General features: G+C 38.7%; 59 protein-coding genes, 1 tRNA gene and 2 pseudogenes (1 of these 62 running past the window's edge). 28 read left to right on the top strand and 34 right to left on the bottom strand.

Going from position 1 to position 57,671, the window contains the following annotated elements; translation table 11 throughout:
- From I7X29_RS12185 to I7X29_RS12115, 15 genes and pseudogenes are all read right to left on the bottom strand, one after another.
- Positions 1-490: the 5' portion of a ribonuclease Z gene (locus I7X29_RS12185; protein ID WP_198475032.1), read on the bottom strand. 425 nt of this gene lie to the left of the window's left edge; the window shows 490 of its 915 coding nt (coding positions 1-490); the start codon lies at positions 488-490; the stop codon falls past the left edge of the window.
- A complete protein-coding gene (locus tag I7X29_RS12180) occupies positions 481-792 on the bottom strand; it encodes a hypothetical protein (RefSeq protein WP_002678453.1) in 312 nt (103 codons plus the stop codon). Before I7X29_RS12180 ends, I7X29_RS12185 begins: the two co-directional genes overlap by 10 nt.
- A gap of 346 nt (positions 793-1,138) precedes the next feature.
- A complete protein-coding gene (locus I7X29_RS12175; RefSeq protein ID WP_198475030.1) occupies positions 1,139-1,411 on the bottom strand; it encodes a hypothetical protein in 273 nt (90 codons plus the stop codon).
- A 390-nt stretch (positions 1,412-1,801) separates the two neighbouring features.
- Entirely contained in the window at positions 1,802-2,488 is a 687-nt protein-coding gene (locus tag I7X29_RS12170; RefSeq protein WP_198475028.1) for a hypothetical protein, read from the bottom strand.
- Positions 2,489-2,519: 31 nt separating this feature from the next.
- Positions 2,520-2,720: a hypothetical protein gene (locus I7X29_RS12165; protein ID WP_095909120.1), complete on the bottom strand. Its 201-nt coding sequence runs from the start codon at positions 2,718-2,720 to the stop codon at positions 2,520-2,522.
- Between the two features lie 327 nt (positions 2,721-3,047).
- Positions 3,048-3,884, bottom strand: coding sequence for a hypothetical protein (locus I7X29_RS12160; protein ID WP_198475026.1), 837 nt, complete (start codon positions 3,882-3,884; stop codon positions 3,048-3,050).
- A 124-nt stretch (positions 3,885-4,008) separates the two neighbouring features.
- The gene (locus I7X29_RS12155) at positions 4,009-5,022 is read right to left on the bottom strand and encodes a hypothetical protein (protein WP_198467151.1); all 1,014 of its coding nucleotides are present in this window, start codon (positions 5,020-5,022) and stop codon (positions 4,009-4,011) included.
- Between the two features lie 14 nt (positions 5,023-5,036).
- Positions 5,037-5,219, bottom strand: a pseudogene (locus I7X29_RS12150) (transposase); the annotation flags it as partial.
- Positions 5,220-5,269: 50 nt separating this feature from the next.
- Positions 5,270-6,418: a DUF2062 domain-containing protein gene (locus I7X29_RS12145; RefSeq protein WP_225879515.1), complete on the bottom strand. Its 1,149-nt coding sequence runs from the start codon at positions 6,416-6,418 to the stop codon at positions 5,270-5,272.
- Between the two features lie 20 nt (positions 6,419-6,438).
- Positions 6,439-6,672: a hypothetical protein gene (locus tag I7X29_RS12140; protein ID WP_088593535.1), complete on the bottom strand. Its 234-nt coding sequence runs from the start codon at positions 6,670-6,672 to the stop codon at positions 6,439-6,441.
- A gap of 13 nt (positions 6,673-6,685) precedes the next feature.
- The gene (locus I7X29_RS12135) at positions 6,686-7,168 is read right to left on the bottom strand and encodes a hypothetical protein (RefSeq protein WP_198467152.1); all 483 of its coding nucleotides are present in this window, start codon (positions 7,166-7,168) and stop codon (positions 6,686-6,688) included.
- Positions 7,169-7,203: 35 nt separating this feature from the next.
- On the bottom strand, positions 7,204-8,535 hold the full coding sequence (gene rseP, locus I7X29_RS12130) for an RIP metalloprotease RseP (protein WP_198467153.1): 1,332 nt from the start codon (positions 8,533-8,535) through the stop codon (positions 7,204-7,206).
- 9 nt (positions 8,536-8,544) lie between these two features.
- Positions 8,545-8,785: pseudogene (locus I7X29_RS15620) on the bottom strand (four helix bundle protein).
- A 117-nt stretch (positions 8,786-8,902) separates the two neighbouring features.
- Complete coding sequence (rlmN, locus tag I7X29_RS12120; RefSeq protein WP_198467154.1) at positions 8,903-9,943, bottom strand: 23S rRNA (adenine(2503)-C(2))-methyltransferase RlmN; 1,041 nt, start codon at positions 9,941-9,943, stop codon at positions 8,903-8,905.
- Complete coding sequence (locus I7X29_RS12115; protein ID WP_198467155.1) at positions 9,940-10,542, bottom strand: nitroreductase family protein; 603 nt, start codon at positions 10,540-10,542, stop codon at positions 9,940-9,942. The genes rlmN and I7X29_RS12115 overlap by 4 nt, the downstream gene beginning before the upstream one ends.
- A 229-nt stretch (positions 10,543-10,771) precedes the next feature.
- Here I7X29_RS12115 and I7X29_RS12110 point away from each other — a divergent pair, with 229 nt between their 5' ends.
- Both I7X29_RS12110 and I7X29_RS12105 read left to right on the top strand, forming a co-directional pair.
- Positions 10,772-13,843, top strand: a complete 3,072-nt coding sequence (locus I7X29_RS12110; protein ID WP_198475024.1) for a SusC/RagA family TonB-linked outer membrane protein — start codon at positions 10,772-10,774, stop codon at positions 13,841-13,843.
- A gap of 12 nt (positions 13,844-13,855) precedes the next feature.
- A complete protein-coding gene (locus I7X29_RS12105; RefSeq protein ID WP_198475022.1) occupies positions 13,856-15,388 on the top strand; it encodes a RagB/SusD family nutrient uptake outer membrane protein in 1,533 nt (510 codons plus the stop codon).
- Positions 15,389-15,519: 131 nt separating this feature from the next.
- On the opposite strand, the gene I7X29_RS12100 is transcribed toward I7X29_RS12105, so the two are convergent.
- Positions 15,520-17,265, bottom strand: coding sequence for a thiamine pyrophosphate-dependent enzyme (locus I7X29_RS12100; RefSeq protein WP_198475020.1), 1,746 nt, complete (start codon positions 17,263-17,265; stop codon positions 15,520-15,522).
- 126 nt (positions 17,266-17,391) lie between these two features.
- On the opposite strand from I7X29_RS12100, the gene I7X29_RS12095 reads away from it, so the two are divergent.
- The gene (locus I7X29_RS12095) at positions 17,392-17,529 is read left to right on the top strand and encodes a hypothetical protein (protein WP_198475018.1); all 138 of its coding nucleotides are present in this window, start codon (positions 17,392-17,394) and stop codon (positions 17,527-17,529) included.
- Positions 17,530-17,655: 126 nt separating this feature from the next.
- On the opposite strand, the gene I7X29_RS12090 is transcribed toward I7X29_RS12095, so the two are convergent.
- The 6 genes from I7X29_RS12090 to I7X29_RS12065 all read right to left on the bottom strand — a co-directional run bounded on the left by I7X29_RS12090 (position 17,656) and on the right by I7X29_RS12065 (position 21,775).
- Positions 17,656-19,314, bottom strand: a complete 1,659-nt coding sequence (locus I7X29_RS12090; RefSeq protein WP_009412586.1) for a DUF6909 family protein — start codon at positions 19,312-19,314, stop codon at positions 17,656-17,658.
- Positions 19,304-19,783 carry a regulatory protein RecX gene (locus I7X29_RS12085; RefSeq protein ID WP_198475016.1) on the bottom strand — a complete coding sequence of 160 codons (480 nt, stop codon included), beginning with the start codon at positions 19,781-19,783 and terminating at the stop codon, positions 19,304-19,306. Before I7X29_RS12085 ends, I7X29_RS12090 begins: the two co-directional genes overlap by 11 nt.
- A 116-nt stretch (positions 19,784-19,899) precedes the next feature.
- Entirely contained in the window at positions 19,900-20,280 is a 381-nt protein-coding gene (locus tag I7X29_RS12080; RefSeq protein ID WP_088593549.1) for a hypothetical protein, read from the bottom strand.
- A gap of 59 nt (positions 20,281-20,339) precedes the next feature.
- Positions 20,340-20,410 (bottom strand) — tRNA-Cys (locus tag I7X29_RS12075).
- Between the two features lie 37 nt (positions 20,411-20,447).
- Complete coding sequence (gene folB / locus I7X29_RS12070) at positions 20,448-20,813, bottom strand: dihydroneopterin aldolase (protein WP_009412589.1); 366 nt, start codon at positions 20,811-20,813, stop codon at positions 20,448-20,450.
- Between the two features lie 2 nt (positions 20,814-20,815).
- Positions 20,816-21,775 (bottom strand): PorP/SprF family type IX secretion system membrane protein, encoded by a 960-nt coding sequence (locus I7X29_RS12065; protein ID WP_198475014.1) that lies wholly within the window; start codon positions 21,773-21,775, stop codon positions 20,816-20,818.
- 733 nt (positions 21,776-22,508) lie between these two features.
- Here I7X29_RS12065 and I7X29_RS12060 point away from each other — a divergent pair.
- The gene (locus I7X29_RS12060) at positions 22,509-23,330 is read left to right on the top strand and encodes a hypothetical protein (protein WP_198475012.1); all 822 of its coding nucleotides are present in this window, start codon (positions 22,509-22,511) and stop codon (positions 23,328-23,330) included.
- 24 nt (positions 23,331-23,354) lie between these two features.
- On the opposite strand, the gene I7X29_RS12055 is transcribed toward I7X29_RS12060, so the two are convergent.
- Positions 23,355-23,867, bottom strand: a complete 513-nt coding sequence (locus tag I7X29_RS12055) for a nitroreductase family protein (protein ID WP_198475010.1) — start codon at positions 23,865-23,867, stop codon at positions 23,355-23,357.
- A 145-nt stretch (positions 23,868-24,012) separates the two neighbouring features.
- Here I7X29_RS12055 and I7X29_RS12050 point away from each other — a divergent pair, with 145 nt between their 5' ends.
- The 19 genes from I7X29_RS12050 to I7X29_RS11960 all read left to right on the top strand — a co-directional run bounded on the left by I7X29_RS12050 (position 24,013) and on the right by I7X29_RS11960 (position 45,317).
- The gene (locus I7X29_RS12050) at positions 24,013-24,621 is read left to right on the top strand and encodes a sugar transferase (RefSeq protein WP_198475007.1); all 609 of its coding nucleotides are present in this window, start codon (positions 24,013-24,015) and stop codon (positions 24,619-24,621) included.
- A complete protein-coding gene (locus I7X29_RS12045; protein WP_225883740.1) occupies positions 24,593-25,639 on the top strand; it encodes an ATP-grasp domain-containing protein in 1,047 nt (348 codons plus the stop codon). The genes I7X29_RS12050 and I7X29_RS12045 overlap by 29 nt, the downstream gene beginning before the upstream one ends.
- A gap of 12 nt (positions 25,640-25,651) precedes the next feature.
- Positions 25,652-26,779: a DegT/DnrJ/EryC1/StrS family aminotransferase gene (locus I7X29_RS12040; protein WP_198467165.1), complete on the top strand. Its 1,128-nt coding sequence runs from the start codon at positions 25,652-25,654 to the stop codon at positions 26,777-26,779.
- A 69-nt stretch (positions 26,780-26,848) separates the two neighbouring features.
- A complete protein-coding gene (locus tag I7X29_RS12035; RefSeq protein ID WP_198467166.1) occupies positions 26,849-28,768 on the top strand; it encodes a polysaccharide biosynthesis protein in 1,920 nt (639 codons plus the stop codon).
- Between the two features lie 8 nt (positions 28,769-28,776).
- Positions 28,777-30,189: a lipopolysaccharide biosynthesis protein gene (locus tag I7X29_RS12030; protein WP_198475005.1), complete on the top strand. Its 1,413-nt coding sequence runs from the start codon at positions 28,777-28,779 to the stop codon at positions 30,187-30,189.
- Positions 30,186-31,307 carry an EpsG family protein gene (locus I7X29_RS12025; RefSeq protein WP_198475003.1) on the top strand — a complete coding sequence of 374 codons (1,122 nt, stop codon included), beginning with the start codon at positions 30,186-30,188 and terminating at the stop codon, positions 31,305-31,307. Before I7X29_RS12030 ends, I7X29_RS12025 begins: the two co-directional genes overlap by 4 nt.
- A complete protein-coding gene (locus tag I7X29_RS12020; protein ID WP_198475001.1) occupies positions 31,308-32,138 on the top strand; it encodes a glycosyltransferase family 2 protein in 831 nt (276 codons plus the stop codon).
- Entirely contained in the window at positions 32,119-33,288 is a 1,170-nt protein-coding gene (locus I7X29_RS12015) for a glycosyltransferase family 4 protein (RefSeq protein ID WP_198474999.1), read from the top strand. The genes I7X29_RS12020 and I7X29_RS12015 overlap by 20 nt, the downstream gene beginning before the upstream one ends.
- A gap of 43 nt (positions 33,289-33,331) precedes the next feature.
- Entirely contained in the window at positions 33,332-35,572 is a 2,241-nt protein-coding gene (locus tag I7X29_RS12010) for a GH92 family glycosyl hydrolase (RefSeq protein WP_198474997.1), read from the top strand.
- Positions 35,573-35,709: 137 nt separating this feature from the next.
- A complete protein-coding gene (locus I7X29_RS12005; RefSeq protein WP_225883739.1) occupies positions 35,710-36,540 on the top strand; it encodes a hypothetical protein in 831 nt (276 codons plus the stop codon).
- On the top strand, positions 36,530-37,453 hold the full coding sequence (locus tag I7X29_RS12000; RefSeq protein WP_198474995.1) for a hypothetical protein: 924 nt from the start codon (positions 36,530-36,532) through the stop codon (positions 37,451-37,453). Before I7X29_RS12005 ends, I7X29_RS12000 begins: the two co-directional genes overlap by 11 nt.
- A 19-nt stretch (positions 37,454-37,472) precedes the next feature.
- Positions 37,473-37,901, top strand: a complete 429-nt coding sequence (locus tag I7X29_RS11995) for a GPW/gp25 family protein (RefSeq protein WP_198474993.1) — start codon at positions 37,473-37,475, stop codon at positions 37,899-37,901.
- A 167-nt stretch (positions 37,902-38,068) separates the two neighbouring features.
- Entirely contained in the window at positions 38,069-39,310 is a 1,242-nt protein-coding gene (locus I7X29_RS11990; protein WP_198474991.1) for a WG repeat-containing protein, read from the top strand.
- Between the two features lie 7 nt (positions 39,311-39,317).
- Positions 39,318-41,477, top strand: coding sequence for a PepSY domain-containing protein (locus I7X29_RS11985; RefSeq protein WP_198474989.1), 2,160 nt, complete (start codon positions 39,318-39,320; stop codon positions 41,475-41,477).
- A gap of 38 nt (positions 41,478-41,515) precedes the next feature.
- Positions 41,516-42,163 (top strand): CBS domain-containing protein, encoded by a 648-nt coding sequence (locus I7X29_RS11980; RefSeq protein ID WP_198474987.1) that lies wholly within the window; start codon positions 41,516-41,518, stop codon positions 42,161-42,163.
- A 40-nt stretch (positions 42,164-42,203) separates the two neighbouring features.
- Positions 42,204-42,965, top strand: coding sequence for a porin family protein (locus tag I7X29_RS11975; protein WP_198474985.1), 762 nt, complete (start codon positions 42,204-42,206; stop codon positions 42,963-42,965).
- Between the two features lie 18 nt (positions 42,966-42,983).
- Positions 42,984-43,721, top strand: coding sequence for a porin family protein (locus I7X29_RS11970; protein WP_198474983.1), 738 nt, complete (start codon positions 42,984-42,986; stop codon positions 43,719-43,721).
- An 18-nt stretch (positions 43,722-43,739) separates the two neighbouring features.
- Positions 43,740-44,528: a porin family protein gene (locus I7X29_RS11965; RefSeq protein WP_198474981.1), complete on the top strand. Its 789-nt coding sequence runs from the start codon at positions 43,740-43,742 to the stop codon at positions 44,526-44,528.
- An 18-nt stretch (positions 44,529-44,546) separates the two neighbouring features.
- Entirely contained in the window at positions 44,547-45,317 is a 771-nt protein-coding gene (locus I7X29_RS11960) for a porin family protein (protein ID WP_198474979.1), read from the top strand.
- 6 nt (positions 45,318-45,323) lie between these two features.
- Here the strand turns inward: I7X29_RS11960 and I7X29_RS11955 are convergent, their stop codons facing one another.
- The 7 genes from I7X29_RS11955 to I7X29_RS11925 all read right to left on the bottom strand — a co-directional run bounded on the left by I7X29_RS11955 (position 45,324) and on the right by I7X29_RS11925 (position 49,884).
- Positions 45,324-46,043, bottom strand: coding sequence for a 3'-5' exonuclease (locus I7X29_RS11955; protein ID WP_198474977.1), 720 nt, complete (start codon positions 46,041-46,043; stop codon positions 45,324-45,326).
- A complete protein-coding gene (gene trmB, locus I7X29_RS11950; RefSeq protein ID WP_198474975.1) occupies positions 46,043-46,723 on the bottom strand; it encodes a tRNA (guanosine(46)-N7)-methyltransferase TrmB in 681 nt (226 codons plus the stop codon). Before trmB ends, I7X29_RS11955 begins: the two co-directional genes overlap by 1 nt.
- A 58-nt stretch (positions 46,724-46,781) precedes the next feature.
- Positions 46,782-47,714 (bottom strand): cation diffusion facilitator family transporter, encoded by a 933-nt coding sequence (locus I7X29_RS11945; protein WP_198474974.1) that lies wholly within the window; start codon positions 47,712-47,714, stop codon positions 46,782-46,784.
- 199 nt (positions 47,715-47,913) lie between these two features.
- Positions 47,914-48,357, bottom strand: a complete 444-nt coding sequence (locus I7X29_RS11940; RefSeq protein ID WP_198474972.1) for a hypothetical protein — start codon at positions 48,355-48,357, stop codon at positions 47,914-47,916.
- A complete protein-coding gene (locus I7X29_RS11935; protein WP_088593564.1) occupies positions 48,354-48,887 on the bottom strand; it encodes a glycoside hydrolase family 73 protein in 534 nt (177 codons plus the stop codon). Before I7X29_RS11935 ends, I7X29_RS11940 begins: the two co-directional genes overlap by 4 nt.
- Positions 48,884-49,153 carry a hypothetical protein gene (locus tag I7X29_RS11930; protein WP_034555243.1) on the bottom strand — a complete coding sequence of 90 codons (270 nt, stop codon included), beginning with the start codon at positions 49,151-49,153 and terminating at the stop codon, positions 48,884-48,886. The genes I7X29_RS11935 and I7X29_RS11930 overlap by 4 nt, the downstream gene beginning before the upstream one ends.
- 161 nt (positions 49,154-49,314) lie before the next feature.
- Positions 49,315-49,884: a DUF502 domain-containing protein gene (locus tag I7X29_RS11925; protein ID WP_088593565.1), complete on the bottom strand. Its 570-nt coding sequence runs from the start codon at positions 49,882-49,884 to the stop codon at positions 49,315-49,317.
- 337 nt (positions 49,885-50,221) lie between these two features.
- Between I7X29_RS11925 and I7X29_RS11920 the strand changes: the two genes are divergently transcribed.
- From I7X29_RS11920 to I7X29_RS11895, 5 genes are all read left to right on the top strand, one after another.
- A complete protein-coding gene (locus tag I7X29_RS11920; RefSeq protein ID WP_198474970.1) occupies positions 50,222-50,515 on the top strand; it encodes a hypothetical protein in 294 nt (97 codons plus the stop codon).
- Positions 50,516-50,517: 2 nt separating this feature from the next.
- On the top strand, positions 50,518-50,808 hold the full coding sequence (locus tag I7X29_RS11915; RefSeq protein WP_088593566.1) for a cell division protein ZapA: 291 nt from the start codon (positions 50,518-50,520) through the stop codon (positions 50,806-50,808).
- Between the two features lie 238 nt (positions 50,809-51,046).
- Positions 51,047-52,615 carry a ribonuclease Y gene (rny, locus tag I7X29_RS11905; RefSeq protein WP_088593567.1) on the top strand — a complete coding sequence of 523 codons (1,569 nt, stop codon included), beginning with the start codon at positions 51,047-51,049 and terminating at the stop codon, positions 52,613-52,615.
- A gap of 2 nt (positions 52,616-52,617) precedes the next feature.
- On the top strand, positions 52,618-53,148 hold the full coding sequence (locus I7X29_RS11900; RefSeq protein ID WP_198474968.1) for a mechanosensitive ion channel family protein: 531 nt from the start codon (positions 52,618-52,620) through the stop codon (positions 53,146-53,148).
- Between the two features lie 34 nt (positions 53,149-53,182).
- Complete coding sequence (locus tag I7X29_RS11895) at positions 53,183-54,559, top strand: SLC13 family permease (RefSeq protein ID WP_198474966.1); 1,377 nt, start codon at positions 53,183-53,185, stop codon at positions 54,557-54,559.
- 56 nt (positions 54,560-54,615) lie between these two features.
- On the opposite strand, the gene I7X29_RS11890 is transcribed toward I7X29_RS11895, so the two are convergent.
- The 4 genes from I7X29_RS11890 to I7X29_RS15460 all read right to left on the bottom strand — a co-directional run bounded on the left by I7X29_RS11890 (position 54,616) and on the right by I7X29_RS15460 (position 57,554).
- Positions 54,616-55,803, bottom strand: a complete 1,188-nt coding sequence (locus I7X29_RS11890) for an ABC transporter permease (RefSeq protein WP_088593570.1) — start codon at positions 55,801-55,803, stop codon at positions 54,616-54,618.
- Positions 55,790-56,941: an ABC transporter permease gene (locus I7X29_RS11885; RefSeq protein ID WP_198474964.1), complete on the bottom strand. Its 1,152-nt coding sequence runs from the start codon at positions 56,939-56,941 to the stop codon at positions 55,790-55,792. The genes I7X29_RS11890 and I7X29_RS11885 overlap by 14 nt, the downstream gene beginning before the upstream one ends.
- Positions 56,942-56,956: 15 nt before the next feature.
- On the bottom strand, positions 56,957-57,232 hold the full coding sequence (locus I7X29_RS15465) for a type 1 glutamine amidotransferase family protein (RefSeq protein WP_225883738.1): 276 nt from the start codon (positions 57,230-57,232) through the stop codon (positions 56,957-56,959).
- Between the two features lie 85 nt (positions 57,233-57,317).
- Entirely contained in the window at positions 57,318-57,554 is a 237-nt protein-coding gene (locus I7X29_RS15460) for a DJ-1/PfpI family protein (RefSeq protein ID WP_225883737.1), read from the bottom strand.
- Positions 57,555-57,671: the final 117 nt, after the last annotated feature.

Raw genomic sequence — 57,671 nt, 5'->3', positions numbered from 1 at the left:
CAATAGCATCCATATTCAGACGGCGTTCACCTTCTTTTTCTTGAAATAGGAAGCCATTGGTATAGACGCGGTGTTGCAACGGGATAGTGCGTATCAGCACTTTATCATCTTCGTATAAGAGTTCAGAATTTTTAGAAGATAGTTCGTGAAAATACAAAGGGAAAGGTGTGTAAGCCCCACCGAGTTTAAGCACGAGTAGCACCGCTTCTTTGATGCCTTTAGGTCCGTAGATATGCATTTCGGCTTCACGCCCAAGGAGTTGGAAAGTAGAAATAAGTCCGAAAAGTCCATAGAAATGGTCGCCGTGGAGGTGAGATATGAAGATGTGCTTGATGCGGGAGAATTTAGCATTGGCATTGCGGAGAGCGATTTGGGTAGCCTCTCCACAATCGATGAGGAACAGATGACCGCGCATTTCGAGCAGTTGAGCCGAGGGGCGGGCATTAGAGCGAGGGGTCGCACTGTGGCAACCTAAGATAGTTACTTCCATAAGTCGCGTTCTATTTCGTCGAGTTCAATAAGGTCGTAGGCTTCTTGTAGGGTAGGGGCGATGTGCAGGCTGAGTTCAAAATCTTCGAGAGCCAAAGCGCGTTGCACCACCACCACTGATTTTGCTTGTTGTTGGCTGTACTGTTTTGCAAACGAAGCAAGCGGTTTGAGGTCTTTTTTGAGCCAATGTTCCTCTTCGGGTAGTGTAATGATAATATGCTGAGGTTTTTGGGTAGCGCTGAATGTTGCCAGCCAAGAGGGAAGTTGTGATTTATTGAGGGTAATTTCGGTAGTTTCTTTCATTAGTACAAATTTCCCGCAAAATTATAAATAATATTTTAAAGGACAAAGGAATCTATTAAAAAAGAGGGCGTTCGCATTTAAAAGCCTAACCCCCGTTCTCCACACATACTCCGCTCTCGCGGACTTTCCGAAAGGAAGGGGGCAATCCGCAAAAGTGACTTTTTAAAGAGAAAACACCTAATATTTCCTACTATTTTTTGTAGTTTATTAATAAAGTATAAACCTATTATCTTAAATGCGAATGCCGTGTTAAAAAATAGGCAACCATTAGACTTTACCCCTGATGAACCAATAATTCCTCCACTTTTTTCTATCCTTGTTCTTCTTTTATAGTTAGAACTAAAAGTTAATCTCTTCTCTTTCTATTGAATATACTTATTATAAGATTTAATAGTAATCCAGCTCCTATACCCATAGATGTATAAACTAATGTATTTTTATTAAAGAAGTTATTTGATATTGTATTGAAAAATATTTCTTTTATAGGCTCACTTGGAGAAGCTGTATCACTGTAAGCAACTATTGCCTCACAAAGAGAAAATAAAATGCCTACAAACATTCCTAATATAGGAAATAATAACTTACTCTTGATTAGGTTTATAGTTTGAATTTTCATCATTAAAATGTGCATTTAAAAGACTAACCCCCGTTCCCTTCACATACTCCACTCTCGCGAACTTTCCAAAAGGAAGGAGGCAATCCGCAAAAGTGATTTTTTAATGAGAAAACATCTAATATACCCTACTATTTTTTGTAGTTTATTAAAATGCGAATACTTTGTTAAAAAGAAGAGAATAGTGCGAAATAATCAATTATTTTCTTTTTCTTTTTAGTATCGAAATACAATTTTGAAAAAAGAATAACGAATAAAACTCCTGATAAAAAAAGAGCGATTTTCCCTTGATTGTAAGGGTATTCTATAACAGCATAAATGGTATGCCCAAAGCGAGCAATAGCATTGTGATAATGACAATTGGTTTTCGGGGATTCATAAAGGTTAAAAAAGGTTTTATAATGGATTAGTTTTTAATTGAAAATGGAGAGTATTACCAGTCTGTTTATCCAAAAACTTACCTTCTATATCAGTAAAAAAAGCTACAAGAGTATTGCCTACAAAGAGTTTGCCCATCGCTCCTCCTAAGGCTTCAGCATCTTCAGGTGATAGATATTGCGTTGTATAATGCACAATATCTTCCCTTATACCCTCTATAACCGATTTTATTTGAGTAATATACCCCTTTTCGTTTAGGGTGACCATAAAATAACATTTATCGTTTTTACTTAACTGCATCATCTCTCTTGTCGCCTTGTCGGCACAAGTGAGTTTCCAAGTATTATCGGACATATAAGAAGTTTTAAACTTTCCCTTATTATGTGCATCATATTGATAAAGAGAGCTATACATAGCGTTTGAGGTACGCACAGCAAATTTTAGTAATTCTTTAATCTGGTTTATATCTTTTATATTAGTAGGTTCTTGTTCGCTAAGAGTGCAATTTTCTATTTCGTACGTGTTAGATGAAATTTTAAAATTCCCTTTACAACTTTTTTCGGTATTACCCGTTATTTGCATAGCAAAACTAATTTCTTTTCCATAAAAAACTAAATCTTTAAAATCTAATTTTTCAAAAAAATCTATTTTTTGTGCAAAAGAGGTATTCACTAGACATATTAGCATAAATAAAAGATGTTTCATTTGAGAAGATAGAGTTACTTATGAACAAATATTATTCTTGTTGTCTTTCTTTTTGTAAAACAAAACCTATAGAAATAGCTGAAAGCAAACATACCAATGCTGTAAGGCTATTGCTTAATACATCTCTACCATTTAAATTTGCAAAGCATAGAAAGGCTATTTCTACAAAAAATCCGATGGTTGCTAACACAAATAAGACGCTTTTTACATCTTTTCTTAAAAAAGGTTTCATAATAAATAAGGTATTAAGATTAAAAATTGAGATTGAAGTGAGTTAATACTTTTTTCTCTTACTGACAAAATAGTCAATAACAAAAATATTACCAACTAACACTGTGTATGACAATGCTATTAACCATTTATTGAGTTGATATTCAGCAAAACCATTCATATAAATAGGAATAAATGATATAATGGCTATAGTGAGCAATATATAACGTATAGATTTTTTCATATTATGAAGGTTTTAAAATTCCGCTACAAAGTTAGTAATTAGTTTTTTACAAAGCAAGAAAAAAAGGATATTTAACATTTTATCCGTGGTGGGATAGGCTTCTTTTTATTTGTTTTTTACAATATAATCTTGAAATATTGGGTAAAAATTTTCTTCAAAATATTTTCTTTCTTCTACGGTTAAGGATGTTAAAATTTCTTCGTTAATATAATTGTAAATATTGTAATAAACAGCAGTTTTCTCTTTCCATCCTGTTTTAAGCGAAGGGGAATAAAAAACTTCTATAACACTCTGTTTCTTGATTTTATCCTTTAATGCTGCTAATGAAAAAAGGTCGACTTGTTGTTCACTTATCAAAAGCTGGTTGTCATTCTCTTTTAGGATTTCACCCATATCGTTTTTGATAGTTTTCTCGTCTGTGAGCAAAGCGTTTGGCAAAGAATGATTGATGTAATCAATTATTGAAGAATCACCATATTTATAGGCGTTTTTAATGAAAAAATGAGGTTTATATAAGAAAAGTTGGTATAAATATACATTGTAATCTTCTAAATAATATCCTAATGAGTCGTCTTTAAAAATATGATTCAAAATATCATATAAAATAGCTTCATCTTTCTGTTGGATGCGAACTAACAATAGTTTTATGAAAAAAACTTGAGCATATTCTTCTTTTTCAAAATCTTGTTCTTTTAAAAATTTGAAAAACTCCAAGCGAAAATCCTTTTTTTGAAAAGTATCTAATTTTAAATCTTCAATATAGGAGCCTTTGTATTTGTATTGTTTTAATTCAATGTTCTTTATGAATGATTCTGAAGTATTTACCCCTTCGATAAGAGTTGAATTACTTATACTATTCTTTGGGTTATTATTGCCTTTCCCCATTGCACATTTTAAAGCAAGTGATAAAATGATGAAAATAGATATTTTGTAATAAATCATATATTCTGTTTTTTTATGAAGAAGCTGTTTAAAAAAATAAAAGTTCCGGAAAATTAGTAAATTTGTGTTTGAGAAAAAAGAACACCAAAATTCAGGAACTTTGTGCAAAGATACAATAAATCATCTATACCACCATTTTGCAGAGGGCGATATGGTATGCCTCGTCGCTGATAAATACGTAATTATCCCAAATATCCATAATTCTGAATTTAGAATATCCCCTTGGGAATGTAATATCCAGAAGCTCCAAGTCAGACAATCTCAACAGTTTTTGGTTTCCTTTCCATTCATCTGTCTTGAAAATCGGGGATAGGATTAGATATTCTTTTTGGGCGCTGAATTTTCCCCTCAAGCCTTGTTTTTGTGCAAGCTTTTCCAATTTTTCCTTTCCCCATATTTTCCTCTTGTAGATACCGTCTTGGGTGAGTTCGAGGTACCAATAATACTTGAATCGTGATAAGCTACAAGGATTTATTGTATCCGCTTCCACGAAGGCATAAATCAAATTATCTTTTATCATAAGGCTACCTATCTGGGGATAGGAGTAACTAAAATCCATTTTGTGATAGATACCCTCTGCCCGTCCTAAGGATAGCATAAAATTGCTTCGGACTTTTTCATTTGTAAACACAGGGGTGAGTTGCTTGTCCCAATGCAGCGTATGTGTCTCATTGTCATAGTGTAGAGAGGTAAAACTATTTGCGGCAAATACCTCTCCATCGACACGGCAAATAATTGGATAAACCCCGTTTTCGCCAAGTGTGGAAATCTCCGTGATATTCTCTGCAGCGCACAAGTTTTCACTTACTACTTCGCACGGTTTCTGCTCGGGAGATGACACCCACCAGACTTTTTTGTCTTCTCCGCTAATAATTAAAATATCGGAACCTGTATCCAACAAAACGGGCTTATTCCAGCTTTTCTTTTGTGCGGGAGACGGAATGAATGACCATTGCCCCGCCTTTATCCAAACGATACCGTAGCTATTGCCGTCATTGTCGCTGCTCCAGATAACAAATTCGTCTTTTCCTCGTGCAAAATGATTTTTTGCATTTATGGGAGCATATTGATAGGCACCATTGCTTAGCTTGAATCCCGTAGTTGTCCACTCTGAAATTTTATCTAATTTTACCTGCATAATTTTCTCTCCTAATCTCCACAGATATTACAAGTACGCGAAAAATCTTTTCGGATTTGATATTTTTTATGACCACATTTGCGACAGCAATATCCGCCTTCCCATTTTAAAGAAGCTAAATATTCTTCGCAATCTAAGTCAGTTTTAAAGCGTTCAGTAAACTCTAAGAGGCTTTGTCCTTTGAATAAATTCGTAATATATTAGTTTTCAGAGTGCAAATATGTGAATTTATTTTGACACCTCAAAATTATCTTTTTCTCAATTTCAACAATCCATAAGTGAGCAACCCTAACAACAATGAGGCGCTAATTGCCAAAATAAAACTTCCTACTAAATATTGTAACAAATTGTTTTGGATATATTCCATTGCTGTGAGGTCGCCTTGCGGCAGAATGGTGCCTCCCACAAAAAAAGTACCTATTTTAAGAGAAGAGAAGATAAGCACAGGTATCATCGGGGGGATACTCACGTTAGAGCAGATAAAAGCCAGAGTTTTATTCAGATTGAAGAATACTGCCAAAGTGATAGTAAGTATGGTTTGAAAACCCCAAAAAGGCGCAATGCCAAAGAATACACCTAATGCTACTGAACCTGCTTTCACACTATCGCTGCTGTCACTTTCTAAAATATCCTCTTTGATGAAGCGTTTGAGGCTCTTTTTTTTGGCATCTCTAAAGAAATTACGCGGCTTGATGTAGAAAAGTGCGATGAGTACCAACACGCTGTTCAGCAAGCTGATACGCATAAAATCGCGGAAAGGTCGAAAATGAGAAACGCGTTCTTCGGGGTCGTACAGCACTTGTATAGGTACATTTTTTAGTTGTACTCCATTCCAACTGCTACGCACCAATATTTCTATCTCAAACTCAAACTTTTCGGTGTAATATTTCTTAGGAATGTGATGCAAAGGATATAACCTATATCCCGATTGCGTATCGGGGAGATTGACACCCGTTTCGAGGTGAAACCAGAAGTTAGAAAATTTATGTCCAAAACTACTTTTCTTAGGTACGCCATCTTGGGTCATATTGCGGCTGCCTACCAGCAAAGTAGGTTCATTTTCAGCTTCTATAGCGGCTATAAATACGGGGATATCATCGGGGTAATGTTGTCCGTCGGAGTCGATGGTAAGGGCGTAGTCGTAGCCTAAAGAGCGGGCTTTGTCAAAGCCTATGCGCAGGGCATTGCCTTTGCCTTTGTTCTTGGGAAGATGAATAATAGTGAGCTGGGGGTAACGAGCGAGTATATCGGGAGTAGCATCGGTTGCGCCATCATTCACTATGATAATATGAGAGGTATAACGCAACACCCCATCAATCACACGCGCGAGGGTTTTAGCATTGTTATAAGTAGGAATTAAAACGCAAATTTTATTCTTCTCCACGATATTCTTCAACTAATTTTTTAACAATAAATTCATATTTCATTGAGCAAATCGTCTAAATTACCTAATTTTACTTTGCCTTCTCTTGCTTCTTTTAGCTCATTCAAAGCATTAAAAAGTTTTTTCTTAAACTTTTTCTGTTGTGGATTTAAAGTTTCTTCACTCTTTTTAATATTAGTAACTTCTATAAAATCAAGAGATTTTATAAAATTTAGAAAAGCATCTATTTTAGATGGTTGTGCATTGATATTTATAGTAAGTTCCATATTTATGAGTTTATTACAAATCTAACTTCTTTTTCTCTTCATCGTTAAACACTTTCGACTTCTTTACAAACCCTGCTATATGTTTTTGTAGTTCAGGAGACTGCTGAGCGTAGTGTGCGAGTATAAAATCCTTATCGGCAGTGATGTTGTTGCGATAAGGCACTACTTTAGGCAAGTGTTCTTGTACACTGAGGCGTATGAGGTGAAGTTCAGCATTTTGAGGTTGCTGTTTGAGGGCGTTTTCTAACAGCGGTTTACCCTCTTTGAGTAGGGCAATTCTACCCCCTCCAAATTTTGCTAATATCATTTTGCTTGCCCCTTTATAGGCGCTTAGCACTACATCGGTAGTAGGAGCATTGGCTATCAGCTCTACAAAAGCTGTAGCGTTCTCTTTGCTATCGGAAGCTGTAATATAGGCAGCGCGCACCTTTTCAAGGCTCTGCGCTTGCAGAGCCCCAAAACTCAAGAATAATATGATGAAGTAAATGTGTTTCATTTAGTCTATAAGTCTTACCTCTTATCTCTTACCTCTTACTTGTTAAATATTGCTCTATACAAGTCGCTACCATTGGCATATAGCAAGATAGCTATGAGGATTACAAATCCTACCATTTGAGCGTATTCTAATACTTTTTGATTAGGAGCTCTGCCGGTTACCATTTCATAGAGGAGGAACACCACGTGTCCGCCGTCTAAAGCTGGAATAGGCAAGATATTCATAAAGGCTAAAGCGATAGAGAGGAAGGCAGTGATTTGCCAGAAAGAAAGCCAGTTCCAATTATCTTGGAAAAGTTTGCCTATAGAGCCAAAACCTCCTACTTCACTTGCACCTTTTTTGGTGAATACAAATTTAAATTGAGAAACATAGTCGCGCAATACATTGTAGCCATAAGCAGTTCCGTGACTTAAGGCTGCTCTTAAAGAGTAGTTTTTATGCGAAAGCTGTATTTCGCCTTCTCGTTGTCCTGCCGAAATTCCCATTTTTTTCTCTTCACCGAGGACTATTTTTAGTTCTTTAGCTACTCCGTCGCGTTCTATCATCACACTCACGGGAATACCCTTAGGAGCCATTGTAAGGGCAGGAGGAACATCCGAAAAATAGTAGATAGGTTCTCCGCCAATGCTTACTAATTTGTCGCCTTTTTGCAAGCCTGCTTTAGCCGCTGGTGATTCTGGGATAACAGTATCGATAATGGCTTTTGTTTTGATGCTAAAAGGAGCAGTTTCACCGCGTAAATAAAGGGTTTTACCTATGTTTTCGGGGAGAGAAAGAGTGCGTGTATTGCCGTCAATGCCTTGTACGGTAAGCTGTTTTGGGTCGCGCAACAAAATGTATTTGCTGGCTTCTAACACATTCTCCAAAGGCTTACTATCAATAGCTGTTACAATGTCGCCATTTTTGAAACCATAAGCACGCATAGTGCGAGTAACGGCGAAACCATCTTTCACCCCTTCGGGTTTGAGGTAATCTTGCCCCCAAGCGAAGAGAATCATTGAGTAAATAAAGAACCCTAAGAGCAAATTCACGGTTACCCCACCTATCATAATGATAAGGCGTTGCCACGCAGGTTTAGAGCGGAACTCCCACGGTTGTGCAGGTTGCGCCATTTGCTCTTTATCCATACTCTCATCAATCATACCGGCAATCTTCACGTAGCCGCCCAGTGGTAGCCACCCGATGCCGTATACAGTTTCACCTATCTTCTTTTTGAAGAGGGAAAACTTCACATCAAAGAAAAGAAAAAACTTTTCTACTCTTGTTTTGAAGAGTTTAGCAGGGATAAAATGTCCTAATTCGTGTAGGACTACTAAAATTGAAAGACTCAGAATTAATTGAGCCGCTTTTATTAAAAATACTTCCATGTTCAGGTTTTAGGTCTCAGGCTTCAGGGTGGGAGAAATTAAGCTCTTTTGTAAAGAATTAAGCATTTTTCCTACTTCTTTTATTAAACCCAAAGCTTTTTCAATATCTGAATTGTTTAAATAATTAATCTTAACACAAAGTAATAATTGTGTTTCTAATTCGGCATTAGAACTTTTGGTCACTTAAAGCAAAAAGTTCTTCTTTAGGTAGTTTTTTTACTAACTGATAAACTTCAACAGCAAGATCCATTGCTTTTTGCCAAACAATCAAATCTTTAAAGTCTTTTATCTTATTCATTTTGTTGGTTTTTTAATTATTTTTTATACTATTGTTAGGGCTCTATACCTATCCCCTGACACCTAACACCTAAGCCTTCTTATTCGCTAATTGTCCGCAGGCAGCATCGATGTCTTTACCGCGTGAGTGGCGAACGGTAACGGTAATGCCTGCTGCTTCAAGCATTGTTTGGTAAAGTTCAAGTGCTTTAGGGTCGGCTTGTTGAAAATCACCGTCGTCTATGGGGTTGTACTCAATGAGATTCACTTTAGAAGGGGCAAATTTACAGAATTTTATCAGCGCCTCTACATCCTTTTTCTGGTCGTTGATACCCTTCCACACTACATATTCGTAAGTGATGCGGTTTTTAGTTTTTTGGTACCAATATGCCAAAGCTTCTCGCAGTTCTTCTAACGGGAATTGCTCATTGAAAGGCATAATGCCTGTGCGTACACTGCCAATGGCTGAATGCAAAGATACTGCCAATTTGAATTTTACCTCGTCATCAGCCATTTTTTTTATCAATTTGGGGATACCCGAAGTAGATAGCGTGATGCGTTTGGGCGACATTCCTAAGCCTTCAGGCGAAGTAATCTTGTCGATTGCCTTCAGTACATTGTTGTAGTTCATCAGCGGTTCGCCCATTCCCATAAACACTATGTTAGAAAGCGGACGACCAAAGAAAGCCCTGCTCTGCTCGTCAATTACTTTCACTTGGTCGAATATTTCATCGGGCAGGAGATTGCGCATACGTTTGAGGCGCGCTGTCGCACAAAACGAACAGTTGAGACTACACCCCACCTGACTTGATACGCAGGCTGTCGTGCGGGTATCGGTAGGAATTAGCACCGACTCTACCAACAAGCCATCGTGCAGGCGCACTGCGTTTTTAATCGTACCATCGTTACTGCGCTGCATCACATCCACTTTGATGTGGTTGATACTGAAGTGTTCAGCGAGCATCTCGCGTGTAGCTTTGGGCAGGGAGGTCATCTCGTCGAAAGTATGCACCCCTTTCTGCCACAACCATTCGTATACTTGGTTGCCGCGGAAAGCCTTGTCGCCATTACTTTCAAAAAAAGTGCGGAGTTCTTCTTTAGTAAGAGCGCGTATATCGCGTTTTTGGATCATAATTTAAAATCCTTTACTACCTCTTCTAAAGGCAAACGTGATTTAGGTCGCAAGTGCAACTGATTGCTGTCCTCAGGGTCGCGATAGCCTATCGCCACGGCAAAGAGCGTAGTGTATTCAGGTTCGTTTAAAAGTCTGTCGTATTCAGTATTGACAATGCCCTCCATACGGGTGCTATCAATGCCCATTGCCGCACACGCACTGAGGAAAAATCCTAATGCGATATACACTTGGTTGTTCATCCACGCATAGAGCCCTACATCACCTTTGGGTTTTTGTATTTTATGATAGAAGTTGAGTCCTGTTTCGGTAGCAGCTTTAGCGAGCTTTTTCTCAAATGAAGGCAAAGCGCTATTCGCCATAAATACCACTAAATGGCTGGCTTGCTTCACGCGTTCTTCATTGATGAACGACGCTTTGGCGAAAGCTTCCTTAGTAGCTTCATCACTTATGAAAACAAATTGCCAAGGTTGAGAGTTGATAGATGAAGGAGCGAGGCGCAATATTTCTTTGAGTTTAGCGATATCACTATCACTGATGCGTTTATCGCTGTAATGTTTAGTAGTATAACGATTTTGTGCTAATTGCAGAAAGTCCATAGTGTTTTGTTTTTAAGTTTCAGGCGGCAAAGGTACGGCGTAATTAGCAAATTACCAAATTAGTAGATAGCTATTATCCCTCTTTTTACTGTTGTTATTGTGTTACAACCTTGTTACCAATGCTTACAACTTTTTGCAAAAACGGAAAAAGCAATAAAATCCTATTGTCATTTATTTGTGATTTTGCGAATTGTTATTATCTTTGCACCCTAATTTTTTAAACAGAAAAATGAAGCTAAAGTTATTTTACACGTGGATTTTCTTCTTAACAGCTACTTTTGCAATGTTTGCACAAAACATAGAAGTTTCAGGAACTGTAAAAGATGAAAAAGGCGAGCCTTTATTAGGCGTATTGATATTGGTGAAAGGTACCCAGCGCGGTGCTGCCACCGATATGGATGGTAAATACACCATTCAAACTAAAGTAGGCGATGTGCTGCAATATTCCTTTTTGGGGATGAAAACTACCGAAAAGAAAATTACAGCAAACTCTAAACATTTAGACATTGTGATGAAGGACGATGTACAAGAGCTTGAAGAAATGGTGGTTACCGGCTATGGAGCTCCTAAGCTCGCCAGCCGCACCGTCGCACAAGTGGCACAAGTACAAGGTAAAGATGTGAGTGCAGCTCCGGTAGCCAGCGTATCCGATGCCTTACAAGGACGATTAGCAGGGGTTGTGGTTACTACCTCATCAGGAAGACCCGGTAGCAATAGTGATATCCTTATCCACGGTTATAATAACTTCCAAGGAGCATTGGCAAAAACAGGTACTCAAGAACCTTTGTATATAATGGATGGAATAGCGGTGAGTAGTAGTGTGATGAGCGACTTTAACCCTAATGATATAGAAACGATTACGGTGCTTAAAGACGCTGCTTCTACCTCTATCTATGGGGCACGTGCTGCCAATGGGGTGATTTTGATTACTACCAAAAAAGGACGCCGTAATGAGCGTACCAATATCACAATTAGCCATCAGCTTGGTTTTTCAGCACTTACCAATGCCAGTCGCAAATTCTTCGACGATATGATGACGCCACGTGAATATATGGACTTTTGGCTTGAAAGAAGTCCATCTTCTATTATCTCGGCAGCGGGGATGACCAGTATGGGCTCCACTCGCGAAGTAGCTGAAGCTGCTGCTAACAAAATATTAGCAGAAAACCCTTATAATACTCGTTGGGATAAAGTTTTCTTTCGAGATTTTGTTCCTCTTACACGAACAGATGTCTCTCTTTCAGGAGGGACAGAGAGTACATCGTACTATCTTTCTTTAGGATATTTTAAACAAGAGGGAACCTTGAACCCTTCTTCCGATTACAAACGTTACACTCTCAATGGTAGTGTTAATACTCAAGTTACAAAATGGTTGAAAGCAGGTGTTTCGTTTGTAGCAGGGCATAATGAACGCGATGGTAGTGGCTCAGACTCTACCATACGTATGAATACTCTTCCTTTCTACACTCCTACTTACGCTGATGGAAAAAGAAAAGACTATATCACTAGTATCATAAGTCCTTCGTTAGGTTTCTATCATCCAGAGTACTACGCTGAAAAGCACCCGAGATCGACTATTAGTGATGACTTTATGCCTTCAGGATTCATCAGTGTTGAACCTGTAAAAAATTTGATATTCAAAACACAAGGAGGGGTACAGTACGGTTATGGCGATGTAGAAAATAAAGAGCTTTCCTCTTTTATTATATACAGACAGCGAACCCCAGCTCCTACTACTAATTCTTATACACTTTTTAGTAGCAGTAGATCACTTAGAAAAACACTTACTAACACATTAGAATATCGTTTTCTATTAGGAAGAGAAAAACAGCATAGTTTCAATGTATTATTAGGACAAGAATCTATAGAAAACAGTTCAAAATCATTGACAATAGTAACTTATGGGCAACCTTCCGATGGACTTTCAACACTTTCACACGGGAACAAAAATAAAACGGTAGAAGATGATAAAACAACAACTACTTTTAATTCTTACTTTGGAAGGTTAGAATACTCTTATGGTAGTCGTTATTTCTTAGATCTTTCAGCACGTAGAGATGGTTCATCAGCTTTTGGTAGAAATAATCATTACGGTAATTTCTGGGCAGTAGGAGTGATGTGGAAACTCAAACAAGAGAACTTCTTGAAAGAGGTAAAATGGCTTACCGACCTAAATTTGCGCTTTAGTACAGGTTTATCGGGTAATGCAGGAGGGGGTAGTTACAATCATCTCACCACTATTGAAGGTGATAGTTATTATCAACAAAATATGGGATATACTATTTATCGCTTAGGAAACCCTAATTTGCATTGGGAAGAACAACGCAAAACTACTGTAGGTCTTAACGTTGTGTTCGACCGAGGCACTTCGTTTAATATAGAGTACTACGATCGCGAAACTTACGATATGCTTTCAAGCCGAGAACTCAACACTACCTCTGGGCAAAATCAGTTTTACGACAATGCAGGGGGTATGCGCAACCGAGGTATTGATTTTACTTTTTCATCAGTAGTGTACAGAAGTAAGAATAACGACCTCACTATCCGTCCTTATTTCAACGTGAATTACAACAAACAAGAGGTAACTTCTCTTTTTGGTAACAAAATATCGGATGTAAGTACAGGATCAGGAGTGGCGTATAAATTAGGTAGACCCTTAGAATGGGCTGCTGTGATTCGCAAAGGGGTGAACCCAACTACGGGTGAAACCGAGTATTATGTGCCAGGTACCGACCGTATGGAACAAGTAACCGATGACAACAATGTAACTACAACTTATGATGACAGCAAACTGATACAAACTACCGGTAAGAAAATGCAAGCTCCTACCAATGGAGGGTTTGGTTGGAATATCACTTATAAATCTTTTTCATTAGATATGGCTTTTTCATTCTCATTGGGTAGATATGTAGTAAATAATGATATGAGATATGTAGAGAATCCTGGTAGGTTCGGGGTGTACAATATGAGCAGAAAAGTATTTGACTATTGGAAACAAGCTGGTGATAACACACGTCATCCTAAAGTAAATTCAGATGTATTTATATATAGCTTAGATTCACGCCTCATACAAGATGCTTCGTATATGCGTATGAAAAGCATCAGCCTTAGCTATCGTTTACCTAAAGAAGTGATCGATCAAATAAAATTCTTTGAAGGTATACGTATTTATACTACCGCTCGTAATATCTTTACTCTTACCAAGTATGAAGGACCAGATCCTGAGTCGGCAAGTGCTATCTCTTTAGGAGGTTATCCTCCTTCTCGCCAGTTCACCTTAGGTATAGATCTTAACTTTTAAAAATATAAATCGATGAAAAATATTTATAAAATACTCATTTTTATAGCTATTCCGTTTTTACTTAACGCTTGTTTTAGTCTTGATCAAGAGCCTTATAAAGAGCTTAGCGAAAAAAACTCTTTTAAAAGTATACAAGACGCGCAATTTTGGGTAAACGGAATGTATGCTACCTTGCGTACGAATGTGTACGGAAGATCGATGTATGCTACTGATGCCCAAGCCGATTTCGCAAACTTAGCAAGGCGTTCCTCTAACTCTGATATCCTAACAGAAATTCACAATTGGACGTTGCTAACTTCATCAAATGGTGTAATAGCTACAATTTGGCAAAATTATTTCAATGCCATTCAAAATATAAACATAGGCTTAGAAGGTATTCCTACTATCCCTATATCGGCACAAGGGTCAGCAACCTCCACAGCGCAAATCAAACAAAATATGGGGGAACTCTATTTGGCACGTGCTTACTATTATACTTATTTAGTAACACACTATTGCCCTGCTTATGACGAAAGTTCAGTATATGGATTACCCTTGCTTGATAAACCTACTATTAATGATTTTCCTAACAGAAGTACTGTAAAAGAAACCTACGAGTTTATCTTAAACGATATAGCACGAGCTGAACAACTCTTATCTAATATAACTGGTAGCGCAGGAAAAGCTACTTTTTCTAAAGATGCCGTGGCAGCTCTTAAAGCCCGTGTACTACTTTATAAAGAAGATTGGGCAGGAGCTTATCAAGCGGCAAATGGGCTTATTTCAGCAGGAACTTACCCCTTAACTACTACTTCTCCTACTTTGCAAAATGCATGGGAGAAAGATGGTACTGCTGAAACAATAACACAGCTATACGCACGTTATGATAAAGGGAATACAGCCGAATTACCTAATGGTAACGATGTGTACTTAGGCGAAGAGAAAAGCTATTATACACAAAAAGTACTCTATTATTATCCTAAGCTAATCCCTACTCAATCATTTGTAGATTTATTTGATGATTCGGATTTTAGAAAAAGTATATACATCAAAAAATTATTTGCTAACTATGCAAGTACTAAATACGAAAATATCTATTTAGTATATAAATATCCTGATAACGACGTTCTAAAGAACAGCACTAGAGATGATCCTACCTATCTCCACCGTCCTAAAGTATTCCGGATTGCCGAAATATACCTTATTGCCGCCGAAGCTGCCTATAAAAACGGCGATCAAGCCAATGCTAAAATCTATTTAGATAGATTGCGTACCGCTCGCGGAATTGGTAGTGTAACCTATACCGACCTTTGGACTGAAATACAAAACGAACGCAACCGCGAACTTGCTTTCGAGGGCTTCCGTATGGCAGATATCAAGCGTTGGAATTTAGGCGTAGTACGTGGTACTCCTCAGAACCTCAGTGCTATTGTTTCAGATCCTGCTGACCAGTATTACCAACTTAATATCCCTGCGGGAAATTATAAAATGACTTGGCCAATCCCTCCTAGTGATATTCGCTATGAACAAGGTAGAGCCAATTGGCAACAAAACCCAGGTTGGTAATCTTTTGAAAATTATAATTAAATGAGGCTGTTCTATTTTTTAGGACAGCCTTTTTATTAACAAATAACCTTATTAACAAAAAAGTCGCTAAGCATCTCGCTTAGCGACTTTTTTATTATCAAAATTAAAATCTAAAACACGTCCTTGATGTGTTTCATACTGTTGGTAATACTGCCTTTGGCTTCTGCAAAGTCACCTTGACCTATCTTCTTGATGATGTTGGTTGCAAAACCTTTCATCTGTTCAAAAGTGATATGAGGAGGCATCGCTAAGGTATCGCGATTGGTGTAGATATTCACCAAAGTAGGTCCGTCGTGCTCGAAAGCTGCTTTTACGGTGGCTTCGAGGTCTTCGGTTTTACGCACTTCATAGCCTTTGATGTTCATCAGGTCGGCGAGTTTATCGAAAGGTGGGTTTACCATATTGGTTTGCCAATCGAGGTAGCCCGATACTTCCATTTCGAGTTTTACCATTGCGAGCGAACGGTTGTTGAACACAAATATCTTCACAGGGTATTGGTATTGCATCAGGGTAGCCAAGTCGCCCAAGAGCATTGATAGCCCACCATCGCCACACATTGCTACCACTTGTCTGCCTTTGGACGAAGCTGCTGCGCCAATTGCCATTGGGAGGGCGTTTGCCATAGAACCGTGGTTGAACGAACCGGTGAGGTAACGTTTGCCCGTACCTTTGATAAAGCGCGCTGCCCACACTACATTCATACCTGTATCGACGGTGAAAATAGCGTCGTTGGCGGCGTATTTATCTAAGAGTTTAGCCGCATATTCGGGGTCTATTTGGTTCTCTTCGGTTTTCTTTTTAGTGTAATCATCTAATGATTTTTCGAGATCCAAATACTCTTTGTGAATGTCTTTGAGGAAACTATCGTCGGTGCGAGGGGTGAGTTTAGGCAATAAGGCAGTAATGGTGTCTTTCACATCGCCTGCAAAACCGTAATCTACTTTGGCTCGACGACCAATGATATCGGGGCGTTCATCTATTTGGATAATGGTGTTTTTCTTAGGTAAGAACTCCGCATAAGGGAAATCGGTGCCGAGCATTACGAGCACATCGGCTTTGGCGCAAGCATCATAACCTGAACGGTGTCCGAGCAAGCCGTTCATTCCCGCTATATAAGGGCTATCGGTGCGGTCGAAGAATATTTTGCCACGGAAAGAAGCCACGATAGGCGCTTTAAGGGTTTCGGCAAGCTGTTCTACTTCTTTCACGGCATACTGGCAACCGTGACCGCAGTAAAGGGCTATTTTCTTGTTTTTGTTGTCGTTGAGCACCGCTGCCAATTTGTCGAGCTCACTATCAGAAGGGCGCACTACAGGTTTTGCTAAGAAGGTTTGCGTAGCAGTAGGTACCTCTTCAAGGTCGGCGCCTGCCACATCGCCAGGGAGTCCCAACACCGCCACGCCTTTCTCGTTGATGGCCGTTTGTATGGCGCGTTGCATCATTGTGGTGAACTGTTTGGGGGTATTGGCTACATACACGTATTTACTGCAATCTTGAAACAGCAAGAAGGGGTTGGTTTCTTGGAACCAGTGGGTACCGAATTTATGGGTAGCGCAGGTGCTGGCAATGGCAATTACGGGGTTCCCTGAGCGGTTAGCATCGTAGAGTCCGTTGATAAGGTGTACGTGTCCAGGTCCTGAACTACCCATACAACAGCCTATGCCGTTTAGTTCGGCGTCCATAGAGGCTGCATAAGCTGCTGATTCCTCGTGGCGGACGTGTATCCACTCAAGGCGACCATCGCGACGGATGGCGTCGTTCACAGGGTTGAGGCTATCGCCCGTAATAGCATAGACTCTTTTTACGCCTGCTTGTACTAACATTTCGACCAATTGGTCGGATACATTTTTGCTCATATATTTTATTATTAATGGTTTTTTGTATGCAAAAATAATACCAATATATCGTTTGTGAATAGAGATTAGGAGGTAGGAATTAGAATTTATGAGTCAAGAGTTGAAAAATGATTCTCTGAGCTAAAATTGGTATCTTTTTCTATAAAGGTATGCCAAGTGTTTTACAGTATCAGTGTAGATCCTAAAAATGCGAATCAATGGGGTGATTTTGAAGACTTAGGTGCGTATGAACCTCTGTACGTCAGCAGTGTAGATGTACGTTAAAAGATAATCGTGAAGTAGAAGTACGCACTATGTATACTGACCAAGAATTTATCAACAAATAATTTTTACTAATTGTTTTCATCTAAAAAAGGCTGTTTGACACATTATCAAACAGCCTTTTTTTGGTTAATTAAAAATTTGTTCTAATATTTTAAAGGTGATGAGGTAGGTAGGTTTTACGCCTGTAGTACCTAAACCACCAGAAGCGAGGGTACTCCCCGTTTCGAGGGGGTTATCAGAAGCGTAGTAAGCATAACGCACTTTTACATCTTCGCGTATACTCTTGCGTATTTTAGAAGCCGATTGTATCGCTTTTTGATAATGAACACCTTCCATTTCCAAACCGACGGCATTCCACGTAGAGTGGAGAAAGAATTTTAGGATGTCCTTATTTTGGAGAGAAGTTCCGAGCACTGTAATCATCGAGCCTTCAAATACTTTGAGCCCGTTACCTTCAAAATCGGCTTTAGAAAATTCGTTGTGGAAAGGATAGTTATCGGCAGTACCTTCAAAGATATGCGCGGTAGGAATCATCAAGTCGCCTTTTTCGCCTTCCAAGATGCCCGCCTTGCCCATAATGGAAATGGAAAGCACATCGAGAAAATAAGTTTTACCAGCTTTGTGATAAGGTTTTAGCAGTTCGTCGATAGTTTCATAGGCTTGTTCGCCAAAGGCGTAGTCCATCACAAAGATTATAGGTTTTTGGTTTTCATCAAGGTGATGCACTTTATAAGGAGTATCGGAAAAATCGATTTTAGCAGTATCAAAGAGTTGTACATCGATATTGGTACCTGAGGTGTCGTCTACTGAAATCATTCCGTGTTTGTGAGCATAGGCTTTTACTTTTTTGCGCAGAGGTTCACTCTCGGGCAAGCTGAGGAGTTCAAAAAGTTCTATACGGGAACTCACTTTTACTTCGTTTGCAAGAGCTTTTTCGGCAAATAAGCTATTCATCACACTGTGCATATTGGCACTGATGATGTGGAGAGGGCGGTCTAAAAGTCCGTTTTTGAGGAGGATATGTTTGATGTGTTCAGCCCAGATTTCGCCGTGAAGGTGATGCCCGATGCGTTCGCGCAGTACGGTACTGAAGGTAATTACGCGTTTATCGTCGTTCACACGTTCGTTGAACGCTAATTTACCCAACCAGTAGATGATATGGATAAAGCGATCGGGGAAGGCGGGGGTAGCCAAAGCTTTGTAGGCAGTGAGAACTTCTTCAAAGGTACGCCCTAATAAGTTACCGATGTGTATAAAAGTAGCTTCACGCTCAGCAAGAGTAAGTTTGTTCTTTTGGATATTAGCCTCGAGTTTAGCCCAATCGTGTGAGATTTTATTATCGTCTAAGAAAATGCGGTCGGCGATTTTATGAGATTCTATAAATAGGAAAGTGAGGTGAGTGAGCACGTCGTAGATATCGGAACGGCCACGAGTAATTTCGATGTTCATTTGCTCAGGGTCGATGCGATAGCAATTACGGCGGCGTTTAGGGGGGATAATAGGTTTGAAGTGCGATTGGCGGTAGCCTTCATCGGCGATGAGATTGATGTACTTACATTGCTCAATACCCTCGGGAAGGCGGTCGAGTACATAGATGAGTCCGCTGAGTTCAGATTTACTTTCAGCGATAGTGCCGTAGATTTCGGGTCGGAGTACGAGTAGAGACTCGCGGAGTGCCTCGCCTGAGATGCCCATAGGTTTATAGAAGCCTCTTGAGAAGAGGTGTCGCATTGTTACGTACATACGCTCGATGGCGTTTGTGGATTCTTGTGCTCTACTTTTCATATAATTCTTCTACTTTCTCATAAACCAAATCCGGCTCCCAACCGCGGTACAGTAGGTAATTAGCCAGTTTAGCTTTAGCTTTATAAGGGTTCTTTTCTCTGATGGTAGCTTGTTTTTTCTCAGCCACTATCTCAAAAGTATCTATGTATTCTTCTTCGTCAATTTCTTCTAAGCCAACTTCAATATTGTAATCTGAAAGCCCTCTAGTTTTTAGTTCCCGTTCTATGCGCACGCGTCCCCATTTTTTGATGCGAAACTTACCACGGGCAAAGCTTTTAGCAAAGCGCTCTTCGTTTAGGAAGCCGTTTTGTATCAGGTGTACCACTATATCATCAATAGCCAAAGGTATCATACCCATCGCGCGCAGTTTTGTTACTACCTCGCGGTGGCAACGCTCTTGGTAGGCACAATAGGCTTCCAATCGTTCTTTTGCCTCTTGTACGGTATAGGTTTTCGCAGTAGCTTCCATTATATTTTGTAATTAGGCAAAGATACAAGAAAAGCTACCAATACGGTAGCTTTCTTTTAATAATAACTTCTTTACATTCTTTTACTAACTTAATTATGCGGGAATTAGAGCTGTGATTAGAATATAGCTGCTAAATCTTTTTTGTATTTAGAAAGTAAAGCTTTTGTCATACCATAGTTTGCTTTGGTTGAGTCTACTACTAAATAAATGAAATAACTACCATTTGCTGCCACATCAATAATGTGATTTTGATCTGTTAGAACGATTATAATTTCATCTATTTTTTCCTTAGAAGCCAATCCGAGTACTTGAAGCGCATTTTGTTTAGCTTTTATTACCTCTAAGTTATAAGCAGAAGCTAAGTTAGGATCAAAACTAGGATCTACTGATTCTGCGCCGTAAGAAACCCCTGAACGTACTTCAGTTACTGAAACGGCAACGAATCCAGGAATGTTGTTTTTTACATCCTGAATAAATTTGTCTAAAACATTTGTCATCTTGTAAGTTCTTTTTAAATTATTATTATTATTGTTATTATTGAATAAAAAATTAAGTGAGGCATCGAGCGGATTTGAACCGCTGTATAAGGTTTTGCAGACCTCCGCCTAACCCCTCGGCCACGATGCCTTTTACTGTTCAGGGTGCAAAAGTAGATTTATTTTTTTTAACTTCCAAATCTTTTTCGTTTTATTTTTACGATTACTTGTGCTACATCGCCTCCTATAGGAGGATTAATTTTGGCTATTTTAATCTTTAGTTTCTGAACCTGAGGGAGTTCTATAAAGATTTTGTCGATGATGCGACCTGCTACATTTTCTAATAATTTAGCACGGATAGCCATTTCCTCTTTTACAATTTTATTTAGGTGCACATAATCCACAGTATCGATGAGTTCATCGGTTTGGATTGCTTTTTTTAAGTTGGCATAGATTTTTAAGTCGACACGATAATCACTACCGATAGCACCTTCTTCAGCAAGGCAGCCATGATAGGCATAGACACGTATATTCTTTAGGATAATTTCTTCCATTTTTATCGTTGTGCACACTTACAGTTACTAACTCCTTGGAAGAGATCAAGGCCTAAGGTTAACATGTGGGTACCAGAGTTATAGCCTATGAGTTCATTGAGAGTAATTTGATAAGAATAAGCGGCGTAGAACATACCGAGTTTAGCTCCTGCCATAGGGCCTATGTTGAGAGGGCGGAAGATTTGATCGTTGAGGGAGCGGTAGTTTAAACCTACCCAATAGTAATCTTCGATATCGAGCCAACGGAATTTGATATTGAAGTCGGTTGTGGAACGACCGTCGCTTTCGTAGTGTTGGAAGAGTACAGAGGGTTCGATTTCGAATTTACTATTTTTATCTCGTTTGTAGCGGTAGCCTCCATACACCATATAGTTGCGAAGCGCTTTAGGTTCTTCTTTATAGAAACGTTCGATATCTTTGTTGAGGATATTGAGGGCGGTAAGGTTTACCCACCATCTTTTATAACGATAAAGGACAGCGACATCGAAGTTGTGGTTCACGGTAAAGCGGTCGTTTGTAATTGCTTGGTCATTACCAGATATATTTTTATCGAATTTATCGATGTCTATTTTAAAGGTATTCAAAGCGTAGGAGATACCGAAAGAGACGAAGTGGTTGTCATAACGGTCGAGGGTGAGGTGGTGAGCAAAGGTAGCTTTACCTCCCATTTGTTTGGTAAAACCATTGCGGTCGTTATAGAGCATCACCCCTGCTCCGCTTCGTTCACCGAGGCGCATATCGCCAGCGAGCGATTGATAGTCGGGAGCGCCTTTTACACCTACCCACTGAGTAACCCCAGAGAGGCGGATGCGCACGAAGTCACCAATACCAGCGTAAGTAGGAGCGATAAGAAATTCGCTATCTGCTAAGTACTGATTTTGTTGTGGTAAATTTAGCTCTTGAGAGAAGGCTTTTGGAGCAAAAGCGCATACTGCTAAAACAAACAAAACTATTTTTTTCATTGTTGATAAAATTAAACTATTAGATTGCTATAATACTCAATTTTGATTTTGTGAAACATACCTATTAATATATAGGTACAACTCGCAAAATTTTCAGCAAAGATATTTATTTTTTTTGTGTTACACTACTATTTGAGTAAAAAAAAACGAATATTTAACGTATTTAGTTTTTTTTTAACATTTTTAAAGGGTGTTTTCCATTGTCTATTTTTCAATAAAAAATGTTTTTTATTGATGATATTTTGAATTTTATTATATTTTATTGAATAATATTTATGTTTTAATTGATTTTATTGTGTTTTTATTTTATTGAGAAAAGAATACCCTTTTCTGTGAGGTATGATGAATATTTTAACACTAAAGTAGGCGATGAAAAGTAAGAGATAAGAGATTTAAAATTTGCTAATTTGCTAATTTTCTAATTTTCGCATACTTTTGTCGAAATTATTCATTTAAATAAAAAGCAATATGAAAAGATTCTCTTTTGTATAGGCGCTTTGGCTATTAAACCTATCAAACCTATATTTTGCTCCTAACAAGGGAAACAAAGGAATACCTAAAGCCTTTGGTGATTACCAAAAAGTAACTGATCAAACCTTGAGACCTATTGATATAACAATTTTGTAGACTAACTACTTGGATAAAATTAGTATTCTGAGAAGATCTTGAAATTCTCGAATTTTTCATACTACTCATCAATAAAGATTTTGATATTTTTACAAAACTATAAAAAATGGCAACAACGACTTTTAAAAACAATTATCGCAATATTTGCATTGTAGTTCTCTGCTTTGTGGGGTATATTTTACTGAATTGGTTTTCTCCTTTTTTGATGCTACTCAACTATGATTTTGTGCGATTATTCATAACTTTTATCACTTCGGTTATCGTGATGATTCCTATTGTAATAGGATACAAATTATTGGGCGATAAGGGAAATTACCTTCAAGTTTTTGGTGTAGAAGGCAACATCAAAGAAGGGTTGATTGCAGGAGGAGTTCTATTTTTAGCCGCTTGGATATTTTCGATTTTTTCTTTGGATTTTTTACGCGATTTGGTTTATGTAAAATGGCTTTTTTATATTTTTATAGAGGTTTTTGTCATTGATTTGTGTGTACAAGCATTCTTCTTTAGGAAAATAACCACCTACACTGGATGGAGCTTCTTTCGCATAATTTTGTTTTACGTGGCTATCTATTCGGCTGTAGCCCTTGTAACAGCATTCGTAAGTTTGTTATTTAACAGTGAAATCTTATCGAAAATAGGTGATGACCTGAAATTATTAAATATGATTCCTATGGACTTGTTATTAAAAGGAATTTTAAGCCTTCTGAGGTTTATTCTAACGGCTAGTTTTCTTTATTGGCTTTATGTAGAATGGAAATTCAATCTTTGGGTGGTAGTATTTTCGCATTTAGTATTGAACTTAGCCAATGGATTGACTTTTCTTAAAATTCCCATTTTTATACTACTAATTGTCACAGGTGTGATAGGGACTATTCTATACAAGCGTGAGAAAGGCTTACCTTTAGCCATAAAGCGATTTTGGTCGTAGTACGACAAGCAATTGTAGCACGATTTACTTCTTCATTCCCATAAAAAAGAGTCCGTAGCAGCGTTCATTTTCTTCTAATTGTAGAAAATCTTTCAGTTGAAACATAAAACCAGGGGTGCCCCAATAGCACCCTACCGCGTGGGCAGTGCAGGTGAGGTACATATTCTGTACCGCCATCGCTGTAGCAGCAATTTCTTCCCATTCGGCTACTTTACTACTAAAATGAACACTGATAGTTACAACAGCGTAAGATTTAGCCACTTTTTTCGCTATTTCATTCATTTTTATCTCAGAAAAGCTCTCTGCTGGTACATTTTCTTTGTATAAACGCACTAATTCTTCTCCCAAACGCACTTTCTCATCACCTTTATACACTTTTAATCGCCAAGGTTTAGTGCGTTTGTGATTAGGTGCCTCGTTAGCTGAGCTGATAATCTCTTGTAACACTTCATCAGGTATAGGGGTATCGCTATATTCGGGTGGATACACACTTTTGCGGGAGGTAATGATATGCTTGAGTGTTTGGGCTTGCGTCATAATATTAAAAAAATAATGTTTAACGGGGCAAAGATAATAAATAAAGACGAATTATGAATTACGAAAAAAGGAGGTAACAAGGTTGTAACTTCAAAAAAAAATCGTACATTTGCACGACAATTTAATTCGGTAAACTATTTTTTTAATGTATAAAAAAATTATAAAACCAGCGTTAGACTTTCTTATAGCACTGATTGTCTTTATTTTACTGAGTCCTATTTTTGTAGTGGTGACAGTGGGATTGTGGTTTGCCAATGGAGGAAAGTCTTTTTTCTACCAATTGCGACCTGGGAAAGGAGAACGGATTTTTAAGATTATCAAGTTTAAAACGATGAATGATCGCCGAGATGCGAATGGGCAGCTTTTGCCTGATGCTGAGCGACTCACTAAGATAGGGACTTTTGTACGGAAGACGTCGCTGGATGAGATTCCGCAACTACTGAATGTACTCAAAGGAGATATGTCACTTATAGGGCCGAGACCATTATTAGTAAAATATTTACCTTATTATAGCAAACGTGAACAACTTCGGCATACTGTTAGACCAGGTATTACGGGGCTTGCCCAAGTAAATGGTAGAAATAAACTAAATTGGGATGACAGATTGGAGTTAGACGCTCAATATGTAGAAAATTTATCTTTTTTGTTAGACATTAAGATACTATTTAGGACTATAATTAATGTTCTGCTTCGAAAAGATATTGCTGTAGGTTATATAGATTTGGATGATTATAGAAAAAATAGAAATGAATAATATAAATATGCTTTTTACCTGCGCAGGACGCAGGAACTATCTTATTAACTATTTTAAAGAAGCTCTTAATGGACAAGGGAAAGTTTTTGCAGCAGATATGCAAATTTCAGCTCCAGCGATGGCAGATGCCGACATTGCTTTTGTAGTGCCTAATATATTTGATAAAAATTATATTTCTGTTTTGGAAAAAATAGTAAAAGAGAATGATATTAAAGCTATTATTTCTTTAAATGATTTGGAACTGCCGATTTTATCTGCACACAAACAGGTATTAGAACAATATGGGGCAAAAGTAATTGTTGCAGAAGAGGAGATTATAGAAACTTGTTTTGATAAATTAAAAACAGTAGGATTCTTACAACAAAATCAAATAAATACACCTAAAACATATACAGATTTAGTCAAAGCTAAAGAAGCCGTTGCTATAGGAGAGCTTCATTTTCCATTAGTATTGAAACCTCGTTGGGGAAGTGCCTCTATCGGTATATATTTTCCTGAAACATTAGATGAGTTAGAAATTACTTATCAATTACAAAAAATACAACTACAACGTACAATTCTTGCTGAAGCTAGCAAAAAAGATATTAATAATGCTATTCTAATTCAAGAAAAATTAGAGGGACAAGAGTATGGAGTTGACATATTAAATGATTTTAAAGGTAATTATGTAGGTACTTTTGTACGTAAAAAATTAGCTATGCGTGCAGGAGAAACAGATAAAGCAATTACTTTAATTGACAACCGTTTTGAGCAATTGGGGCGTATTATAAGTAAAAATTTAAAGCATATAGGTAATTTAGATTGCGATGTTTTTGAATATAACAATGAGTTATATGTTCTTGAATTAAATCCCAGGTTTGGTGGAGGGTATCCTTTCTCTCATCAAGCTGGGATTAATATTCCTGCCATCTATATAGAATGGTTAAAAGGCAATAAAGATATAGATAAATATACCACATATCGCCCTAATGTTATGTCTTCAAAATGTGACAGACTAATTACAATACCAACGTATTAATAACATCATACTATGAAAGAAAAAATATGGCTTTCTTCCCCACATATGGGAGGAAACGAACTTAAATATATTCATCAAGCCTTTGAGGAGAATTGGGTAGCGCCCTTAGGCCCTAACGTAAATGGCTTTGAAGAAGATTTACAACACTTTTTGGGCAATGGAGTGAAAGTATCGGCGCTTTCGGCAGGTACGGCAGCCTTGCACTTAGCTCTTATAGAGTGTGGGGTGCAAGCAGGTGATGAGGTGCTCTGTCAATCGATGACTTTTTCAGCTTCTGCTAACCCTATCGTATATCAAGGTGCTACGCCCGTGTTTGTAGATTCGGAAGAAGAAACGTGGAATATATCGCCTATTTTCTTGGAAGAAGCTATTAAAGACCGCATCAAGAAAGGCAAGAAGCCTAAAGCGGTAATCGCTGTATCGCTCTACGGAATGCCTTTTCAGGTAGACAAGGTGCTCACCGTATGTGAAAAATACGACATCCCTTTAATAGAAGATGCTGCAGAAGCCTTAGGAAGCGCTTACAAAGGAAAGCCTTGTGGTACTTTTGGCAGGTTTGGAGTCCTCTCATTCAACGGGAATAAAATTATCACGACTTCGGGAGGTGGGGCATTGGTGTGCCACAGCCAAGAAGAGAAAGATAAAGCGGTTTTTTTGAGTACCCAAGCGCGCGACAATGCGCCTCACTACCAGCATTCACATATAGGATATAACTACCGTATGAGCAACATTACTGCAGGCATAGGTCGTGGACAAATGGAGGTATTGCCACAACGCATTGAAGCTCGCCGAAAGATGCACGCTTTTTATACAGACTTGTTCAAAGAAACTGAAGGGATAAATTTACTTACAGAACCCAACGAAGATTACTTTTGTAATTATTGGCTTTCAGTTATTACCATTGATAAAGTAAAAACAGGATTTGATAGAGAAGACTTGCGTTTAGCCTTTTTAGAAGAAAATATTGAAACACGCCCCTTGTGGAAACCTATGCATTTGCAACCTGTGTTTGCTACTGCTCCTTACTATGGTGAAAATAGTTGTGAACACCTGTTTGACAAAGGATTATGCTTACCTTCGGGATCTAATCTTACAGATGAAGATAGAGAACGTATTACAGCTATTTTGAATAAAATGTAGTATATCTCTATAAAGTTTCACTTGATTTTTATATTTTTGCAGAAAATTTATTTTTATTACTAATAGACAATGCTTCCTTCTCATACATATAGCGACAATACTTTAATAAATTTAGCTACTGCGCGATATACACCGCGATGGATAGTGGTGTGCATTGAAGTGTGTTTACTTTCTATTGCACTTTATCTTTCTTTTTTTGTAGTAGAACGTTTAGGGGTATATATACCCAATAGCATTCCGCTTTATAAACGCTATTTTTTAGTAATAGGGGTAAATCTCTTCTTTATGTTTATCTTCCGTACTTATTCGGGGATCATACGATACTCTACTTTTCGCGATTTGTTTCGCATACTGCTTTCAAGTGGATGTACAGTAATAATGATGTTTATCGCCAATAAGATAAGTTTACATTTTATTGGTGAAAAAGTATTATTAAATCCTATCCTACTGATTTATTTTACTTTATCATTTATCATATTGTTTGTATTTAGGTTATCAGTAAAGGAGTTTTTTTATCTGATTAAAGAAATTAGTCGACGTACTTCAAAAAAGCGTATCCTCATTTTAGGAGTAGATGATGAAGCGGTGGCTTTTGCCAATGGAATTATAGGTAATGCCGTGATTCCGTACTCAGTAGTAGGCTTCCTTACAGGGCGCACGAATCCTAAACAGGCCACTCTAATGGGAAGACCTATTATCTCAAAAGAAAAATTTATAGATATCCCTCAACAAGAATTAGGGGCTGATGGAGTACTCATTAACAAAACCCAACTCTCTAAAGAGGAAATGACCTTTTGGGTAAACATCTGTTTAGACAAAGGATTACAATTGCTCAAAACCCCTGCTTTACAGAAACTACGCCCTGAGAAAGAAGGATTCAATCTTCACAATATACAAATAGAAGACCTTTTAGGTAGGAAACAAATAGTACTCGACAATGAAGAAGTACGGCAAAAGCACTATCATAAAAGTATTTTGGTAACAGGAGGGGCTGGGTCTATCGGTAGTGAGTTGGTGCGACAAATAGCTACCTTCACCCCCGCCTTAGTAGTTGTGCTCGACCAAGCAGAAACGCCTCTATACGACATAGAATTAGAACTTAAAGAAACTTTCCCCAATATAGCCTTTGAGTTTGTTTTAGCGGATATTACAAATTATGAGCGTTTAGAAAGTGTATTTAAGGCGCATCAGTTTTCGGTAGTGTATCACGCTGCAGCCTATAAGCACGTACCGATGATAGAAGAAAATCCACACGAAGCAGCTTTAGTGAATATACAAGGCACCAAGAATGTAGCTCTTTTAGCAAGTGCTTATAAAGTACCTCACTTTGTGATGATTTCTACTGATAAGGCGGTAAATCCTACCAATGTGATGGGCGCCTCAAAACGTGTAGCAGAACTTTTTGTACAGGCTTTACAAAACAAAGAAGGCAATACCACGACCTTTATCACCACCCGTTTTGGCAATGTATTAGGTTCTAATGGTTCAGTAATACCTCATTTTAGAAAGCAGATAGAAAAAGGAGGGCCTGTAACCATTACCCACCCCGATATAGTGCGCTACTTTATGACCATACCCGAAGCGTGTGAACTCGTATTGCAAGCAGGAACTATGGGCAAAGGGGGAGAAATATTCGTATTTGATATGGGAGAACCCGTGAAGATACTCAATCTTGCTACGCGTATGATTAAACTATCAGGATTTGAACCCAATGTAGATATTAAGATTGTCTATACAGGATTACGCCCTGGTGAAAAACTATATGAGGAATTGTTGAGTGACAGTACTAGGACAATGCCTACACACCATAATAAAATAATGATAAGTAAAGACCCTTCAATGTCATTTACCGAAATAGATGCTTTTACTATCCAAATGTATGAACTGGCTAAACAAGAGGACAAAGTAGCTGTGGTACGCTTACTGAAACAGATAGTAAAAGAGTTTAAAAGTAATAACTCAATATTTGAGGAGCTGGATAAGAGATAAACTTTATAATGTTACAAAACAATTCTTTTAGGCATTTATTTTGGAGTTCAGTAGATAATTTCCTACAACAAATATTGAATTTTGTAGTAGGGATTATTTTGGCTCGTATCCTCGTGCCTGAAGATTTTGGTCTTATTGGTATTGCTACCTTCTTCATTACTGTAACAAATGTTTTGGTAGAAGGTGGTTTTGGAGCAGCACTTATCAATAAAAAGAACACTACACAAACCGATTATAGCACTATCTTCTTTATAAATATATGTTTTTCAGTATTTTTATACCTACTCCTCTATGTCTCATCAGCAGGGATAGCCTCTTTTTTCAGTAATCCATCAATTGAGCCTCTATTACAGTTATTAGGGCTTAACATTGTATTAGTTTCTTTTGAGCTCATACATCGCACTATACTTATAAAAGAATTAGCTTTCAGAAAGATTGCTGTTGTTTCGCTCATTTCTGTAACTATCAGTGCCGTTTGCGCTATCGTAATGGCAAAAAGAGGCTGGGGTGTGTACAGTTTGGTGTATAGAGTGCTTATTGGAGAAGCTATTACAGTCGTACTTTTTTGGATTTTAAATAAATGGCGCCCCAGTTGGTTGTTCTCTTGGCAATCGTTTAAACAGTTGTTTTTGTATGGAGGGAATCTACTGTTTTCAAACCTGCTAAATATCCTCCAAACTAATATTTACTACGTGTTTATTGGTAAGTTTTTTAGTGCAAGTGCTTTGGGTTATTACACTCGTGCAGTAACCTTTCGCGATTTGTTTTCTTCCAATATTTCTACGATTGTAAAAAAAGTAAGTTTCTCAACTCTTTCTAAGGAAGAAAATCTCAAAGCTAAAAGTGATAAGTTCTTCTTTTTTGAAAAGGTTACTTTCTTATTGGTGAGTTTTGTGAGTTGTGTGCTATTTTTTGCTTCAAAGGAGATAATAATTATTATATTATCAGAAAAATGGATAGAAAGTATCCCGATATTACAAATCCTTTCCCTTTCAGGAGTCTTTATAGTGCTTTATAACTTAAATATCGATTATTTTGCGGTATTAGGTGACACTAACCAATATTTACGGATAGAACTCATCGGGAAACTGCTCATTATTCCCGTTCTTTTAATTGCCTACTGCGGAAGTTTTCAGTGGGTGCTCTACGGAATTGTAATCCACAGTGTGATAATGTTCCTTTGGGTGAGTTATTCTCTTGATAAAGTGCTCAAAGGAATTTTAAAGCATCAGTTATGGAATGTGCTGAAAGTAGCCATTATATTTGTAGGGCTATTATTGATAGCCTATTTTACCCGAGCTATTGAATTTCATAATTTATACCTCTCTTTTGTGTTAAAATGTTTAGTGATAGGGTCGCTTTTCGCTGTGTTTTATGCAAAAGAAGTGAAACATATTATGTATAAAAATAAAGAACTATGATTACACCATTAGGAATTTCAGAAGCGTATTTTAAGCTATTGTATAACGTTGGTTATGCACTAATGGCTATTATAGCCCTTGTTTGGGCATACCAAATAGATAGAGGTAATGAAGATAAATTACCTTCTTTTATTTCAAAACACGCTTTACCTTTCTTTGTGCTTTATTTTATCGCGATTGTAGGGTTTAGAGACGTAAGTGTAGGTACAGATACGGTAAATTATCACTACTGGATGGCAGGCGATGTACCCCAAGAGGCGAAAATGGAGGTAATGTTCAGCTGGTTGATGGCAGGATTAAGTAGTATAGGAGCCCCTTTTTCAGTATTTTTACTAATAATTGCAGGACTTTTCTACGGAGTCATAGCCTATGCTTTCAAAAACTTAAGTAACAAATACCAAGCAAATGCTTTTTTTGTCTTTTTCTCCTTTGTGTCGTTGTTTTTTGCAGAGAGTTTAGCTATTAATATTATTAGGCAAGGACTTTCTTTAGCTTTTTTAATATTTGCTTATAGCTTATGGGAAAGAAAGCAATACACAGCTTATTTATTTTTATTATTAGCCTTTGTTACCCACACCACTGTAATAATTCCTATTGTTGTATTTCTGCTATTGCAATTAATAGCTAAAAGAATTCCATTGTACTATTTTTTAGCCTTATACGTATTGGGGATTGTTTTAGCCTATCTAAATGTAGGGCTGTTAAATATTGTTTCGGTTATAGAAGTTCTTTTGCGGAAAGACTCAGGGCGATTTAGTACTTATTTTCTAAATGATGATGGCTTATATCAAGTGGGCTTCAAACCACAGTTTGTAGCTTTTACCACACTTTTTCTGGGGATAGGGCTCTATATACGTAAGCAATCGTTTATGGTAGCGAGCGCTTGGAGCACTTCTTACGACCAGCTTTTAAAATACTTTATAAGTGTAAGTTTTCTGTTTTTTATGGCATTCCAGATTCCGTATTCCGACCGTTGGGGACTTTTTGCTTGGATAGCAATTCCGTTTATTGTACTGCCTTGTTTTTCCAAAGGCTTTAAACCTAAGACCGCCGTGATTGTTTTTTTTATTTTGCTATACGCCTTTTTCACTTTGTACAACACTTTAAAACACGCATAGATGGTAACCATTGGACTCCCTTTTTACAATGCCGAAAAGTATTTAGCTTTAGCCATTGAATCGGTATTACAACAGACCTATACCGATTGGGAATTATTGCTATTGGACGACGGAAGTACTGACAATTCTTTATCTATTGCTCAAAGCTATGCTCAGAAAGACAGTCGTATAAAAGTAATAAGCGATGGAAAGAATAAGAACTTGGCAACGCGACTCAACGAACTTCCTTCTCTTGCGCAAGGACTTTATCTTGCCCGAATGGATGCCGACGATATAATGCTCCCAGCTCGCATTGAAAGACAATTAGCAGTATTGAAAGCTCACCCCGAGATAGATGTACTCGGTACTAATGCCTATATCATAAACGATGAGAATGCCGTAACAAGCACGCGATACCCTCTCACTCCCAAAAATACTTTAACACGTGTAAAAAGCTTTATACACCCTACCATCATAGCTAAAAAACAGTGGTTTTTAGAAAATCCTTATGATACCAAAGCGCTTCGTATGGAAGATGCTGAACTGTGGTACCGCACCCACTCAAAATACCATTTTGTGCGTTTAAATGAGCCTTTGATGTTTTATAGAGAAGTAGGCAATAACTATTACAAGAAGTATTTTTTAGCTCAGCAAAGTAAAGCCTATATTTTTAATAAATATCCTAATGAAGGCTATTGGAAACAGTATTTTAGATCAAACTTTCTCAAAGGTATTGTATATAGAATAGCTCATATTTTTGGTATGGAGCAATGGCTTGTAAATAGGCGCAATATAAAAATCACCCCTGTAAAACCTTATACAGCTTATCAAGATGAAAATAAAACTATTTAGAACTGCCACTGTACCCTCGTCTTTAAACTCACTGCTAAAAGGGCAACTAAAGTTCTTGAACGAGACTTTTGAGGTAACTGCTATTTCGGGTGAAGGAGAAGACTTGGAAGAGGTAAAGAGGCGAGAAGGGGTAAATACCTTTGCTATTGCAATGTCGCGCCCTATTGCTCCCTTGAAAGATTTGAGCTCTCTGCTGAAACTTTACCGCTTGTTTAAGAGAGAAAAACCTACTATAGTACATTCTATTACTCCAAAGGCAGGCTTATTGAGTATGCTGGCTGCAAAAATGGCAGGAGTACCTATCAGGATACATACTTTCACCGGACTCATTTTTCCTACTCGCAAAGGTGTAATGCAACGGCTACTCATAGCGATGGATAAGCTACTATGTTGGTCGGCTACCGATATATATCCCGAAGGTGAAGGGGTAAAAAGAGATTTACAGCGATTTCATATTACAGCAAAACCCTTAAAAGTATTGGCTAATGGCAATATCAACGGGATAGATACCGATTATTTTTCTAAAACACATTTTTCGGCTGCTGATAAAGCTACTTTACGAGCATCCTTAGGCATAGGAGCAGATGATTTTGTATACGTATTTGTGGGAAGATTAGTAGGCGATAAGGGCATTAATGAATTGGTTACCGCTTTTCAAGCACTGAAACAGCAAACAACATCTCCTATAAAACTGCTATTGGTAGGCAGACAAGAAGCTCATTTAGACCCCCTGCAAACTAAAACATTAAGCGCCATAGATACAGACCCTAATATTATATCCGTAGGAGAGCAAAAAGACGTACGCCCTTATTTGGCAATTGCCAACTGTTTTGTATTTCCAAGTTATCGCGAAGGTTTCCCCAATGTAGTATTAGAGGCAGGAGCTATGGAATTGCCTTGTATTGTAACCGATATCAACGGTAGTAACGAAATTATTATAGAAAACAAAAACGGACTTATCGTTCCTCCTAAAAATGTAGAAGCTTTTCAAAAAGCAATGACGTTATTATTAGATGATAAGCCATTGTATCATAAGTTAAAGAGTAATAGCAGATCTTTGATAGAACAACGATATCACAGGGAAATGGTATGGCAAGCCTTGGTAGAAATGTATAATAAGTTATTAAGTGTTGCTTCTTTTAAAAAATAATCGTACATTTGTAGCCTGATTAACCATTTAGAGTTCTGAACGAATGAAGAAACTTCTTTCTTTTGCCACTTTGTGGGTGGCTTTATCACTACACGCTCAACAACAACCTGTGGATTATATCAATCCACTGATTGGTACTTCTAACTTTGGCGCTACCCACCCTGGCGCAATTGCTCCCCGCGGTATGCTTAGCATTTCGCCCTTTAATGTGGCTTTTGACACTACGGGAGTGAAAGCTCCGCTTGAAAAAGATAGTCGATGGCTTTCAAATCCTTATGTAAATGAAAATAAATTCTTCACGGGGCTTACTCACGTGAACCTCAGCGGGGTGGGCTGTCCTGAATTAGGGGTGATTATCGCAATGCCTACTACTGGTAAATTGGAAATCAATCACTTAAAATACGGCTCTACTTACCAAAAAGAAGTCGCCAAAGCGGGTTATTACAGCAATTTCCTCACTAAATACAATATCAAAACTGAAGCTACCGCCACCACTCGCGCAGGTATTACTCGCTATCACTTCCCTAAAGGAGAAGCTAACTTGCTCATCAATCTCGGACTTGGACTCACCAATGAGAAAGGCGCAATGCTGAAATTCGTATCGCCTACCGAGGTGGAAGGAATGCGTATGGTAGGGACTTTCTGCTATAACAGTCCGGAGCTAGCTTATCCGGTGTATTTCGTAGCTAAAGTGAACAAAGTAGCCCCTTCTTATGGCGTTTGGCATACGCCTGAAAAACACCAAGGGGTAGAAGCTCAATGGATGTGGTACAACGGTGACACCCGCCTCAAAGAACAATTCGCCCGCGAGGTAGTAGGCGATAGTATAGGGGCGTATTTCCGCTATAAATTTGATAAAGATGAAGTAGTAGAACTCAAGGTAGGCATTTCGTATGTGAGCATTGCCAACGCCCGTGAAAACCTCGAAAAAGAAATAGGCAACCGCACTTTCGACGAGGTGTATGCCACCACACGCCAAACGTGGAACGATGCCCTCCGCGCTACCGTAGAAGGCGGTACCGACGACCAAAAAACAATATTCTACACGGCTCTGTATCACGCGCTTATTCACCCGAATCTCCTCAACGATGTGAATGGCGATTACCCTGAGAGCAAGACTAACAAAATAGGCAAAAATCACCAGCGTTATACGGTGTTCTCGCTTTGGGATACCTATCGCAATTACCACCAATTGCTCACCCTGCTCTACCCCGAACAGCAACTGCAAATGGTGCGCACGATGCTGGACATATATAAAGAAAGCGGTTGGCTGCCCAAATGGGAACTCAATTCTACCGAAACCTTTACGATGGTAGGCGACCCTGCCAGCATAGTATTAGCGGATACTTACCTGCGCGGTCTCACCGATTTTGATATACAAACGGCTTACGAGGCGATGCTCAAAGGGGCGAATACGCTTGAAAATAACCCTATACGCCCAGGGGTGAAAGAGTATTGGAAATTGGGTTACCTGAGTGTAGACGGAGGGGTAAGAGGACCTGTATCTACTACCCAAGAGTACAATGCTGCCGACTTCGCTATTGCGCAAATTGCTAAAAAATTAGGCAAAAAAGCCGATTACGAGAAGTTTAACAAACAAGCCTATTCGTATAGAAAATTATTTGACAAAGAAACCCATTTATTGCGTCCGCGTCACGCCAATGGCAAGTGGTATACACCTTTCAACCCCGAAAGTGGGGCTAACTTTGAAGAAAACGTGGGCTATATCGAGGGCAATGCGTGGCAGTATGTCTATATGGTAACTCACGATGTAAAAGGAATGATCAAGCTAATGGGCGGTGAAAAGCCTTTTGAAAAGCAACTCGACCATATTTTCGACAGCAAGCAGTACGATATGGCAAACGAACCCGATATTGCTTATCCGTATCTCTACAACTTCCTTAAAGGCAAAGAGTGGAAAACACAACAGAAGATAGACCAACTCATCAATGAGTATTTTCAAAACAAACCTGCGGGACTCCCTGGCAATGAAGATACAGGGGTAATGTCGGCTTGGCTCATTTATGGAATGGCAGGCTTCTACCCTATCACTCCTGCTGAACCTAACTATACTTTCACCTCGCCTAAATTTACCAAAATCACCCTCAAACGCAATCCACAATACTATCCTGCTGGTGATTTGGTAATAGAAAGTAATGCTTCACCCGAAAATATTTACATTAAGAACATTTACATCGACGACAAGCCTTACAAATCCTATTTTATCAGTCACGAGGCGTTGAAAAACGCAAAGAAAATACGATTTGAGTTAGGTAAGAGATAAGAGGTAAGAAAAGCGTCACTACACTTTGGCAAAGTTTCACACTTTGCCAAAGTTGAAAACAAATCAGTAAAAAAAACCAATGCTGGCGCGAGCTTGTAGCTCGTGCCAATAAATTAGTAAATTGACAAATCAATAAAATGAGTATAATTACAGATTTTACTAACAGACGAATGTATTTTTGGCGTGGATACTACTTCGGGAAAGAGGGTATTTGGTGTCAGGATTTTGATAAAGAAGAAGCATTTTGTGTGTTAAAAGACTCTTTGTACAAGGATTATATGGTTAGAGCAGTAGCTGATAACGGGAAAACGATAGCTGTTTCTCGTAACATTGGTACTAATGAACCATTACTTATGGTTGATGTTGATAAAAAAACTATAAAAAATACCATTTCTAATCATACTTTTATCTATCCTTGTCTTGATAGAGAAGGCAGCAAAGTATTTTCAGTAACTAAAAGCGATATTTATAAGAATATTTATGGAAACCCTTTTTGTGTAGATGCCGAAACGGGTAAAGTAATAGCTACTCTCGACGAAAAAACACAATGGGGTAACACTGCTTATCATCCTGAGAGCAATTCGGTGTATTTTAGTGCTTTCAAACAGCCTAATCTGTACAAATTCAACTTTGATACACTTGCGTTCTCAGCCGTATCTACTGATAAAAAAATACGTATATTTGATTGTAAAGTAGCTTGCGACAACAAAGGTTACTACTATTTAGGCAGTAATATCTTAGTGTATATGAACAATGAGGACGAGGAAGTTTGGCGTATCAATTTTAAAGAAAAAGAAAAACTTAGTGGTAAAACACTTTTTTCAATATGTCTTTCTGATAATCCTGATTACATAGCGGTCTATTTGTTAGATGGCAATTGGTTGTTCATTGTCAATCGCAATGATTTTTCATACAAAATACCTATTTTTGACTTAAAAAAAGAATATCTAAAAAAAGATGAGAAATAAATATTGTATTTTAATACTTCTAACAGTATTATCACTGAGTTGGAAACAAAAAAATAATATGAAATCAAATGAAAGAATTGTTTATGCTTTAGATGTTACCATACCTGGTCGTTATGAAGCTTACATTAATGATATTTTAGTAGAAACAAACAATGAAATGTCTATGCATAATACTATAATAAACATTAATCAAGCTGTTCTAAAGAGTGGTACTTATCAGTTTAGGATAAAACTATTTTCTTCTAATGAAGAACTGAGAAAAGGAGGTATACAGCCTGATACCTTTCAGTTCTTAAAAGTAGGATTAGTTAAATATCAGAAGATTGCTGTGGGAGAAGGAGCAGAAGAGGGAACATATCAGTATCTATACTCTTATCCTATTCCAAATTTGGAGAAACCTGTTCCATATTATGAAATAAAAGGAAAGTTTACAATCGATTTACCTTATGAACTGAATGGTTGGAGTAATGGGCAAGATCTTAGAAAATGGGACAAAGATACACTAAAGAAAAAAGTTATCGCCTATTATAAAAAGCTATGGGAAATTCTTAATAAAGGAGATGTTGATCAATGGCAAAAATTAGTAAAAAAATCTCAAGAAGAAACAGCTTTTTTCAATTATTCTGATAAAGAATACCTCAATAAGTACATCAAAGAAGAAAAAGAAGAAATTATCAAAGACAAGGGTATGATGGCTGCTTTAGAAGATTATGAGATGAAAATATATGCTGATGGTAGATTAGTGTGCTTAGAACGGAGTAATCACACTAAACAGGTTAATGGTATCGATTGGGATATAAAAGGAGAGAGTCCTCTTATACAATATGGAAAAGAAGGAGGTGCCGCTACATTCCCCGTTAAGCTATATTTACCACAAGGTAGTGATGAATTTGTAATAATAAGAAGATATTGATTTGTAATAATTAAGATAAATGAAAGGCACTTACTACAAAACCCCCATAGACTTCAAGGCGTTGATAGAGAAGCGCGACCTTGCCAAGACCTCCTTAGAGACCTCTATTGACCAGCAACTCTTCCTACTGGCTACCACAGCTTGGGGAGAGTGTAAGTTTGATGAAGGCTTCGGCACGGGCTTTTGGGAAGCAGACTTTGATATGCTTAAAAGTGATGCCAACCTAAAACTCTTGGTAAAAGAGAGCTTGAAAGAAGCTATACAGCGACACGAAAAACGCTTATTTGTAGAAGAGGTTGAAGTAGAGGTAACCAATCAAAACCTGAGTACCTTAGAAAAGACCCGTACAAAGAAGAAAGTAATAATCTATATCAAAGGATTTATAAGAGAGACTAACAACCCTTATGAGTATAGAACACACTTGTTTATAGCACCTTTGTCTTATTAATAAACACATCTAAAAATGAATTAAAGATGAATCAAGATAGAATAAGAGACCGCATATTAAGACGTGCTTCACGTATGTGGGGCTATAAGGAGAGGTGACGGTTAGCATACACGAAAAACTTTGGGGAGAGACTTAAACAAATTTTAACCTTTAACAAATTAGCAAATATGAAAATATTCAAATTAACCTTACTGTTGTGTGGCTTTACGGCTTTGGCACAATCTAAATACTTTATTTTTGAAGAAAAGGGTAAGTTAGGATTGGTAGATTTGCAGGGAAAAACAGTGTTAGCCCCTACTTTTAATTCTATAGAAGAAAAACAACCATACTTCATTGCTTGTAGTAAAACAAAAGGCTGTTCAGTATATAACGGAAATTTACAACTCGTTCTTAAAGGGGGTTATAACTCTATAGAACTTGGCTGTGAAGGTCAGTTTATTGTTAAAAAGGATGGAAAGTATGGGGTGGTTTCTGAAAAAGGTGCCGTAATCTTGCCCTTAAAATACAGCAACATAAACTCTAACAAAAATGGCTATACCGTAAAACTTAATGAAAAAGCAGGTCTTTTTAACTCTGAAGGAAAAGAAATTATCCCTATAAGCTATCACTGGGTTTACACGGATAAGATAGATGACAATATTCCTATTGTAGCAGAATTGAACGAGAGCAAAGCAGGATATATCAATACTAAAAATGAATGGGTGATACCTCCTACTTATCAATATGCATTTGATTTTCAACAAGGTTTAGCTAGAGTAAAAAAAGGTAGAAATTATATGTATATCAACCTTAAAGGAGAACCTGTTATTCAAGATTTTGATAATTATGTGATTCAAAATTATGTGATTGAACCTTCTGACAACACTTACATAGTAGGTGTGCGTAAGGAATGTAAGTATATGGTCTATGATTTGAATGGTAATTTATTAGACACCTATGATGGTTTTATAAACAATTGGAGTGGTAATGCTATTTTTGGGGTTAAAAAAGGTAGTAAATGGGGCTATATAGATGGCTATGGCAAGGTAATAGTCCCCTTTGAATATGAAGAAGTTAATAATTTTAGCGAAGGTTTGGCTTCGGTACGCAAAGATGGTAAATGGGGGTATATCAATCCAAAAAATGAGATAGTGATTCCGTTTGAGTTTACTAATAAGGAGGTAGGCTCCTTTAAAAATGGGGGGGCTGAATACTATACTGATAGAGGTGCAGGTCTTATCAATCTGAAAGGAGAAATAATAGCTGAACCTAAATATGATAGTATAGAATACGTAAATGGAAATATTGCTATAGTATCTTTTAATGGTTATAACTATCTATATGATTTTGTAAAAGAAAAGAAACTCAAACGCCTTAGAAAGGTGAAAATACATAAAGGCTTTATAGCTGTTGAACCAAGATGTGACTAATTGACAAATGGCAAGAAAACTTCATTTAATTCTTTCCCTGATAGCAGGGGTATTCATATTGCTGGGAGCTCTTACAGGGGGCATCTTGGCAGGTGAATCGGTGTATAATCAGACGTTGCCTTACAAAAGTGCAGCGTTTGAAAGCACTACCCTTGCCCAAACCATTGCCGTTTTGAAGGAAAAGAATATAGATGCTCTCAAACTCTCTATCGACCGCAATCACTTTGTGCAGGTGGAGACGACTGAGGGTAAAAAACTCTTTATCCATCCCCAATCGGGGGAGGTAATCCAAGGGGATTATAAACCCTCGAAGTTTATACAGTTCGTCAAAACGCTACATCGCTCGCTCTATATGGGCAAAACGGGACGGGTGATAATGGGGATTACGGCTTTGTGTTTGTGTGTAGTAGCCTTGTCGGGTATATGGCTCATCGCTCGCAAACAGCAACGCTGGGGCAGGTTCTTCCACAAACTTCCTCAAGAAAAATTCTACAATCATTACCACAGTGCTCTGGGGCGCTGGGCGCTCGTGCCTATCTTTATCATTGCCCTCACGGGGGTGTATATGATGCTCGAAACAGTAGGAGTGTTTCCTAAGTTCAAAGCCCAACACAATTACGATGTTAGCACACTACAAGAAACACCCGCAAAACCTGCTAAAGACTTCTCCGCCTTCCAAGTGCCTCTCGCCGAAGTGCGTCAAGTAGAATTCCCTGCTTTTGAAGATGTAGAAGAGGTTTATAAAGTAGATTTCATCGATAAAAATATAGTAGTCAATCAGTTTACGGGCGAGGTGATTAGTACCTCAACCTCTCCTTATAAAGGCTTGGCGTATTTGGTGCGCACCCTGCACATCGGCAAAGGGCATTACCTCTGGGCGACCGTGTTGTTGCTCTCGTGTGTGGCGTTGTTGTTCTTCCTCTACTCTGGTTTTGCGATGACCCTCAGAAAACGAAAAAAAGGCATCAACAATCCGTTTGATAAAAGCGAATGTGAATACATCGTGTTAGTAGGCACCGAAGGAGGCTCCACCCGCAAATTTGCTATCCTTTTCCATAACGAACTCCTCCGTTTGGGCAAGCGTTCCTACCTCACCAATATGAATGCCTACACTCGTTTTGCTAAAGCAGAGCAACTCATTGTATTTACTTGCACTTATGGCGATGGCGAGGCGCCTATCAATGCGACTCACTTTGCGCAACTATGGGCGAAATATCCCCCCGCACAACCTTTGGCGTATAGCGTACTCGGCTTTGGCTCTGACTCTTACCCCGATTTCTGCAAATATGCCAAAGAAGTAGACCAACTTTTGTCGGCTACTGCACAAGCTGAATGTGCGCTGCCTTTGCATACCGTAAACGACCAAGACTTTGGTCAGTTTAAAGCGTGGGCAACGGCTTGGGCTATGGTGCAAAAGCTCTCTTTGGCTTTGCCCGATGATTTCAGCGTACAACCTCAGCGCAAACCGCTCACTTTCACCGTAACAGAGAAAACCCCCGTAATGGACGACGATATTTTCCTAATAGCACTACGCCCTTCCGAAAAAAGTAGTTTTGTATCTGGCGACCTCTTGGGCATTACCCCAGAAGACGGGCGCGAACGACTCTATTCTATTGCCAAATACCAAGGAGATGTGTGGTTGAGCGTAAAGCTACACTCACAAGGGGTGGTGTCTAACCTGCTGAACAATTTACAAATAGGCGATACATTGCAAGCTGCCTTGGTAGCCAACAAACACTTCCATTTTCCTAAAAAAGCACCTCAAGTGGTGTGTATTGCCAATGGTTCGGGGATGGCACCCTTTATAGGAATGATAGCCGAAAACACTCAAAAGAAACCTATCACCCTGATATGGGGTTGTCGCCGTGAAGCCTCTTTGGAAATCTACCGCCCTTATATAGAACAGTTTACTCGAGAAGGAAAGATAGCCAACTATTGGCAAGCTCTCTCACGTGAAGGGGATAAATTCTACGTGCAAGACATCTTGCAAAGAGAAGCCTCTTTCTTTGCAGAACTCCTTAAAAACAAAGGGATTATAATGATATGCGGGTCAGTAGCGATGGAGAAAGCAGTAACCGAAGTTTTGGAGACAATTTGTAGAGAACATTTAGAAAAACCGCTGAGCTACTACCAAAATAAAGGGCAAATCAAAACAGACTGCTATTAGCAGGTGTCAGGAAACAGGAGATAGATAATAAATAGAATATGACAACACATTTTTTATACATAGAACCTAATACTTCAATAGAGGAAGTAAAGTTGCTTTTTGAGGCGCATTTGCTTTCAGCTTTGCCCGTGTGCGAAGGCAATACTTTTATAGGGGTACTCCGCAAAGAAGCAGTAGATGAGGAAGATAAAGAAGCTACAGTAGCCGATTATCAATATGCATTAGAACGCTTTTTTGTACCGCTAACCGCAACGTGGGATACTGTAATAGAGGCTTTCGCTTCCTATCACACCGATATGCTCCCCGTAATAAATGAGACTCAGCAATTTATAGGTTATTACTACTTGGGAGACTTTATACAACAACTCACTAAAACGCCTTTTATACAAGAAGCTGGCTATGTGCTCATCTTGCAGAAAGATACTCTTAACTATTCACTTGCTGAAGTTAGCAGCATCGTAGAGGAAAATGGAGGAAAACTCTTAGGGCTTTATCTCTCTAATCGCACGGAAAACAACGTGCTTATCACCCTAAAAATCACCACCAACCGACTCTCGGAAATACTACAACACTTCCGCCGTTATGGTTATGGTATCCTCACCGAAAAAGAAGATGACCACTACCGGAAAGAACTGAAAGACATCGCTGATTACTTTGAAAAATACTTAGACTTAGGTAACAGATAAGAGATAAGAGATAAAAATAATCTTTAACTAAATATATAGTATGAAACGTTTTTTAACTACAATTTTATGGCTTTGTGCTACTTATGTTGGATTTTCACAAACCACAATAGGGGTGAAAGTGAATACTCCATTACATTCTTTTAATTTTTTCAACGAGCTCACCTCTAACGAAAATTATGATATTGAGATTTATCCGCGAATTGCTGCGTTTAATTCAGGTGTATTTGCACATTTCCAACTCGCCAAACGTTGGGCATTACAAACTGAAGTGCTTTATCGCAGAGAAACATTGTCATTCCGTCCTAAAGATAGCAGTTGGGATTACGAAGAACGCCCTTATTACGAGTTTGATTACTTAGAAATCCCTCTTATGATACAATTCGAGGGCAAAAAACCCGTTAGAGGATTTACACAGTTAGGTTTTTCACCCAAAATTAGTACAAGAGCAGCTTTTAGAGATAAAGGAAGCAATGAGGTGCAAGATATGAAATACTATTTTGGCACAGGACAACTACACATCAACTTCAATATAGGAGGAGGGTTGCTCGTAGAACGCTCCAGATGGTTGTTGTTTGCCGAAGCACGTTATTCAGTTAATCTCACCAAAATGGCAGCGAATAGCAGTTCTCCTTATTTAAATTTCATAGAAGCGAGAAATCATACCTTTACATTTTCGTTAGGTGCAGGCTATAAATTCTCTAAAAAGAAAAACAATACTCCTCCTACTGAAGAAGTTATCACACCTACTGAAGAAGTCGTAGCTCCTACTGAAGAAGTAAATAAAGAACCCATAACCGAATAATCTTTAACTAAATATATTATGAAACGCTTTTTAACTACAATTTTATGGCTTTGCGCTGCTTATTTGGGCTTTGCACAAACTGCGATAGGGGTAAAAGTAACCGACCCACTGTCGGTTGTTAGCTTAATAACTCCTTTATATACAGCAACCAATGTTGATATAAAAACCTACAATGCCTTTGTTAGCCTTGGAGGATTCGTTCGTATTCCTTTAAAAGAGCGTTGGGTATTACAAAGTGAATTGCTTTTTAAGCACGAGGCTGTGCGTTTTAGAATAGAGAATAGCAGCAAAGATTCTTATTATAGATTTGAATACTTGGACGTGCCTTTCTTAGTACAATACGAAGGTAAGAAAGCGTTTAGAGGTTTTGGTTTTGTAGGTTTTTCACCTAAAATTCTCTTCTCTTCTGCTTTTTATGATGCTTCTAAGAATATTACTTATGGAGGAAGTTCCCAATTTAATACAGTGATGTTGATGGGACATATTGGAGGAGGCGTGCTATTTGAGCGCCCTAAATGGATTTACACAGTTGATGCTCGTCTTTCTACCAATATAACGAACTTAGCATCGGGAATCCGTACAGAATATATCAATTTTGATAAAGCGAGAACATTTGTGTTTGGCATTTCGTTAGGCGCAGGCTACAAACTCTCTAAAAAGAAAAATAATACTCTTCCTACTGAAGAAGTCGTAACTCCTACTGAAGAAGTTATCACACCTACTGAAGAGGTAAATAAAGAACCCATAACCGAATAATCTTTCACTAAAGATATTATGAAACGTTTTTTAATTACTGCTATGCTTTTAAGTATTTCGGCATTTAGCTATAGCCAAATAGCCGTAGGGGTGAAAGTTGCTAATCCGTTTGTAGCAGTTAATGTAATGAAACATCAAATTGCAAATACACCTAAGGGGATTAGAAACGGAGGAGGTATTTTTGGTGAGTTTTATATAGGGGCTTTTAATATAGGAGCTTTTATGCGAATACCTCTAAAAACACATTGGGCACTACAAACCGAAGTGTTGTTCAAGCGTGAAGGGGTTTGGTTTTTTCATCAAGAGGAAACAATAGAAGAACTTCTCTCTGATCGCGGAGTATATAAATTTTGGTATGCTGAGGTTCCTATCCTGTTACAATGGGAAGGAAAGCGCACCGTAAGAGGTTTTGCTCAATTAGGAGTGTCTCCTAAATTCTTAACTTCAGCAAAGTATTCTGCAGTTTTAGAAAAAGGCGACCATAATGTTACGAGCTCTTTTAATAGGGTTGTTCTCAATTTAAATGTTGGGGGAGGTGTTTTATGGAACAGAAGAGATTGGGTTTTTACTGCTGATGGAAGACTCGCTACCAACCTTACACCACTTACCTCTAAAAAGAACACCCCTGATATTGATTTCAGTAAGGCACAAAGCTATTATTTTGCGTTTTCTTTAGGGGCAGGTTACAAACCTTTTAAAAAGAAAGCATTGCCTTTAGAAAGGGCTATTCCTCAGGAAGAGCTCCCAACAATTACTAATGATAGCATTCCTGCTGAGGTGAATACATCACAAGAACAAGAATTTTAGTTTTTTAACTCATATATTATGAAACGTTTTTTAATCATCATCATTTTTTTGAGTGTTACTACATTTAGCTTTGCGCAAACTGCGATAGGGGTGAAAATCAATAGCCCTGCAAGTACTTTTACGATTATTACACCCATACAATCGATGGAAGGGTATAACGTGGAGTATTTTGGAAAAACAGGCGTAGTGAACTCAGGGTTATTCTTGCGAATACCCTTTAAAACTCATTTCGCTTCACAAATAGAGTTGATGTATAAGCGCGAGGCGATTCCGTATCGCCCTGAAGGCTCTGATTTAAAATTGCAAGACCGCCGTCACATTCGTTTTGATTACTTAGAAATGCCTTTCTTATTACAATTTGAGGGTAAAAAGTGGTTTAGAGGTTTTGGACAAATAGGATTAGCTCCTAAAATCTTGCTTTTGGCATCGTATTCTGAAAAACAGAACAGTGAGAAGTTTAATATGACGAAATATTTCAACCAAGCTTCACTTAGTTTCCACGTAGGTGGAGGAGTGATGTGGGAGATTCCTAAATGGATTTTCACCGTTGATGCTCGTTTTTCTACGAACCTTACCCCCCTTACCAATCAAGAATACATTCCTCATCTTTATTTTAAAGATGCTAAAAGTTACTATATTGCTATTTCTATAGGTGCAGGTTTAAAACTCTCTAAAAACAAGAATGAACAACCTAATGTTCAAGAGCCGGTATATCCTTCAAGTGAAGAACCAGTATACCAAGAGGTAAAAGAAGAGCCTGCACCCCAAGAAGTAAAAGAAGGGGAATAACGCTTATCAGTGTCCTAAAATCAGGATTTCATCATCGTTTAAAAGGGTATCGTTGCGGAAGCGCAGAAGTATTTGCGCAACCGTAATGGTATCTTTTTCGCAATAGGTAGCTATACGGTCGATATCACCTTCGTTGTAGAACACATTGCGCACTTCGCAGCCATCGATATCGTCTTTAGGAGAGGGTATGCCCAAAATATGAGCTAAGAGTTTCAGTGAAGTATAGTGTTTGTAATCGCCGAATTTCCACATTTCCATTGTATCGAGATGAGGGATTTCCCAAGGTTTTTTGCCAAAGAGCTGTAGCTTTTGCGGAATTTCTATCCCGTTGATAATCATACGGCGGGAGATATATGGAAAATCGAATTCCTTGCCGTTATGGGCGCAAAACAATTTATTAGGACGTGAAAAATGTTCGTTTACTAATCTGCTGAAATCTTCTAACAAATTCTTTTCTTCACCTGTGAACGAGGTTACTCTAAAGGTGCGTTGCTGATGCCTGAATGAAAAATACCCTACTGATATGCACACAATTTTCCCGAACTCAGCCCAAATACCTGCGCGGTCGTAAAATTCTTCAGCAGAGAACTCTTCCTTGCGTTGGTAACGCGTTTTTTCTTCCCAAAGCATTTGAGCTTCAGCCGACAATTCGCTGTACTGCTGGTGTAACGGTACAGTTTCTATATCCAAAAAAAGTATATCGTCTAAGTTGAGTTTGTGAAGCATTACTGTTTTTTTATCTGAAAACGAATATAGGTAATGGGTTTGCCTTGTTCTAAATAGAACTGTTCGTAGAAGGTTTTAATTTCGGTTACTTCTGGGGGTACACCATCGCTGTTGTAGATATTGTGATTGGCATAGAGCACTTTATGTCCTGCTCCGTGTAACAAGCCCAAGGTATAACCGTGCATAAACTCACTATCGGTTTTGAGGTGCACATAGCCATCGGGGGCAAGGATACGCTCGTAACGCGCGAGAAAATCGGCATTGGTGAGGCGGTGTTTGGTGCGTTTGTATTTTATTTGCGGATCGGGGAAAGTAATCCATATTTCACTCACTTCATCAGGGGCAAAGCATTTTTCGATGAGTTCTATTTGAGTGCGGAGGAAAGCTACATTGGCGATATTTTCTTCTATAGCAGTTTTAGCTCCTCGCCAAAAGCGCGCTCCTTTGATATCTATTCCTATAAAATTCTTCTCGGGATGACGTTTGGCTAATCCTACTGAATACTCGCCTTTGCCACAGCCCAATTCTAAAACTATAGGGTTGTTATTCTTGAAATAGAGTTCATTCCAACGTCCTTTATAGGCAAAAGCATCGGTGAGGAGTTCGTTGCGTGAGGGCTGAATTACATTAGCAAAGGTTTTATTTTCTTCGAATCGTTTGAGTTTATTTTTGCTTCCCATAGGTAAGTGAAAAGTGAATAGTGAAAAGTGTTAGGGCGGCAAAGATAGCAATATTTTTTTAATTACAGTTTTCTTCTTTGCAGTGGCAATTTTCGGTATCTATTTCAAAAGTGCTGTGGGTAATTCCTTCGTGAGAGAGTGAGTGTTTTAGTTCAGCTTTGATGGTCATAAATTCTTTTAGAGTAATACATTCTTTGAGTACCAAATGGGCTGTTAAGGCATTTTGAGCACTGCTCAGTGCCCATATATGGAGGTGATGCACGCTTTCGACCATTGGATGTTGTTCTATCAATTGTTGTATGTGAGCTTGGTTTATATTCTGAGGGACGCCGTCTAAAATGAGTTTTACGCTTTCTTTTAAGAGTCCCCAAGTAGAGAAGAGAATCACGATACCCACCATAAAACTACTGATAGGGTCGGCGATATACCAACCGGTAAAGTACATAATTGCACCTGAGATAATCACCCCTACCGATACTAAAGCATCGAGGAGGAGGTGTAGGAAAGCCCCTTTGATATTGATGTCGTTTTTTTGACCTTTATAGAAGAGGAAAGCCGATAGCCCGTTGATAATCACCCCTATAAAGGCTGTAATCACAATAGCAGCTCCAGCCATTTCGGGAGGATTGGAAAGGCGTTCAAAGGCTTCGATAAAGATTTTTATCACGATGTACATCAGCAGTACCGCATTGATAAGTGAAGCGAGGATAGACGCTTTTTTGTAGCCATAAGTATATAGCTGGGTAGCAGCGTGGTGAGCAAGTTTCATTCCGATGAGTGAAATCACTAAACTAGCAACATCGCTCAGATTATGACTTGCATCGGAAATAAGCGCTAATGAATTGACTTTAAACCCCACTACAAATTCGATAAGGGTATAGAGCAAATTGAGCCCAATACCTATGTAGAAAGCGCGGTTGAGAGCACTTAGATCGGTTACTGTATGGTGGTGATGATCGTGGTCGTGGTTGTGGTCGTGTGAATGTTCCATAATACTTCTTTTTTAGGTAAGAGGTAAGAGATAAGAGATAAGAATTGGGGCAAAGGTACAAATTTATTTAGAAATAATCTCTATTTAGAGATGTTTTTTCAAAGCCTAACCCCCGCTGGAGGTGTTGTGGAGAATCTCAGAAAATCTTGGAAAATCTCGGAGAATCTTGGAGGTGGGAGGGGTGGTGTAAATAGTTTCTTTATTTTTTTAGAATACGTTTTTTATATTGGTAATAGGCAATCGCTACCAAAACGAGTACAATAAGCCAATAGTTATTAGGAGATAACTCAAATTTGTGTTCTTTTTGTTTGAGTGATTGGCGTTTGTGGAAATGCAGGGTTCTTTGTCGTAGATGAAGTACCTCATTTTGTTGCAGACTATCGGTGTATTCACGCAGGTGTTTTAGACGGGTAGTGCTGTGGAGTTGTACTTGGGTACGCCCCGTGCTATCCTTAAACGATTCAAGAGTGAGATGCACTTCTTGCAGGCTGTTGAGCCATTCGATGCTGTGTAATACGGCGTGTTGTTGCTGGTAGAGGCTATCAAGTTGCTCACGCATTTGGAGAGTTTCAGTTTGTTTGATTTTGTGCGTTTTACAAGATAGCAGAAGTGAAAAAAGCGATAAAAAGAGGATTTGTTTCATTTTGATAGTTGTTTTATGATTTTTTTGAGTTGGGTAGCATAATCGGGGGCGGTAGCATAACCAGCACGAGCGATGGCTTCGGCAAATAAGTAAGGGTCGGTTTTGACCTTTAGAGCCTCTGCGTAGCGAGGATTGTGCAGGAAAAACAGGGCGTGATCGGTGAAAGAGGCTTCGGGAGAGGGGTATTTTTTGAACCAGTCTTTTACTTTATAGGTGTATTTGCCATCAGGACGCTTGGTAACGCTTAGTACTTCGGGGAATTTTTGTAATGCAGGGTTGCGCTGATAAGTTTGCCAATCACAAGAGAGGATTTCGGTAGTTAGCAAGAGTTGTCGTTCCTCGGTGGGCGTATTAGGTTTAGCTTTTATGCCAAAGAACATATTACCGGGAGCGTGTGTTCCCCAAGCACTTTCTAAGGCTACTTGTGCTAAAATAAAGAGGTGTGAAATGCCCGTTTTTCGTTCGGTTTCTAAAGCATAGGGTTTGTAGGTAGTTACAAAATGTGCGATTTGTTGTTCGTTGTTTGTCATTTTCTAAGTTGTTTTAAAAGGTTATCGATAGAAGACTCAAGTTCTTTGATGCGTTGGTTAGCCTCATTGAGGTCGGCAATGGCTTTGGCGTATTTTACACCTAAGTCGTCAATCATTTCGCGGTAGATGTGAATTGCCTTATCAACATTGTCTAATTCGTTAGATTGGAGTTCAACGCGTTGTTTTGGTCGGCCGAAGAGCCAGCCTACCCAGCCAGAGAGCAAGAGCCCTATAAAGGTAATGAATTGTTCTTTGAGGAGTTCCATTTTCTTTTTGATTTGTGGTGCAAAATTGGGGAGTTCTGAAGAAGTGGGCAAATAGTTGTAACCGGGGGTTACAGGGTTGTAACAGTAGAGGAATGGGGGATAAAAAAGGCGCGAGCTATGAGCTCGCGCCTTTAATTGTTAATTATTGTTTTATTAGTTAATCACTTATTAATTGTTGTGATTCCGCCACTTAGAGCAAATTCCATCGCTTTTTGGGCAGTAAAGCCTTCGGCGGGTTTTACATTCTCGGCAGAAGTAACAATTACCCAACCCGAAATAGCGTATGAATGGGGCAAATATACACTTACCATCCCCTCAAGATTAGCAAAATCCATAGAGGATTGAGTAAGGAAGCCTATGCGCCACACTTCAGGAGTTTCGTTTACACGAACCCATACGGGATTGGAAAACTTGCGTTTATCACCAACAAACGATGCTAATACCTCTTTGATAGAAGAATAGATAACTTTTACGCCAGGGATATGCGCTACCAGATAGTCCAACAAACTGACTAAGAGTTTTCCTAAGATGAGTCGGCTACCTATAAATCCGATGATTGCTGTACCTAATAACACTAATACGAACACTAAACCTGGGTAAGCCTTAGAGAGATCGGGGACGAGGTTATCAACGCTCCTGAATATCGACCAAATAATCCAAATAGTAGCACTCAAGGGACCGATAATAAGGATTCCTTGGAAAAAATATTTGATAAAAGTACTAAATTTCATTGATTGTAGGTGTTAGAGTGCAAAAGTAGTACTAATTTTCTAAACAGAGAAATTTTTATTGAGAGGGGATATGGCTAATAATAGAATTAAATTTCGTAAAATTATTTTATCACTACACTTTGCCAAAGTTGAATAAACTGATAATTAAAGATTATCTGTATCAAAGCCCGTATAATCTGTAAGCCTCTTCAAAAATAGTAAAACTATCTATTTGTTTGACTTACATTATTTTAGGTGTTTTTTTTATCAAGTTGAACTTACGTTCTTTACTAAAAAAATTGCTTTTTTAAAAAAACTATTGTATTTTTGCCCCAAATATACAAAGTTTGCTATTCCGATGAGTGATTTAAAACAATTGGTAGCCTTATTAAACGAAAAAGCCATTGCCCTACAAGCCCAATTTCAAAGTCTTAGAGAGGAAAATGGCAAATTAAAGCAAACCATTGAACAACTTCGCAGTGAAAAAACATCGCTTCAGAGCACAATCACTTCACTGAAAGAAAAAAACGAAACACTCGCTGTTGCTAACCGTATATTAGGCAGTAAAGAACACAAGAGAGAAACTAAACTGAAAATTAATACCCTTATACGCGAAATCGACGCGTGTATCGTTCAGCTTACAAAACAATAACAATGGAACAGGACGAATTGAAAATCAAACTTTCTGTAGCCGATAGGCTATACCCCCTTACCATTGTACCTACCCAAGAAGAGGGTTTTAGAAAAGCCGCAAAAAAAATAAATGATATGATTCAAGAGTTTGAAACCATTTATCAATTGCGCGATAAACAAGACGGGTTGGCTATGTGCGCTATCACCTTAGCACGACAAATAGAACAAACTCGCCTCAATGAAACCCAAGAAGATGAAACCCTCAAAAATACCCTGCAAAAGGTATACAACACCCTAAATCAAATAGGGTAAAAGCACGTACATTTACATACAAAAACTTACTGCCTATATTGATTGTCCTTTCGGTAAACTCAACATTAACATTTCACAAAAGGGTGAGTTACAGTAGCTAAAGCGTGCCGGTCTTTCAGTTGCCGGATACTTGACCTACTGAGTATCCCTAAACCTGTTTTTCAGAGTTTTACGTGAAACACATTAATCAATATAGGCATTTTTTTATATTAATATTTTATTTTTTTAAATCAACAAGATGGATAGTACAGTTATTATAAGTATTGCAGTTTTTATTATCGCCCTTGCCATAGGGTTTGCTATCGCCAAAGTGCTGGAAAAGAAGAACGCCTCTAAAATTATTCTCAACGCTCAGAATGAAGCCGACGTTCTTCTAAAAAATGCTAAAGTTGAAGGCGAAAACATTAAAAAAGACAAAATCTTCCAAGCTAAAGAAAAGTTTCTTGAACTAAAAGCCGAACACGAAAAAACAATCGCTGCCAAAGATAAAAAAATGGCAGAGGCTGAAAAACGTATCCGTGATAAAGAATCACAAGTATCCAATGAGTTAGCTCAAAATAAACGCCTGAAAGACGAGTTAGAAAAGAAAACTGAAGAAGTTGATTTCCGCCTCCAAACTCTCGACAAAAAACAAGAAGAAATCGAACGTTTACACAAAAGCCAAGTGCAACAACTCGAAGTTATCTCCGGACTCTCCGCCGAAGAAGCTAAAAAACAACTCACCGACTCTCTTCGCAGTGAGGCTCAAGCCGATGCAATGGCATATATCCAAAATACCATTGAGGAAGCTAAACTCACCGCTCATCAAGAAGCTCGAAAAATCATCATTAATACCATACAGCGTATAGGCACTGAGGAAGCAGTAGACAACTGTGTATCAGTGTTTAACCTCGAATCTGATGAAGTGAAAGGTCGTATCATCGGTCGTGAAGGTCGCAACATCCGCGCCCTCGAAGCCGCTACTGGGGTCGAAATTATTGTAGATGATACCCCTGAAGCGATTATCCTCTCTTGCTTCGATTCAGTACGCCGCGAAATTGCACGCCTCTCATTGCACAAACTCGTAACCGATGGTCGTATCCACCCTGCACGTATTGAGGAAGTAGTTGAAAAAACTACCAAACAAATAGAAGAAGAAATCGTTGAAATAGGTAAACGCACTGTAATCGACCTCGGTATCCACGGATTACACCCTGAATTGGTGAAATGTGTAGGTCGTATGAAATACCGTTCTTCTTATGGTCAAAACCTCTTACAACACTCTCGTGAGGTAGCCAAACTTTGCGGGGTAATGGCAGCCGAATTAGGCTTGAACCCTAAACTCGCTAAACGTGCCGGACTTTTGCACGACATAGGTAAAGTGCCACAAGTGGAAACCGAAACCCCTCACGCGCTCCTCGGTATGGAATGGGCAGAGAAATATGGCGAAAAACCCGAAGTGTGCAATGCTATTGGGGCTCACCACGACGAAATAGAAATGACTTCATTGCTTTCACCTATCGTACAAGTATGCGATGCTATCAGTGGAGCACGTCCAGGAGCACGTCGCCAAGTACTCGATTCGTACATTCAACGCCTCAAAGACCTCGAAGATGCAGCCTTCACTTTCCAAGGTGTGAAAAAAGCTTATGCTATTCAAGCGGGTCGTGAGTTGCGCGTAATCGTAGAAAGCGAAAAAGTAACCGATGATAAAGCCGCAGAACTATCATTCAACTTATCACAAAAAATCCAAACTGATATGACCTACCCAGGTCAAGTGAAAGTAACGGTAATCCGTGAAACTCGTGCTGTGAATATAGCGAAATAGAAATGACCTATATACAAAATTACATATACCAAATCATCGCTACTGCCATTGTATTGGTGGTTTTCACTGCCTTGCGCTATTTGGTGAACTCTATCATCGAAAAGTTTGGCAAAAGAGCAGGTTTAGGGGTGAGTCGTACGAGTTTGGTTAAAAAATATATAAATTATTTTATCTATGCGTTGGCTATTCTTACTATTGTCTCTATTTGGGGAATAAAAACCGAACAACTCTTCTTGTTCGTTACTTCAGTCCTTACTGTAATAGGGGTAGCTTTTTTTGCTCAGTGGTCTATACTCAGCAATATTACAGCAGGCATTATTGTGTTTTTCTCTTCTCCGTTTAGAATAGGCGATACTATCAAGATTTTAGATAAAGATTTTCCTATTGAAGCTAAAATCATAGATATCAAATCGTTTTATACGCTATTGAAAACTGCCGAAGGTGAACAGATAAGTTTGCCAAACAATCTTTTGTTACAAAAAGGAATTGTAATTGTCTCGGAAGAGGAATACGCAGTAAAACTAAAATCCTAATACCACTGTAAATAACTAAAACAACCTAATTGATATGCTAACCAAATACATCAAACGTTCTGTTATTATAGCCATCGCATTAGCGATAGGGCTCTTGCTCTATTGGTTTCTTCCTTATGAAGAACCTACTAAAAAAGGTTTGGCTTTACTTGCCTTTGTAGCAATTTTATGGCTTACTGAAGCCTTACATATTACTGTCACGGCACTTTTAGTGCCTGTATTGGCAATACTTTTAGGATTAGAGAATACTAAAAGTGCGCTACAGGCTTTTGCAAACCCTACAATCTTCTTGTTTTTTGGTGGTTTTGCCATTGCTACAGCCTTAAGTGTTCAAAAACTCGACCAATATATCGCTCATAAGGTGATTTCTTTGGCGAAAGGGAATTTTATGGTAGCAGTATTCCTTTTGTTATTGGTTACCGCTGTTCTCTCTATGGGGATTAGCAATACAGCTACAGCCGCGATGATTATCCCTTTGGCTATGGGAATGCTCAAAAACATTGACTATGAAACTAATAAAGGTACCTATGCCTTTGTGATATTGGGGATTGCTTACAGCGCGAGTATAGGTGGTATGGGTACTTTGGTAGGTAGCCCACCTAATGCGATTGTCGCTTCTCAATTGGACATCACTTTTGCCCAATGGTTGCGCTATGGTATGCCTACAGTTTTAGGTTTGTTCCCTCTGATGATTGGAGCAATGTATGTGGTATTTCGCCCTAAGCTGAATATCAAGATAGAGAGTGAAGCAATGACTGAAAAACTGAATACTAAACAGTATCTCACTATTCTCATCTTTTTAATTACAGCCCTTTGCTGGATATTTGGCGATGTAATCAATGAGGTGATTACTTCTTTCTTGCATATCGAAAAAATAAAAGATTTTGATGCTGTGGTAGCAATGATTGCTGCCGTGTTTGTGTGTTTGTTTGGCGTTGCCGAATGGAAACAAATACAAGAAAACACCGATTGGGGTGTGCTAATGCTCTTCGGAGGCGGACTTTCATTAAGTGTAATCCTCACTCAATCGGGAGCGAGCAAGGCACTCGTAGAGTCGGTGCAGTTCCTTATTTCTGATAGTAGTTACTTTGTCATTGGAGTTGTGGTGGCTACTTTTATCATCTTTCTCACCGAGTTTACTAGCAATACCGCCAGTGCAGCATTATTGGTGCCTATCTTCATTTCGGTAGCCGAAAATATGGGACTTAACCCGTTAGGACTTTCACTCATCATAGGTTTAGGAGCATCTTGTGCCTTTATGTTGCCCGTTGCGACTCCGCCTAATGCCATTGCTTATGGTACCGGTAAAGTGCGTCAGAAGGATATGGTGAAAGCTGGTTTTGTACTGAATATACTTTGTATTATCTTTATATCGGCAGTGGCTTTTTTCTTTTGGAATGACAAATTATAGGAGATACTAAAAAAGCTGCCTGAATATTGTGCTCAGGCAGCTTTTTCTTTTATCTCTTACTTATTCAAAACCTTCTTTAGGGTGAAAGTCGCTAATACTAAATACACTAAACAGAGTCCCCACATTCCCAGCCAATAAGGCATAATGGTAGTGAGGTGAGCCCCCATTTGGGTGATGGAAATAAATCCTTTTGCCCCTAAGGTGGTAGGCACGATATACGAAAAGACATTTAGCCATTGTGGCATTGCTACTGAGGGCCACGAAAAGCCAGTGAGCATTACCGATGGCAACGAGGTGTACATAATGAGCATAATCGCATCTTCACGTCGGCGTACAAAGTTGAGCAGACAAAGCCCCATAAACACTATCGAAAGGATAAAAGGTATCATAAATACCAAGGTGCTGAGCATTGAACTGCGTACTGGAATGCCAAACAATGGCATTATAATTCCTAAGATAATGAGCAAAATTACGGTTGAAAATCCTAAATAGGTAGTAGCTTTACCCATTACAATAGGTAGTGCTCCCCAGAAGTTATGCGAATTAGGGTATATTTTGCGTAGCTTGTTACCTTCGCGCATTGTACCTCCTAAAATGCCTACTGCTGTGAGAATGGTAGTTTGGAAAATAATCACCAACACTATGGGAATCAAGAAAGTAGCATAACCCGATGAAGGGTTGTACAAACTCACTACTTTAGCACTCACAGGCATTGCTTCCTCACGTGCTTGGGTAGGGAGCTTGCCTTGAGCTGAAGAGCGTTTCATTTCCACGCCCGCATTGAGGTAGGCAGCCGAGAGTTTCGCTGCAGTGAGTATTTGCTTGTAATAGAGCATATACGAGGCATCGGCGTAGACTGATATGGCGGGTTGTTCCCCGCGTTGTAAGTCGCGTGCAAAACCGTTAGGAATGGTTACGATACCGCGTATTTGCTCGCGCTGAAAAGCCTTTTCTGCTTCGCTGAGGTTGAGATAGCTGCTGTAGATAGCCACGCCACTATTGGCATCTATCATACGCAATAGCTGACGACTTTGCGCTGTATTATCTTCATCAACTACTCCAATAGGGAGCTTTTGTAGCGTTTCTTCGGAATAGAGGTAGGTGTACAAGAAAGAGACTACTACCGCTACGATAACAAACGAAAAGAACACCGCTTTGTCGCGGAATATGTATTTGGCTTCCCAGAGCATTGCACGGGTGAAGTCAGCTGAACTTTGATATATATAACTTCTAAATTGTTTCATATCCTCCTGATTTTATTTTCTTTACAAACATAGGGTAGGCAACTATCAGCAATAAGCCGAAGAGCAACAAGGCTAAAAGGGGTTGCCACGTCATCTCTACAGGTATCCCTTTGATCGCACGATTTACGTAGTATTTCATAAAATGAGCATAGGGAAAAATTTGTGCTAAATACTGCATACTCTTTGGTAATCCTTCCATCGGAAAAGTATAAGCGGCAAATGAGAAGGCAATCGCTGTAAAACCACTGCCTATGGTGAGTGCCGACCTAAAATTAGGTAGGAGAGAGACGAGTGTAATCGCGATAATCTGATAAATGATGACTAAAGCAAAAGTGATAAGCACTACGTTGAACATCGGGATGTGGAGGGGTGCGCCTATAAGCCCAAAAAGGAGATAGTTCATCCACCACGCGACAAAGAGGAGCACTAAAGTATAAGGCAAGAGTTTGCCTATCAAGGCTTTTAGCGGACTGCCGCCTGCCTTTTTGAGCCACTGTTTCCCTTGGCGGTAACGGAATTCTACTCCTAATACATACACAGTTACCATCATCACAATCATTTGGAGCATCATAGGCAAAAGTGCTGTGAGCAGGTAATAGGCATAGTTAGCATAAGGGTTAAATAATCCGTGGTCGTCTACCTTTACGGTTTGAGCTTCGGCACGTACCTTCTCGGTTTGTTGCCCTTTTTGCATTTTCTTTTTCATCACCAGTCCAGCAGAGAACATTCCTACAGTAGTTTGAAAATCCTTTTGGATAAGACTTGCCCCCAGCATAAACTGACTATTGGTATAGCAAATCACCGATTGGTTTTCACCTTTGAATAGTTTCTGCTGAAAGTCGGCAGGGATAACGATAAAGCCCATTATCTGCTGTTGCTGGATAAGTCGTTGGGCTTCTTGTTCATCGGTGAGTTTGATTTTCAGGTTGATGTTTGGGGTAGCATCAAGCATACGCAAAAGGTTTTCGGACAGCTGACTTTGGTCGTAATTGATATACGCCATAGGCAGGTCGCGGGGTACTCCTTTGTAGAAAATAGCCGCAAAGAACCCAAAGATAACCAAGGGAAACACCAAAACGTAAAACAGTCGTTTGGGTGATAGGAAAAGGTTTTTGCATTCGGTTTTAAAATATTTCATAGTATAATTAGCAAATTAGTTCATTTGAATAGCTTTGAGAAAGCCTTTGGTGTGTAGGGTATAGAAAAATTGTATATTCTCTTCGGGGACATCGCCTAAAGCACGCAGTACACTTACCGCAAAATGCAATGCACTATCCCCCTTGGCGGTTACTACCTTGTGATCAGTTACGGCTTCATTGGCGGTAAGTACGAAATTCTCGCCATTGGTATAAAGCACGGCATCTTTTATCTCATCAAAAGTATTAGCGGTATGCTTTACATCATTTAGCAAACCATTCTGCACTATCACAAATAGCTCCTAATATTTTGCCACTGGCTTTTATCTTTTGGGCAAGGGTTACCAGCTGAGAGGTTTGCTCCTTAGAAAGATTATGTCACGAACCTTCTGCCCCAATAAATACAAGAGCCGAAATATCTTCGGGAATTTCCCAGATACTAAGGTCGGGTAAGGCTTTGAGATTGCCGATGGAGGTTTTCACCTCTTTATCGGTTGAAGCATACAAAACAGTGTATTGCTCTGTACCTAATTGTTTTTCGCCAAGGGCAGCAGAAAGATAAGCAAGTTCCCAATTGGCAAACTTGTCTAAAATGATGAATATGATTTTTTTCATACGATGTTATATGTGTTTCTAAAAAAACTGTCCTAAAAGTTCCATTTTGTGGGGGCGTTTGCAAAACGCCCTTACAATGTGACTAAAAGTGATTGATTATCAGATTTATAGGATTTT

Source organism: Capnocytophaga periodontitidis (assembly GCF_016126015.1).
Classification (GTDB): Bacteria; Bacteroidota; Bacteroidia; order Flavobacteriales; family Flavobacteriaceae; genus Capnocytophaga; species Capnocytophaga periodontitidis.
The sequence above is the reverse complement of the archived record's forward strand: the minus strand, read 5'-3'. Positions and strand labels throughout refer to the sequence as shown.

Bases quoted from the DNA above. Each gene is read 5' to 3' on its own strand.
- I7X29_RS11945 (WP_198474974.1), bottom strand. From the start codon at position 47,714: ATGGAACATTCACACGACCACAACCACGACCACGATCATCACCACCAT.
- trmB (WP_198474975.1), bottom strand. From the start codon at position 46,723: ATGGGAAGCAAAAATAAACTCAAACGATTCGAAGAAAATAAAACCTTT.
- I7X29_RS11940 (WP_198474972.1), bottom strand. From the start codon at position 48,357: ATGAAACAAATCCTCTTTTTATCGCTTTTTTCACTTCTGCTATCTTGT.
- I7X29_RS12180 (WP_002678453.1), bottom strand. From the start codon at position 792: ATGAAAGAAACTACCGAAATTACCCTCAATAAATCACAACTTCCCTCT.
- I7X29_RS11990 (WP_198474991.1), top strand. From the start codon at position 38,069: ATGAAAATATTCAAATTAACCTTACTGTTGTGTGGCTTTACGGCTTTG.
- I7X29_RS11930 (WP_034555243.1), bottom strand. From the start codon at position 49,153: ATGGAACTCCTCAAAGAACAATTCATTACCTTTATAGGGCTCTTGCTC.
- I7X29_RS11975 (WP_198474985.1), top strand. From the start codon at position 42,204: ATGAAACGTTTTTTAACTACAATTTTATGGCTTTGTGCTACTTATGTT.
- I7X29_RS12010 (WP_198474997.1), top strand. From the start codon at position 33,332: ATGAAGAAACTTCTTTCTTTTGCCACTTTGTGGGTGGCTTTATCACTA.
- I7X29_RS11895 (WP_198474966.1), top strand. From the start codon at position 53,183: ATGCTAACCAAATACATCAAACGTTCTGTTATTATAGCCATCGCATTA.
- rlmN (WP_198467154.1), bottom strand. From the start codon at position 9,943: ATGATCCAAAAACGCGATATACGCGCTCTTACTAAAGAAGAACTCCGC.
- I7X29_RS12090 (WP_009412586.1), bottom strand. From the start codon at position 19,314: ATGAAAAGTAGAGCACAAGAATCCACAAACGCCATCGAGCGTATGTAC.
- I7X29_RS12015 (WP_198474999.1), top strand. From the start codon at position 32,119: ATGAAAATAAAACTATTTAGAACTGCCACTGTACCCTCGTCTTTAAAC.
- I7X29_RS11935 (WP_088593564.1), bottom strand. From the start codon at position 48,887: ATGACAAACAACGAACAACAAATCGCACATTTTGTAACTACCTACAAA.
- I7X29_RS12055 (WP_198475010.1), bottom strand. From the start codon at position 23,867: ATGACGCAAGCCCAAACACTCAAGCATATCATTACCTCCCGCAAAAGT.
- I7X29_RS12100 (WP_198475020.1), bottom strand. From the start codon at position 17,265: ATGAGCAAAAATGTATCCGACCAATTGGTCGAAATGTTAGTACAAGCA.
- I7X29_RS12000 (WP_198474995.1), top strand. From the start codon at position 36,530: ATGAGAAATAAATATTGTATTTTAATACTTCTAACAGTATTATCACTG.
- I7X29_RS12035 (WP_198467166.1), top strand. From the start codon at position 26,849: ATGCTTCCTTCTCATACATATAGCGACAATACTTTAATAAATTTAGCT.
- I7X29_RS12025 (WP_198475003.1), top strand. From the start codon at position 30,186: ATGATTACACCATTAGGAATTTCAGAAGCGTATTTTAAGCTATTGTAT.
- folB (WP_009412589.1), bottom strand. From the start codon at position 20,813: ATGGAAGAAATTATCCTAAAGAATATACGTGTCTATGCCTATCATGGC.
- I7X29_RS12170 (WP_198475028.1), bottom strand. From the start codon at position 2,488: ATGAAACATCTTTTATTTATGCTAATATGTCTAGTGAATACCTCTTTT.
- I7X29_RS12115 (WP_198467155.1), bottom strand. From the start codon at position 10,542: ATGGACTTTCTGCAATTAGCACAAAATCGTTATACTACTAAACATTAC.
- I7X29_RS11915 (WP_088593566.1), top strand. From the start codon at position 50,518: ATGGAACAGGACGAATTGAAAATCAAACTTTCTGTAGCCGATAGGCTA.
- I7X29_RS12050 (WP_198475007.1), top strand. From the start codon at position 24,013: ATGTATAAAAAAATTATAAAACCAGCGTTAGACTTTCTTATAGCACTG.
- I7X29_RS12080 (WP_088593549.1), bottom strand. From the start codon at position 20,280: ATGACAAATGTTTTAGACAAATTTATTCAGGATGTAAAAAACAACATT.
- I7X29_RS12045 (WP_225883740.1), top strand. From the start codon at position 24,593: ATGATTATAGAAAAAATAGAAATGAATAATATAAATATGCTTTTTACC.
- I7X29_RS11925 (WP_088593565.1), bottom strand. From the start codon at position 49,884: ATGAAATTTAGTACTTTTATCAAATATTTTTTCCAAGGAATCCTTATT.
- I7X29_RS11890 (WP_088593570.1), bottom strand. From the start codon at position 55,803: ATGAAACAATTTAGAAGTTATATATATCAAAGTTCAGCTGACTTCACC.
- I7X29_RS12060 (WP_198475012.1), top strand. From the start codon at position 22,509: ATGGCAACAACGACTTTTAAAAACAATTATCGCAATATTTGCATTGTA.
- rny (WP_088593567.1), top strand. From the start codon at position 51,047: ATGGATAGTACAGTTATTATAAGTATTGCAGTTTTTATTATCGCCCTT.
- I7X29_RS11985 (WP_198474989.1), top strand. From the start codon at position 39,318: ATGGCAAGAAAACTTCATTTAATTCTTTCCCTGATAGCAGGGGTATTC.
- I7X29_RS12105 (WP_198475022.1), top strand. From the start codon at position 13,856: ATGAAAAATATTTATAAAATACTCATTTTTATAGCTATTCCGTTTTTA.
- I7X29_RS12135 (WP_198467152.1), bottom strand. From the start codon at position 7,168: ATGAAACACATTTACTTCATCATATTATTCTTGAGTTTTGGGGCTCTG.
- rseP (WP_198467153.1), bottom strand. From the start codon at position 8,535: ATGGAAGTATTTTTAATAAAAGCGGCTCAATTAATTCTGAGTCTTTCA.
- I7X29_RS12030 (WP_198475005.1), top strand. From the start codon at position 28,777: ATGTTACAAAACAATTCTTTTAGGCATTTATTTTGGAGTTCAGTAGAT.
- I7X29_RS12175 (WP_198475030.1), bottom strand. From the start codon at position 1,411: ATGATGAAAATTCAAACTATAAACCTAATCAAGAGTAAGTTATTATTT.
- I7X29_RS12160 (WP_198475026.1), bottom strand. From the start codon at position 3,884: ATGATTTATTACAAAATATCTATTTTCATCATTTTATCACTTGCTTTA.
- I7X29_RS12165 (WP_095909120.1), bottom strand. From the start codon at position 2,720: ATGAAACCTTTTTTAAGAAAAGATGTAAAAAGCGTCTTATTTGTGTTA.
- I7X29_RS12040 (WP_198467165.1), top strand. From the start codon at position 25,652: ATGAAAGAAAAAATATGGCTTTCTTCCCCACATATGGGAGGAAACGAA.
- I7X29_RS11965 (WP_198474981.1), top strand. From the start codon at position 43,740: ATGAAACGTTTTTTAATTACTGCTATGCTTTTAAGTATTTCGGCATTT.
- I7X29_RS12020 (WP_198475001.1), top strand. From the start codon at position 31,308: ATGGTAACCATTGGACTCCCTTTTTACAATGCCGAAAAGTATTTAGCT.
- I7X29_RS12110 (WP_198475024.1), top strand. From the start codon at position 10,772: ATGAAGCTAAAGTTATTTTACACGTGGATTTTCTTCTTAACAGCTACT.
- I7X29_RS11995 (WP_198474993.1), top strand. From the start codon at position 37,473: ATGAAAGGCACTTACTACAAAACCCCCATAGACTTCAAGGCGTTGATA.
- I7X29_RS12140 (WP_088593535.1), bottom strand. From the start codon at position 6,672: ATGGAACTTACTATAAATATCAATGCACAACCATCTAAAATAGATGCT.
- I7X29_RS15460 (WP_225883737.1), bottom strand. From the start codon at position 57,554: ATGAAAAAAATCATATTCATCATTTTAGACAAGTTTGCCAATTGGGAA.
- I7X29_RS11980 (WP_198474987.1), top strand. From the start codon at position 41,516: ATGACAACACATTTTTTATACATAGAACCTAATACTTCAATAGAGGAA.
- I7X29_RS11900 (WP_198474968.1), top strand. From the start codon at position 52,618: ATGACCTATATACAAAATTACATATACCAAATCATCGCTACTGCCATT.
- I7X29_RS12065 (WP_198475014.1), bottom strand. From the start codon at position 21,775: ATGAAAAAAATAGTTTTGTTTGTTTTAGCAGTATGCGCTTTTGCTCCA.
- I7X29_RS12155 (WP_198467151.1), bottom strand. From the start codon at position 5,022: ATGCAGGTAAAATTAGATAAAATTTCAGAGTGGACAACTACGGGATTC.
- I7X29_RS11970 (WP_198474983.1), top strand. From the start codon at position 42,984: ATGAAACGCTTTTTAACTACAATTTTATGGCTTTGCGCTGCTTATTTG.
- I7X29_RS11885 (WP_198474964.1), bottom strand. From the start codon at position 56,941: ATGAAATATTTTAAAACCGAATGCAAAAACCTTTTCCTATCACCCAAA.
- I7X29_RS12085 (WP_198475016.1), bottom strand. From the start codon at position 19,783: ATGGAAGCTACTGCGAAAACCTATACCGTACAAGAGGCAAAAGAACGA.
- I7X29_RS11960 (WP_198474979.1), top strand. From the start codon at position 44,547: ATGAAACGTTTTTTAATCATCATCATTTTTTTGAGTGTTACTACATTT.
- I7X29_RS12005 (WP_225883739.1), top strand. From the start codon at position 35,710: ATGAGTATAATTACAGATTTTACTAACAGACGAATGTATTTTTGGCGT.
- I7X29_RS11955 (WP_198474977.1), bottom strand. From the start codon at position 46,043: ATGCTTCACAAACTCAACTTAGACGATATACTTTTTTTGGATATAGAA.
- I7X29_RS11920 (WP_198474970.1), top strand. From the start codon at position 50,222: ATGAGTGATTTAAAACAATTGGTAGCCTTATTAAACGAAAAAGCCATT.